Here is a 56,519-nt window from a genome sequence, read left to right on the forward strand (position 1 = left end):
CAGCGCACGGCCGACGAGCAGCTCCCGAGCGACCTGCGTGCCGCACTGGAGGAGGTCGCCGGTGCGCACGACGCCACCCCTGGCCAGGTCGCCCTGGCCTGGGTGCATCACCGGCAGCGAGTACACGACGTACCGGTCATCCCGCTTCCAGGAACGACGAGAGTCAGCCACCTACGTGCCAACGTCGCTGCGGCCGACCTGGACCTGTCCGACGACGAGCTGCGACGGCTCGACCCGACGCAAGCGGCGTCGTGATCTGAGGGACGTATCGCGGGAGGCGACGGAACGCGACGACGGCCTCGTCACGCGGTCGATCAGTCTCCGACGCCGGCCGATCCGGACCCGTGCGGGGCCAGGTCCCCGCTCAGCAGCTCGTCGAGATCCTGGATCGCCGCCTCCTCACGCCGCCGCGCCGCCCGGCGCCGGAAGAACGGCGCGTCCCGGTGCGCGGCCGCCGCGTCGCGGATCTCCTCGCAGACGGCGAGCAGCTGCGCGAGCCGGGTGTCCGGGTCCTCCTCGACATCCGAGTCCGACTCGGGCGCGAGCGAGAGTCCGGCGTCGGCGACGGACACCGCGACCCAGGACGCGGACACGAGCATGACCACACCCGCGAACCGGCACCACAGCAGCAGCCCGATGAACACGGCGAACGTCGCCAGCAGCGGGTTCGACGGCGAGCTGGACAGCAGGTAGCCGGCCCCGAGCTGAAGCACCACGATGGCCGCTCCACCCAGGGCTGCACCGGGCACGATCATGCGCCAGGGCACGCTCGCACCACCGAGGAACTTGAAGATCGCCGTGAGGGTGAGCGCATCCACGGCGAATGCCACGAGGACCGTGGCCAGCCCGATCAGCACGCTGAACGTGGGCGAACTGGTGCTCAGGCCCAGGGCATCGAAGATCGCGCTGAGGAACCAGGACCCGGCGCTGCTGAGCAGGCCGCCGATCAGCAGCATCAAGCTGAACAGCACCGCAAGGACGAAGTCACGCGCCTTGAGCAGCACGTACTTGCGCGTGTCCGGAGGCAGGTCGAAGATGGCCCGCACGGCGAGCCGGGAGTACGAGATCCACCCGATCGCCGTCCAGATGAACACGATCACGGCGATCACGCCGGTGATGCTGAGCAGCGCCGACGCGTCCTGCGCGATCGTGAAGACCTGCTCGTCGGTCAGGACGCCGTTCTCTCCGATCAGGCCGGGCAGGTACGTGTCGATGAGCTCGATCAGTGCCTCGATCGCGCGGGTGTTGGCGCCGAGCCAGAGGCCGACGGTTGCGAACGCGATGTAGAGCGTCGCGAAGATCGCGAACAACGCCTGGTAGCTCACACCGGCCGCGAGGACGAACCCGCTGTTCCGGGTGAAGTGCCGCCAGACTCGCGCCGGGAACAGGCCGAGGGCACGCTCGGCGACGGCGACCACGCTGCGCGCCGGAACGGCGGCCCGGTCTCTCAGGGTGCCGGACATGCGCTGCCCATCACCTCGTTCCGGCGTTCGGTCGCGGGCGCCGGTCTCTCGCGGCGCCCTGAAAGGGCCTGGCGAGCCGCATCCTATCGGGGCGTCACGCGAGCGAACGCGTGTCCGTGCGGCTCATTTCCCGCCCGGCATGGCTCAGCCCCTGGGAACGCTGAGTCCCGAGATCCTCGGCTTCGTCGCGGCGCACGACGAGGGCGTCGCCTGACGAACCGGCATCCGACCGGCCGCGAGCCAGGTGGCGGGCTAGCCTCGAACCATGCGCGCACTCCCCGCCCTGGCCCCGCTGCTCGGCCGCCGTCCCGGCTCGGGCGCCGAACCGGACCGGGTGATCCTCGACCTCTCCGGCCCGTACCCAGCGCAGCGCCGATCCGGCCTCGGCGGTCTGCTGCAGCGCAGCACGTCCCTCGAGGCCCTGGCCGGCCGGCTGGACCGGATCGCCGACGCCGACTGGGTGAGCGCCGTCGTGGTCCGGGTGCGCGGGCTCACCGCCGACCTGGCCACGGCCGGTGCGATCGCGGGGCTGCTCGCGCGTCTGGCCGAGCGCAAGCACGTGACCGCCTACCTCGAGCAGGTCACGATGACCGCTCTGTTGGCCACCGCCCCGGTCCCGGACGTCGTCGCGCCGGAGTCCGCGGACGTGTCGGTGCCCGGGTTCGCCGGCGAGCAGGTCTACCTGGGCGCGTTCCTGCGCAGCCACGGCATCGGGTTCGAGAACCTGCGGATCGGCGAGTACAAGTCCGCGCTCACCCCGTTCAGCCAGGACCACATGGACGATGCCCAGCGCGAGCAGCTCGGCGCCTACCTCGAGTCGATCGAGGCCTCCTGGGTGAAGGCACTGGCGAGCGCGCGCGGTGTCTCGCAGGAGGTGGCCGGCGCCTGGCTCGACGCCGGGCTGACCTCGGCCACGGAACTCCTCGAGGCAGGTCTGATCACCCGGATCGCCTACGACGACGAGATCGTCACCGTGGCCGACGCCCCGCTTGCCCGCACCCTCGACCTGCTGCGACCGCAACGCGCCGGCGGCGGGCGCCGAACGCCGCTGCGCGGCCAGCCCGACGGCGTCGCTGTCGTCCCCGTGGTCGGCGCCATCGTCTCCGGGCCGAGCGCGGGTGGCCCGCCCGTGCCGGTGCTGGGCGGTCCACGGGCCGGGTCGGACACCGTGGTGGCGGCGCTGCGGCGGGCCGAGCGCGACGAGCACGCGAAGGCGATCGTGCTGTACGTGGACTCCGGCGGCGGGTCCGCGCTCGCCTCGGACCTGATCCACCGGGCGGTGGTCGCGTGCCGTAAGCCCGTGGTCGCCGTGATGGGTTCGGTGGCCGGGTCCGGCGGCTATTACGTGCTCGCGGGCGCGGACCACGTGCTGACCAGCCCGTTCACCCTGACCGGCAGCATCGGGGTGGTCATCGGCAAGCCGGTGCTGGCCGAGTTCGCGGACCGGCACGGGTTCAACGCCGAGCCGGTGGGACGCGAGGAGGCACTGGCCCTGAGCACCGCCCGGCCGTTCACCGACGCCCAGCGCGAGCGGTTCCAGAAGCTGATGGACGAGGTCTACGGCAGGTTCGTGGAGCGGGTGGCGACCGGCCGGGGACTCAGCACGGAACGGGTCGACGAGCTCGGGCGAGGCCGCATCTGGAGCGGACGCGACGCCGTCGGGCTCGGTCTCGCGGACGCCCTCGGCGACCTGCAGGACGGCCTCGCCTACGCCCGGCGCCTGGCCGGGCTGCCCGCGGACGCACCGGCCCGGCCGGTGCACGCCCGACCCACACTGCCCGGGATGCCGGCGCTCGGCACCGACCCGGCCGCGGCGCTGGCGGCGCTGTGGCCGTTCGGCACCGAGCACGTGCTGGCCTGGACGAACCCGGTCCAGATCCGTTGAGACCGCGCTCAGCCAGAACCTCCCGCCGTCAACCAGAACCTCACGCCTGACCCAGTGCGAACCAGCTGTCTGACTCAGGCGTGAGGTACTTCCTCACGCGGCTGCGAGCGCCCGGTCCCGCTCAGTCCCGCTGCGCCAGGTAGTGCCGGATCAGCGCCTGCGTGGACGCGTCCTGCGCGGCGAGCGCGTCCGCGTCCCCGGTGACCGCCGGGGCGATCTGGGTGGCGAGCTGCTTGCCGAGCTCCACGCCCCACTGGTCGAAGCTGTCGATGCCCCAGACCACGCCCTGCACGAACGTGATGTGCTCGTAGAGCGCGATCAGCTGCCCGAGCACCGACGGCGTGAGCGCCGGGGCGAGGATCGAGGTGGTCGGCCGGTTCCCCGTGAACACCCGGGCCGGGACGATTGCCTCGGCCGTGCCCTCGGCGCGGACCTCGTCCGCGGTCTTGCCGAACGCGAGCGCCTTGGTCTGGGCGAAGAAGTTCGCGAGGAAGAGACCGTGCACGTCGGTGTCGCCGTCGCGCAGCGGCCGCGCGGGGTTCGCGACGGCGATGAAGTCCGACGGGATCACCCGGGTGCCCTGATGGATGAGCTGGTAGAACGCGTGCTGGCCGTTCGTGCCGGGCTCGCCCCAGAACACCTCACCGGTGGCGGTGGTGACCGGGCTGCCGTCCCAACGCACACCCTTGCCGTTGGACTCCATGGTGAGCTGCTGCAGGTAGGCGGGGAACCGGTGCAGGTACTGCGCGTAGGGCAGCACCGCGTGCGTGTGCGCGTCGAGGAAGTTGACGTACCAGACGTTCAGCAGCCCCATCAGGACCGGCACGTTCTGCGCGAACGGAGTCGAGCGCAGGTGCTGGTCGATCGCGTGGAAGCCGCCCAGGAACTCGGCGAACGCCTCCGGCCCGATCGCGATCGCGAGCGAGGTGCCGATCGCGGAGTCCACCGAGTACCGGCCGCCGACCCAGTCCCAGAACCCGAACGCGTTCGCGGGGTCGATGCCGAACGCGGCGACCTTGTCCAGTGCCGTGGAGACGGCCACGAAGTGCTTGGCGACCGCGCCGGTGCGCGAGGTCTCGGAGCCGTCGATGGCACCCGCGGACTCCAGGTTCGTCCAGAGCCACTCCCGGGCGAGCCGGGCGTTGGTGAGCGTCTCCAGGGTGCCGAACGTCTTCGACGCGACGATGAACAGGGTGGTCTCCGGGTCCAGCCCGGCGGTGGTCTCGGCGACGTCGCTCGGGTCGATGTTGGAGATGAACCGGAGCTCGAGCCCGTCCTGGACGTACGGGGCGAGCGCCTCGTACGCCATCACCGGGCCGAGGTCGGAGCCGCCGATGCCGATGTTGACCACCGTGGCGACGCGTTTGCCGGTCACCCCGGTCCACGCGCCCGAGCGCACCTGCTCGGCGAACGCGTAGACCCGCGCCAGCTCGGCGTGCACGTCCGCGTCCACGTCCTGCCCGTCGACCACGAGGGCGGGGCTCGCGCCGGCCGGGCGGCGCAGTGCCGTGTGCAGCACGGCCCGGTCCTCGGTGACGTTGATGTGCTCGCCGGTGAACATCGCCTCGAGCCGGCCCTTGAGCCCGACCTCCTCGGCCAGACGCAGCAGCAGGGCCAGGGTCTCGTCGGTGACCAGGTTCTTGGACAGGTCGACGTGCAGGTCCGCGGCATCGAACGTCAGCCGCTCGGCCCGGCCGGGATCGGCGTCGAACCAGGAGCGCAGATCCGGCTTCTGGGCGGCGGCGTGGCCGGTCAGCTCCGCCCAGGCGCTGGTGGTGGTGGCGTCGATGGGTGCGGTGCTCACGGGGCTTCCTCACTACAGGCTCGGTGGACGACGGCGGGAGTCACCCCCGCCTCTGAGGTAACCGTATTGCGCCGGGCCCGACGGTGCAGCGGGGTCTCGCGGTAGGCGCGCCCCAAGCCCGGCCACCTCCACGACCCCGCCACAGCGGAATCCTCAGGACATCCTCTCGCCGTCGACGTGGTCGTCGTGCTCGTGGTCGTCGTGGTCGTGGTCGTCGTGGTCGTGCTCGTGGTCGTCGTGGTCGTGCTCGTGGTCGTGGTCGTCGTGGTCGGCATCGAGGATCAATCCGACGCTCGTGGCGCACGCGTCGCCCTTCCACGCCTCGGCGCCCTCCCGGAGCGCGAACGCAGCGATGACGAGTCCGGCGATGGCGTCGGCCCACCACCAGCCGAACAGGCTGTTCGCCACGAGGCCGAGCAGCACCGCGGCCGAGAGGTAGGTGCAGATCAGGGTCTGCTTGGAGTCCGCGACGGCGGTCGCCGAGCCGACCTCGCGGCCGGCCCGGCGCTCGGCGTAGGAGAGGAAGGGCATCACCACGACGCTCACGGCGGCGAGCACGATGCCGACCGTGGAGTGCCGGACCTCGCCACCGCCGGCCAGTGCCAGCACCGAGGCGACGCTGACATACGCCGCGAGCGCGAAGAACGCGATCGCGATGACCCGCAGCGCAGCCTTCTCCCAGCGCTCCGGGTCCCGCCGGGTGAACTGCCAGGCGACGACGACGGCGGAAAGCACCTCGATCGTGGAGTCCAGTCCGAAGCCGATCAGTGCCGTCGACGACGCCGCAGCACCGGCCGTGATCGCGATAACGGCCTCGATGAGGTTGTAGCCGATCGTGATGGCCACGATCAGTCGGATGCGCCGGTGCAGCACCTCGCGCCGCTCGGCGGTCAGGGTCGGCAGACTCATCAGCAGGTGCAGCCTTCCCCGTCGCAGCAGTCCGGCTCGACGAACAGGACCACGCGGAGCAACTCGTCGAGCGCCGGGGCGAGGTGCGCGTCCGCGAGGCGGTACCAGGTGCGCCGCCCCTCCGGGACCGCCTCGACCAGCCCACAGCCGCGCAGGCAGGCGAGGTGGTTGGACATCACCTGTCGGGACACCTCCAGCGCGTCCGCCAGGTCCGACGGGTAGGCGGGCGCCTCCCGGAGGGCGAGCAGGACGCCCGCGCGGGTCGGGTCGGAGAGTGCGTGGCCGAGGCGCGCGAGCGCGGCGGTGTGGGTCAGCGTTGCGGTGCCGGTGGACATGCGACCGACAGTACAGCCATACCTGAATTAAGGAAAGGCTGAACCAAAGCGCGTGCTCTTCACTGCGGTCTCGTGGGCTGCGAACATTGGCCTGACGCTGGTCCAGGGAGGCGCTGACCGATGCGAGATCTCGTGCTTTCGGGAACAGCCTGCCTGTGCTTGCTCGCTGCTGCCGGCCTGGTCGGCTGCGCGTCGACCGATCGGGACGAGGCGACCGACGCCGACATCGCGCACGTGCCCTACGAGGGCACGGAAGGAGCCGACGGGGCACTTGAAGGGACGCTGGCGCGTCAGGGCGGCTGTACGACGATCGAGACGGCCGCAGGCGACATCTGGGTCCCGGTCTTCCCCGACGACGGCGTTCGGTGGCGTGGCGATGAACTCGACCTCTCCACCATCGCTGCGTCCCATCTGTCCGTCCGGGCCGGTGACATTGTCCAGGTCGCCGGCGGCGAAGGCGATCCACCCGATGACGCCGTGATTCCCGAGGGGTGCGAAGCGCACTCCAACGTCTGGCTGGTCACTCCGCACTAGCCGACCCGCAGCCCTCGCTCCGCCGGCGCCACGCTGAAGTTGTCCCGGAACACGTTCTCCGGGTCGAGCCTGCCCTTGAGTTCGCGCAGCCGGGCCAGCGTGGCCGGTGGGAACGCGTCGGTGATCCGCTCGGGCCGGGGGTCGGTCTCGAAGCTCAGGTAGAGCCCGTTCGCGTGCGGCTGGATCTGGGTGTCCCAGACCGCGTCCAAGCGGGTCCGCCCGGCGCCGAACGCGATCACGGAGAAGTTCGCGGACCGGTGCGCGTACGCCGTCGCGTCCGGGGGCACATCCGAGACGGCGCCGCCGACGGACCGGATCTGGAAGAAGTAGCTCACGCCGCTGTGGATGAGCTTGCTGGCCGCGGCGGCGAGCTCGGGGGTGATGTGGTCCACGAGTGCGGACCGGGTGGCGGGCTCGCCCTGGCCGTGCTGGCCGCCGTCGGGCGTGGCCACGATGGCCGGGTAGGGCAGGATCTGCACGGCCTGCTGCAGGAGCGGGCCGAGCGTCGCGAACGGCTGGAGCCTGCTGATCACAGTGTCCGGGTCGTCGGAGTCGACCGCCGCCATCACAGTGGCCACCACCTGCCCGCCCCGCGGACGGCCGATGATCAGGAAGCTGGTCAGATCCCGCGGCGCCGCCTCCTGCAGGGCGCCCCAGTTCTCGAGGAACTCGGCGACGTTCCCCGCGTCGAAGGCCAGCTGGGCGAAGCCGACGTCCCCCACCTCGTCCACCTCGAACTCGAACGCGGTGACGATGCCGAAGTTCGCGCCCGCGCCGCGCACCGCCCAGAACAGGTCCGGGTGGTGCTCGGCGTCGGCCCGCACGAGAGAGCCGTCCGCGAGGACGATCTCGACGGCGCGCACGTGGTCGATGGTGAGCCCGTGCTCGCGGCCGAGCCAGCCGATCCCACCGGCCGTGGCCAGCCCGCCGACGCCCACGCCCCCGAAGTCCCCGGAGCTGATCGCCCATCCATGCGGGTGCAACGCCTGCGCCACCTCGCCCCAGCGGGCGCCCGGTTCGATGCGGACCCGTCGGGTCTCGGTGTCGAGGACCTCGATCCGGTTCAGACGGGACAGGTCGATGACGATGCCGCCGTCGTTCGTGGAGCGGCCGCTGATGCCGTGCCCGGCGCTGCGGACGGCGAGCGGCACCGGCTGGGACCGCGCGAACGCGAGCGCCTGCACCACCTCGTCGGCACTGCCTGGCCGGAGCACCAGGCCAGGCGAGCCGCCGCGCAGGTAGGTGTTGCGCACGCCCGCGAAGCCAGCATGGCCGGGCTCGACGGCGGTCGCGGCCAGCGCGGCGGGGACGTCGTCGTAGTCGATGCCCGCGCGCCGCTTGCCGCGGATCGCCAGCGGAACCACGGCGCCGACCACGGTCTCGCGCGCTGACCTCTCGGCGGCGACGGCCTCGCGCAGGGCGGGTGCCACCTCGGTCGCGAACCTCTCGAGGTCCGGCTCGCCGGAGGCCGCGAACACGAAGGTGCCCACGCCGTCGTCCAGCGCGTACGGGAGCAGCCGCTCCACCCAGGCCGCGGTCGGTCCACTCAACCCGCCCTCCGCCGTCGGGCCGAACGAGCCGGTGATGTTGAGCAGGCGACGGATCTCGCGGGGGTCGCGCCCGGCCTCGGTGGCGGCGGCGTCCACGACGGCGTTCCCGGCGGCCAGGTCACCCGGGCCGAGCCGCCCGAGCGAGGGCCACCAGCCGTCCGCCTTCGCGCCGATGAGGCGCTGCATGCGTGGCTTGAGGGCGCCGATCCACAGCGAGACGGTGTGCGCGGGCGCGGGGCCACCCTGGGCGCCGTCGAGCGCGTGGAAGGCGCCGGGCAGTTCGATCGGCGTCGAGGCGTCACCGGCCCAGACGGTGCGGAGCACCTCGATCGCCTCCGCGAGCGCGTCCACCGACTCCCCGGGACTGCGCCGCGGGGTCCCCATCGCGGCGATCGCGTCCCAGATGTGCCCGGCGCCGAGGCCGAGCTCGAGGCGCCCACCGGAGAGGAGGTCCAGGCTCGCTGCGGCGCGGGCGAGCACGGCGGGCGGGCGGATCGCCATGTTCAGCACGTTCGGGGCGATCCGGATCCGGTCCGTGCTGCCGGCGATCCAGGACAGCAGGGTCCAGGTCTCCAGCAACGCGGGCTGGTAGGGGTGGTCCTGCACGGTGACGAGGTCGAGGCCGAGCCCCTCGGCGCGCCGGGCGAGCTCGACGACACCGGCCGGGTCGGCGCTGCCGGGGTTGACGAAGGCCCCGAACTCCAGGGTGTGTCCGTAGTCCATGGTCAGAGCCCGACGGCGGGGGTCGCGTCGGTCTGCTCGGTGCCACGTTCGGCGCGGACGAGTTCGCGGACGGCGGGCGCGACCTCCTGGCCGAGGATCATCATCGCCTGCGCGTCGTCACCGGAGAGGATGTAGGTGGAGAAGCCGTACTCGAGCGTGAGCGCGGCGAGCTGCTCGGCCCACTGCTCGGGCGGGCCGGCCAGCAGCCGGTCGCTGCGCTGGGCGGAGAACGTGCCGCCGACGTTCAGCAGCCGGCGCACGTCACCCGGGGTGCGCCCGGCGGCGATCGCGGCCTCGTCGATCGTCGCGTTGGAGGTGGTCAGGTCGTTCAGGTCCTTGACGTAGCCGAGGGAGGGCAGCCAGCCGTCGGCCTTGCGGCCGATCAGGCGGAGCATCCGCGGCTTGTAGGCGCCGAGCCAGATCTGGATGTCGTGCGCCGGGGCCGGGCCACGCTTGGGGCCGTCCACCTGGTAGAACGTCCCGTCCACGACGAGGCGCTCCCGGGTGCTGGTGTCCCAGAGCCCGCGGATGATGTCGATGCCCTCACTCAGGGCGGTGATGGACTCCCCCGGCGTGCGGCGGGGGCCACCCATGGCCTCGATGGCGTCCCAGAACGCGCCGGCGCCCAGGCCAAGCTCGAACCGGCCACCGGAGAGCAGGTCGAGGCTCGCGGCGGCGCGGGCCAGCACGGCGGGCGGGCGCAACGGCAGGTTGATCACGTTGGCGGACAGCGAGATCCGGTCGGTCTGCGCGGCCACGTAGCTGAGCAGCGTCCAGGTGTCGAGGAAGCCCGCCTGGTAGGGGTGGTCCTGGAACGTGGCCAGGTCGAGCCCGGCCGCCTCGGTGGCCTTCGCGAGTTCCACCACCTTCGCCGGTGCTGCGTTCGTGGGCGTGATGAAGGTTCCGAAGGTCAGGTCGTGGCCGTAGTCCGGCATGTGCGCACCTCGTGTGGTCCGGGTCGCCGTGAGCCCGCGGGGACCTTGGCGATATGTGTTGTCCGACAGATCATATGTCGATCCGATGATTGGATCAACCGCACATCTGGGCGTATCATTCCTTCATGGCGACGAACCCCGAACCGACGCACGAGCGGTGCCGTGCCCGCCGCGAGGGGGACTTCGGCTGGCACGTCGGGACCCTGCTGCGGGCCTACGAGGCGGCCGTCGCGGAGGTCGTCGCGGACGTTCCGCACGGCTCCCGCGGCTACCAGGTGCTCGACGTCGTGGTCCACGGGGACCAGCCGACCCAGGTCGCCCTGGCCGCGCACCTCGGCATCGACCGGACCGTGATGACCTACCTCATCGACGACCTGGTCGGGGCGGACCTGGTCCGGCGGGAGCAGAGCCCCACCGACCGTCGCGCCCGCCGGGTCGTGGCCACCGCCACCGGCCGGGCCACGCTGGCCGAGCTCGAGCGCCGGGTGCGGGCCGCCGAGGACGCCACGATGGGGGTGCTCGCGGCGGACGAGCGAGAGGTGCTGCGCGGCCTGCTGCGCCGGGTGGCGTGCGGGCTGCGGGACATCGACGTCACCGACGCCGGCGACCCCCCGGTCGAACTCCCCATGGCTGCGGTTCGCTCCTGAGCCGCCCGGCTCCTAGGCTCGGTCGAATGGACTACGCGAAGTTCCGTCAGCGCATGGACGAGATCGGCGCCCGCCTCGAGGCACTCGAACTGTCCGAGCAGGCAGGCCCCGAGCAGGAGGCCGAGGCGAAGCAGTTGTGGGGCGAGATCATGGCCCTGGCCAACCAGCACAGCCAGGCCGAGATCGACGCCGCGGCCGCCGCGTTCCAGACCGAACTGCCCGGCGCGGCACCCACGCTCGACGCCGCGGAGGACGCCGGCCAGGCGACGCTGCCCCCGGAGGAGGCCCACGAGATGCTCCGCCGGGCGGCGCTGCGCACGGCCGGGGTCGAGGAGCCGCCGGCCGGCGACTAGCGCTCGGTGCGCCGTCGCCAGGCGCGTGGCGGCAGCCCGCTGTCCCGGCGGAACCGCCTCGAGAAGTACAACGGGTCCGGGTAACCCACGCGCGCGGCGACCTGGGATGCCGTCAGGCCGGTGTGATCGAGCAGCTCGCGGGCGGCGTCCATCCTCATTCGCTCGACGACGGCCATCACCGACAGGCCGGTGGCCTGCCTCACCACCCTGCCGAGGTGTGAGGGTGAGACCCCGGCGACCGCCGCGAGCGAGGTCAGGCTGTGCGGTGCGCCGAGGTGCGTTCCGAGGTGCTCCAGGACCGCCAGCACAGCGGCGTCGGTGCGCCCGCTGAGTGGGTTCTCCGACGCGCTCCACAGCAACCCCTCCTCGACCGCGTTCATCGCGAGCGCCCGGGACTGCCCGAGCCCGGTCAGGTGGTGCGCGACCGCCCGGGCCAACGCGACCTGGACCCGCGCGGCGATGACCGCGGAGAGGTCGAGCCGACCGATGCCTGGCGCGCACGGCGCCCACTCCAGCAGCGGCAGCCAGTCGGCTCGCGGGTGCACGTGCATCCACAGCACGTCCCAGGTGCCGGGGCTCGGTGCGGTGCCGTACTCCTGCGGCACGTGCGGCCGGTAGGCGACGATCGACCGCGGCGGGAGTTCGATCCAGTCGCGAGACGTGGCCGGGCGCAGCCGGCCACGCCCGCCGACGGTGAGCATGATCAGCCACTCCGGCACCCCTCGGGGCCGGACGGTGTCGAACCCGGTCCCGACGGTCAACCGGCCGGGCAGCACCCCGTCGATCACGGGACCGCGGTCATCACGGCGGGCACGCGCAGCCATGAGTCGGATTGTCCATGTTTGCAGCCAGACCGTCCATTCTGGCCGGCACCGATGCAGGTCACGCTGGAGGCATGACAACGCTAGCCGCCAGCCCCGCCACCCGCCGCGAGCAGTACGACCGGGACGGAGTCGTCCACGTCAGGGGTCTGCTGGACTCGGCGGAGGTGGCCGCCATCCGCGACGCCTACATGGAGCAGGTCGAGCGGGATCGCACCGCCGTCGGAGCGACCGGAGAGGTCGACGAGGGGGACATCCTCGCCCGCTATCCGCGGTTCATGCAGCCGCACCGCCGACCCGATCTGGCGATCGGTCTGCTCGCCCGGCAGTACCTGAGCGATCCGCGCATCGTCGACATCACGACCGACCTCGTCGGTCCGGTGTGGGGCGCGCAGTCGATGTTCTACTTCAAGCCGCCGACGGCCCGCGGCCAGGCGATGCACCAGGACAACTACTTCCTGCGCGCCCACCCCGAGACGTGCGTGGCGGCGTGGATCGCCGTCGACGACTGCGACGCCGAGAACGGCGCGCTCGCCGTGGTGCCGGGATCGCACGCGATGGAGGTCGTGTGCCCGGAGGAGGCCGACGCCGCAGAGTCCTTCACGACCGGCCTCGTCCGTCCGCCCGAGGGCATGCAGGCCGTGCAGACCGAGATGCGGGCCGGCGATGTGTTGTTCTTCCACGGCAGCGTGGTGCACGGGTCGCTGCCGAACACCTCCGCGGACCGGTTCCGCCGGTCGCTGATCCTGCACTTCGTGCCGCAGGCCAGCATGGAGGTCTCGCGGTTCTACCTGCCGCTCGTCGACCCGGGCACCGGTGCGGACGTCACGATCGACGAGGCGACCGGCGGCGGCCCGTGCGGCGACACCTGGGAGGGCGGCGCCCACTGAGGCACCGGGCCGGGGAGTCCGTTCGGCCATGGGCGCCACCCGCCGCACCGTCACACCCCGTTAGGCCGCACCACACCCGCACCCCGTACGGTTGCTCCATGCCTGCCGCGTACACCCGCTCGCTCACGCCCCTGACCGCCGCGGACATCGCCGCCCGGCTCGGAGCGCCCGACCTGCCCGAGATCCTGGTCCTGCTCGGCCTGCGACCCGAGGACCTGCCGGAGGCCGAGGCCACCGTCGCCGCGGCGCTCGCCGAGCCGACGTCCCTCGACCGGGTCGCCGGCTACGCGAACGCCCTCCGCGATCGCCTCGGCGACATCACGATGGACATCTCCGGCCTGATCTTCCCCCGCGAGCCGGGCACCAGCCGCGGCGGGGACGGGATCGGCGCGTTCCTCGCGTTCGTGGCGACCGCCGGGGACGTGCGGGAGTTCCACCGCGAGCGCGGCATCTCGGACGCGATCTCGTGGCGCACCCTCGGCGACCTCGGCCAGCAGATGCACGTGCACCGGCTCACCTTCGGCGAGTTCGGGCTGCACACCCAGGACTGGCTGATCGGCCACTGGACCGGCGGCAACTACTGGCTCGGCCGGCTGCAGTACACCCCACGCCGCCGCCCCGGCGCCGAGGGCATCGCCCTCTCCGCCCACATCCCGCGGATCGGGCCGCTCACGCCGTCGGCCGTGGACGCCTCGTTCGCGCGGGCGGTCACGTTCTTCGCCCGGCACTTCCCCGACTACCCGGCCGCGAGCATCCACTGCGCCAGTTGGCTGCTCGACCCGCAGCTGAGCGAGGTGCTCGCGCCGGGGTCGAACATGGCCTCGTTCCAGCAACGCTGGGAGCTGACGCCGGGCCGGGACACCGCGGACACGGAGGTCATGTTCTTCGTGTTCAACCGTCGCGGCGAGGTGGACCTGGACACCCTCCCGCAGCGCACCACGCTCGAGCGGGCGGTCGTCGCGCACCTGCGCGCGGGCGGGCACTGGTACGCCCGCGAGGGCGAGGTGCCCCTCCCGCAGGTGGCTCTGCTTGACCTGCCTGACGGCGCTTCGCCCAACCTGCCCGACGGCGGTGGCGCGGTCGGGCGCCCGACGTCACCTGCGCCGTCGGGCACCTCGAACGTGCCAGCCAACGGCTCGCTGCGCCCGGGACGCGACCCCGAGGTACTGGTCGACGAGTTCCACCGCGTCTACGCGATGCCGCTCTCCGGCGGCGCCCCGGACGTCGCGCGGCCGCGGGTGCCGATGCGCCTGGCCCTGGTCGCCGAGGAGCTCGCCGAACTGGTCCAGGCCGTCTACGGCGACGCCGCCGCCGCCGAGCTGGAGGCGGCGTTCGCGCGCGCCGAGGCCCTCGACGACGGCCGCCGGGACACCGTCGCCACCGCCGACGCGCTCGGTGACCTGGTCTACGTGGTCTACGGGATGGCGATCGAGTGCGGCATCCCGCTGGAGCACGTGCTCGCCGAGATCCACCGCTCGAACCTGTCCAAGCTCGGTGCCGACGGCCTGCCGATCCTGCGCGAGGACGGGAAGATCCTCAAGGGCCCCGCCTACACCCCGCCGGACCTGGCCGCGGTGCTCGCCCGGCACGGTTGGACCGGCCGGTCCGACGGCGAGGACCGGTAGCCCTCGACGCGACGGCCACGGACACGGACCCGTCTCTTCGACGTCGTAGCAGCGGACGCAGTCCGGAGTGGTGGCCTCGAGCTCCCTGCGCGGGCGGCAGTCGAACCGCGTCGTGCGGCCGAGGCGCCCACTCTCTTGGGCCGCGTCAAACCGCCCAGATTGACGCTTGCATCCCTAGTCTGGAACGAACAGAGTGCCGCGTTCGTCGATGGTCTCAGCGGTGTCGAGCCACATCGTCATGGGCACCGCCCCGCCGCCACGCGGAAGTCGAGACCATGCCAGCTCCCCACCCACCCTGCCGAGACCGCGTGAAACCGCTTCGAGGACAGCCAACAGCGCCCCCACCTCGGCGTACATGCCTGCTTCGATGAACGGGTGTGAGTCCTGGGCGGTTTCGACCTCCGCAAAGAGCTTCTGCGCCTGAACTGCCACGTGATGGTCGTCCGGATGCATTCGGTCCGCCGTGAGCACATGGACCCGGCCGAAAGTGCCCATGTTCACCAGCACGCCTAGTTTCTTGGACCAATGCTGGTGCGCCTCGAAGCGAAGAGTCTGAGCACCGCCGACGTCGCCGCCGGTTCGGTTGGCTTCTTCCCACGCTCGCTCGCGCAGGGCGACTTGGTTCGCGGCCGTCTCCAGATCTACGAGCGCGCTCGCGAAACGGTCCCGCGCTGAGATACCGGCTGCGATGCGCAGCACCTCAAACCTCTGCCAGACATCTTCTATCGCTGTCGGCGAGAGTGCGAGAGTTTCGATCAAGAGCGGGCTGAGTTTCGCGAACAATTCGCGGCCCGCGGGCGCATGCTCGTAGTAGATCTGCTCGGGCTCGTAGAACTCGGCCAGCGACATCCGATTGTTCGACCTGTGCGGGTGGGTCACCGTGGTGCGGAGCATCGCATCAAGCGCCTTCCACCGGCCGGTGGCCACGGCGGATACGCCTGCCGCGTAGAACAGCCACAGCCCCGCAACTCGACGGACACTGAGCAGGCGGATGAGCCCGTCGCCGCGGGACCTGTACGAGAACCGTTCGAGTTCCGGAGCCCACCACGACTGGGTGCCGGCGCCGCCCCAGTACGCGAGCGTCGCGGTTAGTGCAGCCGGCAGACGAACCGACTCCTCGATGCGCGCCAGAATCGCGCCGTATCCGCCAGCTTCCTGTTCCTGCTTCGAGTCGCTGTACAAGAAGTCCGGGTGCTGGTGAAGGTCGCTGAACGCGCTGGCTAGGGCATCGTGCACGCCCACCGCCACGCTCCGCCCAGACAGCTCGCGCTTCGCCGTCGCGACAGCGACCGGAACCGTCAGCGGATGAGCGGCTCCACGGGTGCGGAGCGCGGTGACCGCATCGGCCAGCCTGGCGAACGCGTCGTCGGCCGTAGTCTGCAACAACGTCCCACGCTTGAGTTGGAGCAGCGCACTCCCCGCTTCGCTCAACGCGAACGGTTCAATCCACGCCAGGGGGTATCGCACGAAGTTGTGCCGCGCCTCGATGGCGGCACGCAGGGCGATGTCATAGGTCGCGGACCAGCCAGCGACTAATAGGCCGTAGTCGTCGAGGATGCGCTCGATGAGCTTCTGGGTCTGCGAGGCGTACCTCTCCAGCTCAGCGTCGGTGTTGAGCATCGAGTCTGGGTTCTTGTAGTCGCCGTGAAGGTGAATGACGACGCAGTCGAGCTGGTGGAGCGGCCGCATCCCGTCGACCTCGGAGGGGTGGGTGATGACGGTGGGTTCGATGCCAGCGGCGCGGAGCGCCTGTTCGATGAGTCGGTCGAAGTTCAGGGTGATGATGACCTTGATGGCGCCGTCAGCGACGAGGCGGGCGATGCCGTGGTGCGCGGCGGTGGGCTGCTTGAGACCGGCCTCGCGCTCTTCGGCCGCAACCTCGAAGTAGTTCTCCAAGAGGGCCTGACGCAGAGCCGGGGTCTTTGCGAGCCTTTCGAGGAGCCGGCCGTAGGTCGGTTCTTCGCCACGGGTGCGCTCCCACCACTTCTCGGGCGCTTCCTGCCCGAGGTCGACGCCTTCGGCGCGCGCGACTTGGCGGCACAGGTCGACCAGAACGCCCCACGCGACGGGGATGCCGGAGGAGTAGGAGGTGCCGGCGCCGATGAGGAGCGCGTAAGCCCCAGGGTTGGAGTGAAGATGGGCGAGTGTGAGAAGTTCCATCCTCGGGAGACCTCGGCACCTACCCCGAGACCGTCGCACCAACACGCGCTACACCTCATCTGGGAAACGCCCTGAAACAGGTCACGGGGCTGCGTAGATTCGGATCATGCATATCGCTGTGGGGCCTGCGCAGACTCGGGTCGGTCACCTTGTTGATGGCGCAGCTACCCCTCATCAGGCTGCAACGCTTACATATGAGCCGCAGATGGGCCCTCTCCTCTCGGTGCCCTACATCCGTGGCGACGGCCAGTTTGCACACGCCGTGGACTGGTTTGACGGCCAGCGGCCACCTGAGTCGCTGATCTTCGCCGATGACCGTGGAGTGGTGACTCTCACCGGGCTGAGATGGCGGGGTCACACCGGCCACCCGTATCGCGTTGGTCGACTATCGCCTTCAGCCACCTTCAATGGCCGCCCCAGGAGGCTGAACGATTGCTACAGAGTTCGGTCTTTCACCTCCCAGATTGATGGCCTGGCAGAGTTCGCTGGGATCGGCTCGGTGGAGGTAAGCGAGCCTCGCAGCCGAGCCGAGCCCATCACTGCGATTCTCAGGCCAGACGAACACTTCCGCTGGCGACACGATGGCTGCACACACGAGATCCGAACCAGCGCGGTCTGGAGCGCACAGGTTGGTCAGAGCTTTAACGCGAGCACTGAAGCATTCCTCAGCAGCACTCGAGCCAGGCGGCAGACTCCCGAGGAGTACCTGGTTTCGCAGTGGCCACTCCGCGCACTCCTTGTCCTCGCCTTCGGTGCGCGGTTGTCTTGGCGCGGGCACAGCATCAAGGATGAGAGCTTTCCAACATGGACGCTTGATGGCGCGGCCCGCAAACCCGGTGAGGTCGCGGTGCAACTTCAGCGCACCGCGGAGGACGCCGAGCAGCCATCTCCAAAGTCGTCTGATCTCGCCCTTCCGATGCTCTCGCTTCGAGATCTTGGAACGCCCGGCCTCAAGCGCTGGTATCGACTATATGACGACACCGTCTTCAGGCGGGCTGTCGAACCGGCCGTCGCTGTCATCAATGGCGCCTCTCGTTTCCTGGAACCTCAGCTCATCATGACTGCCATGTCTCTCGAAGCTGCGGGCTACTACCGCGACCCGAATCGGCGTCCGAGAGAGAGATTGGAGCGTCAAGTACAACGCTGCGTTGCGGCAACGGGCCATGATTGGTCCGCCATCGGATCCGAGCGTGGTATCGCGCGAGCCATAGCGAAGACTACTAATGACCTGAAGCACGCCGACAGACCCGACCGTCCCAACGCAGTCGAGCTCAGGGTGATCACCGACCTCGCTAAGCTGATCATGCGGATGCAGATCTTGGACCTCCTTCATACTCCCGCCAAGACCAGGCAGAGCTTCGTGAGAACGAACGCAGTTCTCCGCGTCATCGAGACGTTCGAACTCAACGGCGTAGTCGTCCTCGAAGACGGTTCGCTCAAGCAGGATGCCTGACGGTTTCCAGCAGCACCAGAGCAATCAACGGGTCGATAGGTCCGGGCGCGAGCCGCGTCCTTCCGCCGCGATCGGACCAGTTGTCTGGTCGGCGTGGTTTCGTGGCGTTCATGGCCTCGCCACGCGGGCGGCGGGTGCTGTCGGGCTCCCGATCCCGGCGTTGTTGACCAGCGCAGAGGTGTGTTCGGTGACTAGTGCGATCTCGTCCGCGAGGTGGTGCCACTGCGTGACCACGCCGCTGTGGGCGCGGACTATCCGTCGGTCGGGTGTTCACGATTGCACAGCGCCCGCCCTCACATTTGCTACGTTAATGTGTTCACGTTTGCGTAGTTCACGGCATCATGTCTGCTAGGTCAGGCGTCCTCGATTCACCCGTGCCACGTAGAGTCAGTGAGCTCCTGGCGGACCTGGTCACGGCGGAACCGGTGATAGTTCTGCACGGGCCGCGGTCGGTAGGCAAGTCCACGATGCTGCGAAGATTCGCTGCCGGCGCCGAGGGGGGTCGGTTCTCGACCTGGACGACATCGAGGCGCGTGAGGCGGTCGTTGGGAACCTGGCCGCGGTCGTCGCTGGCCAGGCACCGGTGTGCGTCGACGAGTACCAGCGGGTGCCCGACATCCTGGATGCGCTCAAAGCCCGGCTGAACCGCGAGGGCAGCCTCCCCGGGACTGCCGTCATCACCGGCTCGACCCGACAGGACGCCTTGCCCGCCACAGCGCAGGCCCTCACCGGACGCCTGCACTCGTTGACCATCTGGCCGCTGTCCCAGGGTGAGATCGCCAGAGTTCGGGAGAACCTGCTCCAGACACTGAGAACCGACCCTGACGGCGTGGTCAGCCAGGTCCCTCTTCCAAAACCACCCGCCAGGACTACGTAGAACGCGTCTGCGCAGGCGGGTTACCCATGGCTTTGCGACGTTCCGGCCCGGCTCAAACGCGCTGGTTCGACGACTTCGTACGGGCATCGGTCGAACGGGATGCTCTAGAGCTGAGCCGAATCCGCGAACGACAAGCCATGACCGACCTGCTGGGCCTGGTCGCCGCGCAGACAGGGCAACTGCTGAACACCTCTGCCGCCGCGGACAAGCTCGGCGTCAGCCGAGCCACCACCGAGAATCATCTGCGGCTGCTCGAGGACCTCTTCCTTGTGGTGCGACTGCCGGCGTGGGGCAAGACCCTGCGTTCACGCGTCAGCGTCAAGCCCAAGGTGCACGTCGTCGACTCCGGACTGGCCGCCCGGCTGCTCCGGCTCACGCCCGACAAGTTCGCGGGACTCGACCCGGCATCACTGTCCGACTTCGGGCACCTGCTGGAGACCTTCATCGTCGGAGAGATCCGCAAGCAGACCTCCTGGCTCGATGAGCCGGTCACGCTGGGCCATTGGCAGACCAGCGACGGTGCAGAGGTCGACCTGGCTATCGAGTACGACGACGGCACAGTCCTCGCCTTCGAGGTCAAGGCCAGCGAACGCGCAACCGGCGCCGATTTCCGCGGTCTGACCCAACTGCGCGATGCCCTTGGACCACGGTTCGCCGGCGGAATCATCCTCACGACCGGAACTCGCTCATACACCTACGCCGACCGCCTCCACGTCATGCCCATCGACCGACTGTGGACTCCCGTCACACCCGAGCCCGCGCACTGACCCACCACCAAGAGCATCGACGCTCGCTACTGCCGCGAATCGGGAGTTCTTAAGGCACGTCAATCCGCCGTGCGACACGGTGGGTCGGGCGGTCGTACCGTGCTGACGCCGACGCCCAGCCAGCCCGCACTGAGCGCTCGCCTCGGGTTCGTGACCTGCTCGGACCACGGCCCAGCGTCGACCCAGGCGTTGCCAGGTCCAAGAATGCACGGCGGGCACCGAGCGGGCTTGCCCAACGCGCCCGCCACACGCGCAAGGTGGCGGTGAAAGCTGTGGTGCCGTGGTCGCCTGCGCTCGTTCTCATTGACCGGCACCGATCGTGGCGACCGTGGAGCGCCTCGGGCGCAAGGGAGGTCATGCGGTCGTGGCGCGCTGCGCGTGCGGACGCCGACTCGGCCGCCGCCTGCTGGTAGGCCGATTGTCGCGTTTCGCTCCCTTTGCTTGACCGTCGCGATGCAGGTCGAGTCGGGCGGTAACTCCTGCTGGTGGTGCGCACCGCTTTGACGCCACCGCAACACGCCCGATGAACGTTCGGAGGCCAATGGAACAAGTAGGCTCTGCCCGAGCGCCCGTTCCAGCGCGCGGTCGTGCCGCTGTCCGGTACGCGTGAGTCACCGATCATCCTCCGGCCGATGCGTGTCTCGCCTTAGCGGCGTGCGGGCAACCGCGAGGAAGACTGGTCAGAGCACTTCGGTGTGTTCGGCCTCGGCGCCGTACTCGGTACAGTGCCGGCACCGGCTACGCCCAGAGGTGTCCGTGCCCGTGTCTGAGACCACATAAACTCACGGGAAGGCCGCGGATAACGGATGCCCGGCGAGCGAGGAGATGCTCGATCGATGCACAAGATCACCGTCCAGTACTTCGACCCCGCCGACGGCAACGACTTCGAGACTGCCTACCGCGAGCGGCACGTGCCGCTCGTGCAAGCAATCCCCGGTCTCGAGCGCTTCACCATCAGCCTTCCCCACGCTGATGGCGCGCCATACTTGGTCGCGGAGTTGTGGTTCGCCGACGGCGACGCCCTGAGCACCGCCCAGACCTCCGCCGAGATGGCTCCGGTGAGGGCCGATTCGGCGACGTATGACGTGGCCCGGCGGGTCATTTTCGCCGGGAGCGTCGAAGACGTCTGATCCAGCGTGGACTGGCGCTGAACTCCTCCAGATCCTCGCCAGGCACCGGTCCGGGGTCGACAGAACAAGTAGCCGCGCTGGGTGCGCGTCTCATCGCCGTCTGAGGTGCGTGGCGAAGGCTGACATCGCCGACGCGCGGACGGGCCCCTAAAGGGCCCCCCGAGTTCCCTCGACAAGTGAACTCATTGGCCCGGCGGCACCTGGAAGGCCCTGACCTCGATCCGGCCGCCGAGCGCCTTCGATGCGCGCGCGGCCCAGTCAAGGGCGGTCTGCTCATCGGCCACGTCGATGACCCAGAAGCCTCCGAGGTACTCGGGGGCCTCGACGAAGGGGCCATTGACTTTGCTCAGCGACTCGCCGGTGTAGTCGACCGTGATCGCGCTCGAGGGCGGCATCAGCCCGCCGGCGAAGACGAAGGCGCCGGTCGACGTGAGTTCTTCGATGATCGCACCCGTGGCGGCCATGGCCGCCTCGAGCTCGGCCGGGTCCATGGTCTCCATGGTCGGCTCTTCGTCGGAGTCGTGCGGAACGGACAGCAGATATTGGGTCATGCCGCGTTAGACCGTCCTGGACGCGGGAACTCATCGGTCGACCCGCAACCTGAGCACAGCAGTACCCACTCGCGGTCTAATTTCCGGTCTGCGTGCAGAGACCATCGGGTTCACTCCTGCCCTGCCTCGCCAGATGGACCGCGGGCCCAGTCGTCCCCCAGCCGACGATCCGCAGCGAAACGCGGCGTCGGGTCGAGCCTGGTCCCACGCTACCGAGGGCATCCCTGAGTGCGCGACCGCGCTAGCCGCGGAGCGCGAGCACCTCGAGCGCGCACACCCAGGTGGCTGCGGCACAGACGAGCAGGAAGCTGAAGTTCCAGAGTGCCTTCGGCACCCGGGTCAGGGACGCCAGGACGGCCGGGTCGCTCGATCCGCCGTGATCGCGCAGCACCGCGCCGACGTGCCGCCACGCCCCGACCACGAGCACCAGACCGGCGCCGATGAGGACCTGCTGCTGCAGCGCGTCGGCGCGCCACCACCACAGAGCGCCGGTGCCGGCGATCACGCCGATCATCACCACGGCGGTCAGGAGCGAGCGGACGCGGATGAGGGACAGGACCAGCACGAGCAGCACCGCCGTCAGCACCGGCGCAGCCCAGCCGCGCGCGGCCGCCCAGACCAACAGGGTCCCGATGATCGCGGGTGCCGGGTAGCCGGCCCAGGTACTCGCCGCCCGACCGAAGCCGCGACTCGGGCCGCGGGTCACCGCGTGCCCGGACATGTCCGCCCGGAGCACGAAGCCCGTGAACTGCCTGCCCACGGCGATCCCCACCAAGGCGTGCCCGAGCTCGTGCACGAGGGTCACCCCGAGCCGCGCCACGTTCCACGCCGGCCGGATCACCACCACAGCGAGCGCGACGCCGAGCACGATGTACAGCGACCGGGCGTCGAGTGCGACCGCGCTCGACGACGGCAGCACCCGCTGCATGAGTTCATCCCAGAGATCCACGGATGCGAGGGTACGGGTGATTGCTGACCGGACCGCACCAAGGGCGCATCACACTCGGACAACCGCCCTGCTCCGGAGGAGTCATTCGACGGCCAGGGTTCTATCGACAGTCGAGGCCCGAGTTGCCGAAGCGAAGCGTCACGGCCCGGAGCCCGCGACCTAGAACGCGCCAGTAGTCAGCCCGATCGAAGCCGACCGAACGACCGTGAGCGTCAGCCCGGGGCGCCTTCCGCTCGGTCTGTTCCGGCGAGTTGGCCGGGCTCCGCGGTGGCCCGGAGGCGTGCGACTTCGGCGCGGGAGTGTTGGACGGTCTCGGTGTCGGCACCCTTGGCCGCGGCGACGTCGTGGGTGAGGTCGAGGATCGCTCGGCGCAGGTGATTGCGTGCCACGCGGGCTCGATGGTTGGGAGCGGACTTCTTGAACGCCTTGCGTGCCTTCCGGTCGAGGAGCGCCTCGAGTTCGTCCGAGGAGACCGTGCCGGCCTGGATCTCGGGGGCGAGGATGTCGCGCACGAACTGATGCTCGCGGGGGGCTGCTCGTCGGAACGCGATGGTCAGGATGGTGAAGCCGAGCACGATGGACGCGAGCATGACCCCGGTCGTCGCGAGGCCGTTGCCGCCGCCGAGCCCACCGGCGTCGTCCCAGGTGAAGTGGAGGAACATGCCGGCGAGGATGAACGCGATGCCGCGTCCGATCCGACGAGGCTGGGCGACGGTGCCGAGGAGGTAGATGACGCCGCTGCAAACCAGGGCACTGAACAAGGGGTGCGAGACGAAGCTGAAGGCGATCCGCGTGAAGGACATGTGCACCGCGTTGCCGATCGGGTCGGTGCCGAAAGCTGCGGCGGTGGAGTTGGCCGCGTAGAGGAAGTCCTCGAAGGCAGCGAACCCCAGGCCGATGAAGGCGCCGAGGACCAGCCCGTCATTGGCGGTGCGGACCAACCGTGGTGCCAGACCCATGAGGAGGATGAAGCCGCACAGCTTGGCTGCCTCCTCGGTGAAGGGAGCGGTCAGGCCGGCGGCCCAGTTGGCGGTCCAGTCCTGGCCGAAGAGCTTGGGGTAGATGCCGAGCATCGCCGTGTTGACGGTCATGGCGAACGCGAACGTCGCCGGGATCGCGCCCCAGACCAGGCCTGCCAGGACGAGACCTCTGGGCTGACGCTCCCACCGGTCGATGTGTCGGAACCACAGCCACCACGCAACGCCGCACAGCCCGCAGAGCACGGCCGCGATCGCGAACGCCTCGCCGTAGAAGCCGATCCTCGGGCCGAAGAACGACCAGATCTGGAAGGCACCGATTGCCGTCAGCACGAGGTACACCCAGAAGCAGAGATTGTGCGGCTGGATGAAGACGAATCGCTCGCCCCACCCGGATACTTCAAGGGCATCGGACTGACGGCGCAGGGCGTCGCTCGAGCCTGGAGCGGCCTGGGTGTCCACCTGGTGGTTGCTCATCCGGCGCCCCCGTCGGTCTCAGCGCCTGTCGTGCGGATGCTGGCGATCATGGCGTTGATGTTCTCGGCCGCGGCCCGCATCTGGGTCGGGGGTCCGAAGGCGGTGATCTTCAGGCCGGTGCCGTCAAGGACGAAAGCGGCGACCAGGCCATCACCGCGGACGCTGCTGTAGGTCTGCGCGACTCCCACGTCACCGGCCGAGGTGGTGATCGTGATCGGCTCACCTTCGACCCGGAACGTCGGATCGCCGGTGCGGGAGGTGACCTTTTCGATCTGGGCGAGCAACTCGGCCGGGGTGCCGCTGAACGTGTCCGGCACGATGTCGAAGGTCACTCCGTCGCCGGCGATCGTCGCCTCACCGCTTGCGACTGCGGAGCCTCCCTCGCCCACCCGGAAGCCGCTCTCGACATTCCAGCCGGTCACGGGGGTGAACGCGATCGTGTCGGACAACGCGAGCTGCTCGCCGGCCTGCACCGGGTCGTCCCACTCGATCGCGTTGTTGATCCGAGGGATCGCCACGGTCGCGATGAGAAACACGACAATGACGAAGATCGCGTACGGGAACGACCGCTTGTCCAGGCCGAGCCACCGGTGCTCGGCCGACACCCGCCGCCGGGCCGTCGAGGTGCTGATGGACGACATGGACCCCTCCTAGTCGGCTCGCACAGACCAGCCCCAGACGCGACACACCGTATCGACTCCCGACCGGTCCCGCCATGCGACCTCATCGGCGATCAGGAGCGCGCACGGCCGCTGGCGATCAGTCGTGCCGACGTGGATCCAGGCAGCAGGAGGGTTGCGGTTGGTTCTCGGGCATCACCCGGCTGCGCCCACCACCGCATGCCATTGCTGCGGGCTCAGCGGAGCCGGCTCGGTCGTCGCAAGGCCGGCGCGCTGACGGGCCAGCTCGATCACCTCGGCGAGCAGGGTGCTCAGCCGGGCGGCCGGATCCGGGACGCAGGCCTCGGCGATGCCGCGCACGGCGACCTCGACGATCACCTGGGCGGAGGACTGGTTCACCGGGCCGGAGCCCATCCGGGCGGCGAACGCGAGGCCCCACCGCTTGGCGTCGGCGTGCTCGTCCAGCACCTTGGCGGCGGCCCGGGTCATCTCGGCCGTGGCGCGGGTGCGGTAGGCGTCCACCTGGCCGAGGGTGCGCAGCATCCCGACGGCGAGGCCCCGCTGCCGGTCCATCGACGCCACCGGCAGCGCGTGCATAGCGGCCACCAGGGCGACCTCGTCCTCGAACCCGGGCCCGAGGTCGCGAAGCCCGATCACGGAGGGGATGAGGGGCGCGAGCGCGGGCCGGCGGGCGTCCGGGGTGAAGTCGTTGACGAGGCGGGCCAGGTGCGCGAGCGACTCGTCGGTGCAGGCCGGTGAGTCGGTCCAGGGCTCGCCGGCCAGGTAGGACGCCAGTTCCATGAAGCAGGCGCCGCGGCGCGGGTTGCGGTGTTTGCCCCGCGCGAGCATCGGCAGCACATCGGGGACCGGATCGGGAACTCGGCTGGCACTCATGTGCCTCACCTCCACGGGGCGGATGGCATCCATCATCCGCCACTTCCGGCGCTCGTGCCAGTGGTTTTCGAGGCGTTCGGGCGCGCTCAGCCCCAGCCCTCGCCCCACTGCACCCGGCGGGCCGCCCGGTAGTCGGCACCCTGCTTCTTCGAGACGGTCACCCCGGCGGCGGTCCCGTCCGCCCGGCACAGCTCCAGCAGCACGTGCCCGGACCGGATCTGCGGGTGCCGCAGCACCCGGGCCGCCGGGCGGGTCACCGGCAGCCGGGTGGCCGCGATGTAGGCGAACTTCTCGTCCTCGTAGTCCCGGCTGCCGCCCTTGGCCGCCCGGTGGGCGACGGTGCGTTCGAGGCGGGCGACGGCGTGGCACCAGTCGTCGCCGGTGAGCGGGCACTCCTCGTGGTGCGGGCAGGGCGCGGCGAGCGTCAGGCCGGCCGCGAGCAGCTGCTCGCGCGCGGCCAGGATCCTCCGGTACCCGGCGGGCGTGCCCGGCTCCACGATGAGGACCGTCGGCGCGGCCGCGACCAGCTCGGCGACCACGGCCGCGCGAGCGGCCTCGTCCAGCTCACCCAGGACGAAGCCGCAGACCGCGAGCTCGACGTCCGCTGCGCCGTCGGGCATGGTCGTGCCGCCGAGGCGGCGCCGGGTGGTGACCAGCCGCGGTCCGGTCCCGGCGAGCAGGCGCTGTGCCAGGGCGAGGGCGTCGGCGGAGTAGTCGACCAGGCGCAGCTCGTCGATGCCGTCGAACGCGTCCGCGACCGCGGCGCTGACGCCGCCGGTGCCGCAGCCCAGATCGAGTACGCGGCGCGGCTCGAGATCGGGCACGCTCAGGCGGACCTGCTCGACGGCGGCCCGTGCGGCCGCGTAGGTCGCCGGCATCCTGGTCAGCACGTACGCCGCGGCACGCAGGCCCGAGTCGATGATCGGCGCGGACGCAGCGTGGTCGGCCAGGTAGCGCTCGCTCAGCGATCGGGCCGCGGCGGCGACCTTCGCCGACGGGTGCTCGGCGACGACGCCGTCGATCGCGTCGGAGAGCGGGGTGGGCAGGCGGTACACACGGGCAAGTATGACGTGCAACGACCCTGTGGCGAACGCGTCAATTTCAGGTAAATTCACGGTGCCCACCGGAGGCGGCGCCTTTACTGTTGGCATAGGATCTCCAGAGTTCCATCCCACGACCGAGAGCTCCGCACCGTGACCGATCTGCTGGCCAGCTACCGCGCCGGAGGTCCCGGGCACGACGAGATGCTGCAGTCCAGCGGCGCCGCCCGGGCCGCGTGGGACCAGCTCGCGGACCTCGCCGGGGTCGGGTCCTGGGAGCAGCTGGCCGGCCGCAGCGCCGATGTGCGCTCGCTCCTGGAGGACCACGGCGTCCGCTACGGCGCGGACCCGCAGGACCGGCCGTGGCTGCTCGACCCGCTCCCGGTGCTGATCGACGAGGTGGAGTGGGTCCGGCTCGAGGCTGCGCTGCGCCAGCGGGCGCAGTTGCTGGACGCGATCCTGACCGACCTCTACTCCGAGCGCCGGCTGCTCAGTTCCGGTGCGATCCCGGCCGAGATCGTGCTGGCCCACCCCGGGTTCCTGCGCGCCGTGGACGGCATCACGATCCCGGGGCCGCACCAGCTGTTCCTGCACGCGGCGGACCTGGCCCGAAACGCCGACGGCTCCTGGCTGGCCCTCGCCGACCGGACCCAGGCGCCGAACGGGCCGGGGTACGCGATGGAGAACCGGCGGGTCATCGCACAGGTGCTGGCCGGGCTGTACCGGCAGGCCAGGATCCGCCGGCTCGGGCCGTTCTACCACGCCATGCGGCTGGCCCTGCATGACGTCGCGCCGCCCTCGGCCGGGGACGCGCCGCGGGTCGCACTGCTCACGCCCGGGCCGCACTCGCGGACCACGTTCGACCAGGGTTACCTGGCCACGATGCTCGGCTACCCGATGGTCGAGGGCGAGGACCTGGTGGTCTCCGACGGGCGGCTCTGGCTGCGCTCCCTCGACGAGCCGGAGCCGGTCGACGTGCTGATCCGGCGGGTCGACGGCAGCTTCTGCGACCCGCTGGACCTGCGCGGCGACTCCCGGCTCGGGGTGCCGGGACTGGTGCATGCGGCCCGCTCCGGGGCGGTCACCGTGGTCAACACCTTCGGCAGCGGTGTCCTCGAGAACCCGGCGCTGCTCACCTATCTGCCCCGGCTATGCCGCGATCTGCTCGGCACCGACCTCCTGCTCGGCTCGGCGGTCACCTACTGGTGCGGCGAGCGCAGCATGTGCTCGCACGTGATCGCGAACCTGGACCGCCTCGTGCTCAAGGCGACCGACGCCGGCGGGCCGGAGCACAACGGCTGGGAGCTGAGCGTCGGCGAGCGCGCGGACCTGGCCGTGCGGATCTCCGCCGAACCGCACCGGTGGGTCGGCCAGGAACCGGTGGACGCCTCGACCACACCGTCGGTGGGCGCCGGCACCCTCGAACCGCGCTCCACGGTGCTGCGCACGTTCGCGGTGGCCCGGCCGAGCGGCTATCAGGTGATGTCCGGCGCGCTGGCCCGGGTCACCCCGGAGCACACCCAGACCGTCGCCCGGGTGACCCTCGGGGCGGTGGCCAAGGACGTCTGGATCCTGTCCGCCGAGCCGCAGCCGATCACCGACACCTGGCTGCGGGACGGCACCTCGGACGCACCCCGGCGGGCGGGCGCGAGCTCGATCTCCGCGGGCGCCGCGGAGGACCTGTACTGGTTCGGCCGGTACGCCGAGCGGACCGAGGCCACGATCCGCCTGATCCGGGCGGTCACGGACCGGTGGGACGACTACAACCTCGCCCCCGCGAGCACCGGCGGGCGGGCGCTGGCCGTGCTCACCGCCGCGCTCGAGCAGGTCACCACGAGCGGGAGTCTGTCCGAGCTCGTCATCGACGGCACCCGGCCCGGGACCGTGGCGTACGCCGTGGACGCGATGACCCGGTCCGCGACCGCCGTGCGCGACCAGCTGGCCGGTGACACCTGGATCGCGATGGGGTCGATCGAGCGCGCCCTGAACCGCGAGCGCGCCCGCCGCTCACCGCTGGGTTCCTCCGACGGCGGTCTCGGCCCGGTGCTGACCCGGGCCCTCGAAGGGTCGCTGGCCCTGGCCGGGATCGGCGCGGAGTCGATGGTGCGCGACGTCGGCTGGACCCTGATGGACATCGGGCGCCGGATCGAGCGCGCCCAGCACCTGGTCCGCACGCTGCTTGCCTCGGTCACCGCGCACCGGGAGCCGGCGGTCGACTCGCTCGTGCTGGAGTCCCTGCTCATCGCGAGCGAGTCCGTGATCACCTACCGGCGGCGCTGGCAGACCCACGCGCGCCTGGACACGTTCTGCGAACTGCTGCTGCTGGACGAGAAGAACCCGCGCTCGCTCGCCCACCAGGTCACCCGGATCGGTGCCGGGTTCGCGACGCTGCCCGCGCCGGCGGCGCGCGTCCAGGCCCGGGACGGGCTGCTCGCGGACCTCGTCGACCTGCTCGCCGAGTTCGACCCGGCGGGCGCCGTCCAACCCGACGAGACCGGCGCCAGGCCCCGGCTCGCCGAGGCGCTGGAGTCCCTGCGCTGGCGCCTCGAGGAGCTCGGCGCGGAGATCGCGAAGGCCCACTTCACCCGGCCGATGCCGGCCGAGTGGCTCGACGCGGCGGGCACCTGGGTACCGCGAGCCGACGAGGTCGACGCAGGCGACGCCGTCGGGCAGGACACGGCGGCGCCCGACGGCGCAGGTTCCGCCGCGTACGGGGGCGCGCCGTGAGCCGCACCCACCAGGGCGACCTGCACTACCGGCTGACCCACACGACCACGTACACCTACCCGGAGGAGGTCACCTCCTCCTACGGGCGGGCGCTGCTGCTGCCGCGACGCGGCGCCGGGCAGCAGGTGCACGCGAGCGGGCTCGCGGTCGAACCCGGCGCGGACCTGATCGCCGAGCACAGGGACTGGGGCGGCAACCGCTCCACCTACTTCCACGTCACGCAGCCGCACCAGCAGCTGCGCGTCACTGGCCACTCCGTGATCTCCACCGGGCGGCGCCGTGCCGATCCGGGCCGGCTCCCCCCGGTGCCGTGGGAGCAGGTCGCCCAACTGGTCCGGACGCTGCGGCCGGTGGCCCCCGGGGACCCGATGGGCGGGCCGGGTGCGGCGGTCTCGATCGCCGACTCCCGGCTGGCCTCGCCGATGGTCGAGCTGAGCGAGGAGGTGCGCGAGTACGCGCTGCCGTCGTTCGAACCGAGCCGGCCGGTCGCGGAGGTGGTGGCCGAGCTCGCCACCCGGATCCACGACGACTTCGCCTACCGGCCGGGCGCGACGTCGGTGTCGACCACGCTGCCGGAGGTGCTCGCCGGGCGCGCCGGGGTCTGCCAGGACTTCGCGCACCTGCTGATCGGCTGCGTGCGGTCGATGGGCCTGGCGGCGCGGTACGTGTCGGGCTACCTGGAGACCATGCCGCCACCGGGGCGGGAGAAGCTGCGCGGGGTGGACGCCTCGCACGCGTGGGCGTCGGTCTGGCTGCCCGGCGGTGGCTGGCTGAACATCGACCCCACGAACGACCAGTTCATCGACGGCCGCTACGTGGTGCTCGGCTGGGGCAGGGACTACCGGGACGTCTCCCCGCTGCGCGGCATCGTGTTCACGCCGGGGTCCGGCTCGACGCTCGAGGTGGGCGTGGACCTGTGGCCGGTCGACAAGGCCGACCTGGCCGAGCACGTCGCCGAGGTCGAGGCTCTGGTCACCCCGGCGACGCAACTGGCCCCCGCCCTCCGCTGACCTGATCCCTGGGACGGACCCGAGGACCCATCAGGCCTCGAACGTCACGTCCTCGGTGCGCGCGACGTCGGCAGTCCGGCCCGGAGCCCGCTGGTTGCGCCAGTAGAGATTGGTATGGGCGATCACCTGTTCCGGCGGCGGCGCGCCCTGCGCGCTCAGGTCCGCGCAGGTGTGGGCGTCCCCGACGAGCGTCACGTCGTAGCCGCGGACGAGAGCGCCGTGGATCGTGGCGCGCACGCACGCATCGGTATGGGCTCCCGTCACCACCACATGTCCGACCGCAGCGGCAGCGAGGGCCTGCTCCAGGCCGGTGCCCTCGAACGAGTCCTGATAGCGCTTGTGGATGATGGCCTCCGGGTCCACGTGGACCAGTTCCGGGACTCGTTCCCACGCCGGGCTCCCGCGGGGGGTGTCCGCACCGGAGTCCTGGATCCAGACGACGGGCACGCTCCTGCGGCGGGCCCTCTTCACCAGGGTGCCGATGTTCGCCACCACCTCGGCACGCCGATGCACCTCGGCCACGACGCCGTTCTGCATGTCGATCACCAGAAGGGCGGAGTTGGGCCGGGACGAGAGGGTGGTCATGAGAGGCATCTCCTGGGTGCACGGTCCCGCGCTGACGGACCAACGGTAGGCCCCACGGGCACACTCGCGGCGCCCCGGGCACCACCTGCTGGGCCGGTCGGGACCCACGAGTGCGGGATGATCGATCCTGACGGCCACGCAGGCCGCTTCGACACCACGCGCCGACCGAGGAGAATCCGTGCCCCAGATCGCCACGAACACCACCGTCTCGCGCACCGAGCTCGAGGACTTCGTCCGGACCCGCCACCAGGGCATCCTGCTCACCACCCGCGACGACGGCAGCCCGCAGCTCTCCCCGGCGACGTGCGGCCTGGACACCGGCGGCCGCCTCGTGATCTCGACCTACCCGGACCGGGCGAAGGCGGTCAACCTGCGCAAGCGGCCGGCGGCGTCGGTGTGCGTGCTCTCCGAGAAGTTCGGGGATGCGTGGGTGCAGGTCAACGGCACCGCCGAGGTCATCGACCCGCCCGACTCCGTGGAGCCGCTGGTCGAGTACTTCCGGTGCATCTCCGGTGAGCACCCGGACTGGGACGAGTATCGCGAGGCGATGCGCCGGCAGGCGAAGTCGCTGATCCGGATCACGATCGAGACCTGGGGACCGATCGCCACCGGCGGGTTCCCGGCGCGCCTCGCGGACTGAACCGGGCGGGCCGCACCACCGACCAGGGCGCCGACCGCGCTCGGGCGAGTTCCGCCGTCGGGCGTCAGTGCCGCGCGCCGTCGGCGAGCACCTGCCCGACGGCGTGGGCCGACTGGCGCACGATGCCCGGGTTGGTCTCCCAGTAGTAGGGCAACGCGATGACGGCCTGGGCGAGCGCCCAGCCGCGCCCGCGCAGCCAGGATGCGTCGTCCGCGCCGAGCGCGTCGGCGTAGGCGCGCCGACTCTCTCCGGCGAAGACGCTCCAGGCCGGCTGCAGGTCGCAGGCCGGGTCGCCGACGTTGAGGGCGCCCCAGTCGATGACGGCGTCCAGGCGGCCGTCGACCACGATCAGGTTGCCGGGGAGCAGGTCTCCGTGGATCCAGACCTCCGGCTCCGCCCAGGCATCCGCGGCAAGGGACTCCGCCCAGGAGGCCAGTGCGGCGCGGCCGTCGATCCTGCTCCCGAGCTCCGCGACGGCGGCCCGGAAGCCGTGGTCGGACTCGGCCAACGGTCCGCCCCGCCTGCCGCGCTCACGGGGATGGGCGCCGGCCGTGTCGACCCGGCGCAGCGCGGTCACGAACGCGCCGAGGTCGTGGGCGGCCCGGACGAGATCGCCGGGGCGGGCGTCGGCGCTCGACGAACCGGGCAGCCAGGTGCAGATCGACCACGGGTAGGAGAAGCCCTCCCCCGGGCTGCCGAGACCGATCTGCTCGGGGATCCGCAGCGGTAGGACGGGCGCGAGGCGGGGCAACCACACCGATTCGGTGAGCGCCTGCCCGGCGACCCAGTCCGTGCGGGGCAGCCGGACCACGAAGTCAGCGCCGAGGCGGTAGATGTCGTGATCGGTGCCGTAGTGGTCGACCGGGGCGATCGGCAGGTCGGCCAACCGGGGGAACTGGGTCGCGAGCAGCCGGCGGACCAGGTGCTCGTCGGTGGGCGCCTGGCCTGGATGCATGCTCATTGGCGCCATCGTTGCGTCACGGCGCCGACCAGGCAAGGCAATTGAGGGGCGTGGCCGGCGCCCGGCAGTCGGGCGGTGCCGTCAGTTGCGGGCGGTGAGAACCAGGGGCCCGTCCGCGGTGATGGCCACGGTGTGCTCGCTGTGGGCGCCGCGGGAACCGTCCTTCGAACGCAGGGTCCACCCGTCGGGGTCGGTGTAGATCTCGTCGGTGCCGGCCATGAACCAGGGCTCGATGGCGATCACCAGACCCGGGCGCAGCGGCATGCCGCGGCCACCCCGGCCCGCGTTCGGCACGTGCGGCTCACCGTGCATGGTGCGGCCGACGCCGTGGCCGCCGAAGTCGGTGTTCACGCCGTAGCCGTTGGCGGTGGCGACCTCACCGATGGCGGCGGAGATGTCGCCGAGCCGGTTGCCGACCGCGGCCGCCTTGATGCCGGCCGCGAGCGCCAGCTCGGTGGTCTCGATCAGGCGCAGGTCCTCGTCCTTGGGGGTGCCGACCACCACGCTGAGCGCCGAGTCGGAGACCCAGCCGTCCACGCTGGCCGCGAAGTCCACCGACACCAGGTCACCGTCGCGGAGCGTGTAGTCGTGCGGGAGGCCGTGCAGCACGGCGTCGTTGACCGAGGTGCACAGGACCTTGCCGAACGGGCTGGCCCCGAACGAGGGGTGGTAGTCGATGTAGCAGGACTCGGCGCCGGCCTCGCGGATCATCGCGTGGGCGAGCTTGTCCAGGTCGAGCAGGTTCACGCCGACGCGGGCCGCGTCCTTCAGGGCCGTGAGCACACCGGCCACGAACACGCCGGCCGGTCGCATCGCCTCGATCTCGGCGGGGGTCTTCAGTTCGATCACGGTTCCAGCCTACGGCTTTCGGCGGGAACCTCACGGGTTCGTGGCGAACGTCTCACCACCGATGGGTGTGTCGGTGCACGTGTCACGCGGCGGTGCCGTCATCATGGAAGCGCAAAGCAAAGGCCCCTCGGAGTAAGCGTCCGAGGGGCCTTGCTTGTACCTGGGCGGTGAGCGGCTGGGGATGAGTCCGCCGGCTACTCCTGCGTGAGCAGTGAGCCTCCCTTGTACAGGTACCCGATGCGGGCCGTGCGATGCGGGCGTCATCCACACCCCCGACCTGTGGACCAAGTCCGCGGGCCGGTTCATCGTCGGGATCTGCTTCGGGTATCAAGTCCGCTGATGCGGGTGTGTGGCTCCCCAGCGTCCCAGGGTCACACGGTTGCGTCGTCGCCGAGCCGAAGCTCCTGCCACGTCGCGGGTCGTACGGCCCCAGCGTCCCAGGATCCGCACTCCGTACGGATCGAGGTCCATCCTGGCCCCGCGGTGTTCGGGTTCGGGTCTCCCCGATTCCTCACTTGCTAAGGCCCGGGCTGACCGGGATCCGCACAGTCGGCGCTGCCGGTTGTGCAATCGAGCCTTGCGCTGTGGATAACAGGTCTCCCCGTCGTCCGAGCCTGCAAGGACATCATTGCCTTTCCAGTACCGCCTACCGCCCCGCCGTACGGTTGACCCGTCCGGTGGTCCGACCGCTTCGGTTGAACTCCGCCACATCAGCGCCGGCCCGTCTTCCTCGATAACTCGCCTGGGATCACTCCCGGCGTGTCGCCTTGGATCTCGAACCCGCATCCGGTGAGCTTGTGCTCCTCCTCTGCGACCGAGTCGGTGAACTCGATGGGGTTATTTCTAGTCAGGTCACCGACCGTTCGCAAGGGGTTCACCCACCCTTCTTTTATCCCCAGTTGACCCACAGGTTGCTCCACAGGTTCACCTGCGGGTTCGCCGGTTGTGCACACAGCTGTGGAACAAATTTGTGGATAAGTCGGCGCCCGGCGGGATGTGGTGACGCACGCGGGGCGTCCCTGGAGCACCGATCTCCCCGCCGGTCCACCGGACCACCACGGTCGATGCCGGCACCGCCGGACCACCCACCCGTCACCGTCTGGTCACCCTCTCGTCACCCACGCGTTTCCGGTGCGTTGCGCGCTGGCTCCACAAGCGTCACCTGCGTAAACGTCGGCGATACACACACCTGTGCACAAGGTCTGTGGATAGCGCGGTCGATACGATGGGCCCATGACGCCAGCCCCTCGCTCCCTCGTGGTCGCAGCCGCGATCCTCGACGACCTCGATGTCCCGACCCGCCTCCTCGCGGCCCGGCGAAGCGCACCGAAGTCGCTCGCCGGCCAGTGGGAGTTCCCGGGCGGGAAGGTCGAGCCGGGCGAGGACGACCTGGACGCCCTGCGCCGGGAGCTGCGCGAGGAGCTCGGCGTGGAGGTCGCGATCGGCGCTGCCGTCCCGGGCCCGGTGGGGTCCGACGGCATGGACTGGCCGATCCTGCACGGACACCGGATGCGCGTCTGGCTCGCGCGCATCACCGACGGCGATCCGGCCCCCCTCGCGGACCACGACGAACTCCGGTGGCTCGCACTGACCGAACTCGACTCGGTGGACTGGCTGGAACTGGACCTCCCGATCGTGCGCGCCGTCCAGGAGGTCACCGACGGGATCGCCCGGCTCGACAGCGTCGACTGACACCCCGGTCCACCTCCAGCCGGGCCGCGAGGCCGGTTTCACGACCGATTGGGCACCGCTGTCACGAAGTGGCATGATGCTGAGCGTGCCAAAGATCATCGGATCCACCCTCGCCGAACACCGCGCGCACGTGCGCAACAAGCTCTTCGCCGCGCTGTCGCGGCTGATGGCGGAATCCGGGTTCGATTCGGTGAGCCTGGCGGACATCGCCGCGGCGGCAGGCGTCGGCCGGACCTCGGTCTACAACCACTTCCCGGACAAGGAATCGCTGCTGATCGCGTTCATCGAGCACGAGACCTCCCACTTCGTGGCCGAGCTGACAGCGGCGCTCGCGCAGGTGGCCGACCCCCAGGAGCAGCTGCGGGTCTACGTCCGGGAGCAGATCAACCTCAAGCGCGTCTACCACCTCGCACCGGGACCGGACCTTCGCTCGGTGGTCTCGCACGAGACCGGGATGCGCCTGCGCGAGCACGTCAAGCAGGTCGAGTCACTGCTCGGCCGGATCCTCGAGGCCGGTATCGCCGACGACACCCTGCCCGACCAGGACGTCTCCGCCGTCGTTCCGCTGATCAACTCCTGCCTGTCCGGGCGGACCTTCCCCGACTCGGGACCGGAGCGCGAGCGGGCGATCACCGCCACGGAGTCCTTCGTGCTGCGCGCGGTCGGCATGCCCGAGGACGCCCTCCAACCCGCCTGAGCATTCGCCGGACCGGACCGGCAGCCCGGGTCTAGCGTCTGGCCCATGGGCTGGTTCTCCGACCTGGTCGGCGCCGCGAAGGATCGCCTGCTCCGCCGGCGCCGCGAACCCGTGCCCGCCGGGCAGCACCCGGACATCGCGTCCCTGCTCGTCCACCTGGACCTGGTCTCGTCCGGCTTCGCCGAGGGCGACGGCGTCGGCGCGTTCCACGCCATGTACCGGCGCGTCACCGAGCTCGTCGGGGACGAGATCCGCGCCGGCCGCTTCGCCGACCGCGAGTTCCTCACCCGGCTCGACGTCGTGTTCGCCGGGTACTACCTCGAGGCCGTGACCGCGTCGACACCGAACCGGGCCTGGGCGCCGGTGTTCTCGGCGCGCGCGGACCCCGGCCGCGCACCCATCCAGTTCGCCCTTGCCGGGATGAACGCCCACATCAACCACGACCTCGGCCCTGCCGTGGTGCGCACCTGCCGCCAGCTCGGGGTCCACCCGGACAGCCCGGGCGTGCGGGCCGACTACCGGCGCGTCACCGACGTCCTGGCCACGGTCCAGGAGGAGGTCCGCCAGTCCTTCCTGAGCGGTCTCGCCCTGGAGGTGGACCGGCGTTTCGCGCCCGTCGCGAACCTGATCGCCACGTGGAGCATCGCGAAGGCGCGCGAGGCGGCCTGGACGAACGCCGAGGTGCTCTGGGAACTGCGTGGGTCCGGATCCGTGGAGGAGGCGTACCTGGACTCACTCGCGGGATCGGTGGGCATGGTCGGCAGGTACCTGCTCACCCCGGTCGCCGAACCGGACTGATTGCCTGCCAAGCGCCAGAGTTGCATACTTAGGTATACCTCACCTATGTTGGGGCCATCTTCCTGACACTCCGTCGCGAAAGTTGACCCGATCATGACCCTCAGCCCCACGCAGCCCGCCGCCGACCTCCACGAGCCGGCAAGCCTGCTCCTGCGCTCGGCGACCCGGGACGTGCACGAACGCGCCGAGTCCACCGGCTTCGTCCAGAACCTCATGGGCGGCCACCTCGACGTGCGGGCGTTCGCGGCCCTGGCGACCCAGCACACCGCGATCTATGCGGCGCTCGAGGCCGCTGGGGACCGGATCCGCCGGAGTCCCGCGGGCGCCGGCCTGGTCTTCGACGAGCTTCGCCGCGGTGACGCCCTGGCCACGGACCTGGCGGCCCTCACCGCCATGATCGGCCACGACCCCCGCGAACCGATCACGGTCCTGCCGGAGACGCTCCGCTACGTCGACCGGCTCAACGAGATCGGTGACGACGTCGTCGCCTACCTCGCGCACGCCTACACCCGCTACCTCGGCGACCTCTCCGGCGGCCAGGTGATCAAGCTGATGATGCAGCGCCACTACGGGCTCACCGAGGACGGTCTGGCGTTCTACACCTTCGAGCGGATCGAGAAGATCCCGCCGTTCAAGGAGCGCTACCGGACCGCGATGGATGCCCTTGCGCTGACCGGCGCGGACCGCGAGCGCCTGGTCGCCGAGGCGCGCCTGGCCTTCGACCTGAACGCCGCCGTGTTCGACGGGCTCGGCCGGCTGCACCCGGCCGGCGAGCGCACGGCCGAGTAGCGCCGAGCAGCCGGAGCGGTCAGCCGAACAGAGGCAGACTCAGCTCCGCGACGCCGTCGACGCCAGTCCGCACCGGGATCCCCCAGTCCTGCTGGGCCAGGTGGCACGCGGGGAACTCCACGGCCGGGTCGGCATCGCAGGACGCGGCCCTGGCGCTCACATGGAGCACGCCCTCACCGGGACCGAGCGTCAGCATGCGGGTCAGGTCCGTGGAGATCCCGACGCCCTCGCGCAACAGCGAGGTTGGCGTCGCGGACACGCTGACCTGCGTGGACGGCCCGAACCGCTCGTCCAGCTTCTGCCCCGGTGCCGGGGTGAACCTGACCGAGAGCTCGAGGCGAGGCCCTACCTCGGTGACCGGCCGCTTCGTGTGGTGCGCACCGCCGTCGTGCGCCCTTCCGGCGTCCCCGAGCGGCACCCTGGTGAGGCGGTGCGCGGTGGACTCGACCACGAGGAGGTGCGCCCCGCCGTCGACCACGAGCAGCCCCGACGGCTCGGCGAGGTCCCGCGCGAGCGTGGTCACCTGCTCGGTCGCGGGGTCGTAGCGGCGCACCGCGCCGTTGTAGGTGTCGGCGATCGCGACGGAGGAGTCGGGCAGCACGCACACGTCGAGCGGGTGCTGCAGCAGCGCGTCCGCGGCCGGCCCGTCGACGTGCCCGAACTCGAACAGACCCTGCCCGACGGCGGTGCTCACGTCCGCGTCGAAGCCGCCGCTGAAGTGCACGAGCCGTAGGGCGGACGTCTCCGCGTCCGCGACCCAGACCCGGCCGTCGTCATCGGGCGCGAGCCCGGACGGCTGCGCGAACCACGCCTGCCGGATCTCACCGTTCACGAGCCCTTCGTTCATGGTGCCGCCGACGTGAGCGATGTGATCCTGCTGGTCGTCGAACTCCCAGAGCGTGTGGGTGCCCGCCATGGCCACGAGGAAGCCACCGATGCGCGGCACCCAGGCCACGTCCCAGGGCGAGGAGAGGTTGGGCAGCCTGGCGGCGCCGACGCCGTCGTGGGGCTCGTCGGCGTTGTCCGGGGCGCCGACGCGGTAGGGGCGCCCGGAGCCGGCGACCGTGGTGACGTGCCCGTCGGACAGCCGGACACCGCGGAGCAGGTGGTTCACCGTGTCGGCGACGAGCACGTCGAAGTCCTGCCACGCGCGCAGTTCGTCCGGGACCAGGCACAGGCCGTTCGGCTCGTTGAACTGCGCGAGGTGCGCGGCGCCGTCGGCCGCCCCTCGCTCACCGGAACCGATCCTGCGCACGAGCGTCTCGCCGTCGGGCTCGAGCTCGACCAGGCTGTGGTGGCCGGCGTCCGCGACGAGCAGGTTGCCGCCGGGCAGCTCGATCACCTTCGCGGGAAAGCGCAACGTGCCCGACGGTGCAGCGGGCGCCACGTAGGGGCCGTCGCCGCGGTGCAAAGTCCCCTTCGCATCGTGCTCGGCGATCAGGTCGCCGAGGAGGATCTCCAGGCTGGGGGCGTGCCCCTCCCCCGCCATCTGCGCGACGATGTAGCCCTCCGGGTCGATCACGACGAGCGTCGGCCAGGCCCGCGCGGTGTACGCGGACCAGGTCACGAGCTCGGGATCGTCGAGCACCGGGTGGGCCACGCCGTACCGCGCCACGGCGGCCACGAGCGCGTCCGGATCCGCCTCGTGCACGAACTTCGGCGAGTGCACGCCGACGATCACGACGGTGTCCCGGTGCCGTTCCTCGAGCTCGCGCAGCTCGTCCAGGACATGCAGGCAGTTGATGCAGCAGAAGGTCCAGAAGTCCAGGATCACGATCTTGCCGCGCAGGTCCGCGAGGGAGACCTCTCGGCCACCGGTGTTCAGCCAGCCCCGGCCGACCAGTTCGGACGCACGGACCCGAGGGATTCGGTTGCTCACTGGCAAAGCCTACGGCGCGGTGGCGGACCGTTCCGCCCGTCATCCGGCAGTCGTTGCCCCGCGTTCATCTCCCGTTCGCCGGCTTCCACCACCATCGGCTCAGCCCCCGACCGGTAGGAGACCCCGTGCGTCCCATCCCTCTCACCCTCGCCATGACCACCGTCCTCGGCCTCGGCGCCGTGATCGCCACCCCCACGCCGGCGCTGGCCGCCGAGACCGACATCCGCATCAACGAGGTGGCCTCGAACAGCCCCACCGACGCGCCCGACTTCGTCGAGCTGACGAACGTCGGGTCGGACCCGGTCACCGTGACCGGCTGGATCCTGCGCGACAACGACGACACCCACGGTGCGGTGCTGCCGGAGGCCACCATCGCCCCGGGTGAGTTCCTGGTCGTCGAGCCGGACCAGGGGCCGGACGGCTTCGGTCTCGGCAGTGCCGACGAGGCCCGCCTGTTCACCGCGGACGGCGTCACGCTCGTCGACTCCTACGCCTGGACGGACCATGCTTTCAGCGAGGGCCGACTGCCCGACGGCACCGGTGAGTTCGTCGACACCGAGCCCACGCCAGGTGCGCCGAACCTCGCGCGCGAGGCGCCGGACTTCTACGACGCGGACTCCACGATCGCGGTCAACGAGGTCATGTCCGACGACCCCGACGGCGGCGAGGACTGGGTGGAGCTGGTCAACACCGGCCCCGAGACGGTCGACCTGTCCGGCTGGATCCTGCGCGACGACGACGACCTGAGCGCGCTCCCGATCGCGGACGGGACCGAGCTCGCGCCGGGCGCATTCCTCGTGGTCGAGACGAACGTCACCGACGCCGGCTTCGGGCTGGGCAAGGCGGACGAGATCCGGCTCTACGTCGCCGACGGGCTCGGCCTGGTGGACTCCTACTCCTGGACCGACCACGCGTTCACCGAGGGCCGCGTGCCCGACGGCACCGGGACGTTCGTCGACACCGCCGCCACCCCCGGATCGGCGAACGTCGCACGGGAGCCCAGCTACGCCGTCGTCATCAACGAGGTGGAGTCGAACGGTGACCCGCGTGGCGACTGGGTGGAGCTGGCCAACACCGACCAGGCACAGACGGCGGACATCACCGGCTGGACCCTCGTCGACGGCGACCCGACGCACGACCCGATCGTCCTGGCGGGCACCATCGAGTCCGGCGGGTACCTCGGCATCCTCACCGAACCGCACTTCGGCCTCGGCGGCGAGGACAGCGTCACCCTGCGGGACGCGACCGGGACCGTGGTCGCCTCTGTGGCCTGGCAGACCCATGCGCCGGCCACCATCGGCCGGTGCCCGGACCTGACCGGCCAGTTCGGGGACACCTCCGAAGGCACCTTCGAACTCGTGAACGCCTGCGAGGAGACCCCCGGCCCCGAGGTCGTCGCCTCCCCGTGGCCGTTCGGGAACGACGTCCGCGACGCCGTCGCCCCGGGCACCTGGGGCGAGGACATGTCCGGCCTGGACATCGCCACCGACGGCACCGTCTACGCCGTCAACAACGACAACGGCGAGATCTTCGAGCTCACCGCGCCCGACACCGCCGGTGGCCTGTACACCATCGCGCAGTCCTGGATCCCGACCTACCCCGGCGGCGCGGGTCAGCCCGACTCCGAGGGCATCACCGTGGCCGGCGACGGCGCGATCTTCCTCTCCACCGAGCGTGACAACACCGCGAGCGGCACCAGCCGGCCGTCGGTGCTCCGGGTCGAGCTCGGCGCCGAGGGCGCGGCCAGCACCACCCACGAGTGGAACCTCACCTCGATCACCGGGGCGCTCGGCGCGAACGCGGGCCTGGAGGGGATCGAGTGGATCTCCGACGCCGACGCCACCAGGCTCGGAGTCCGGGACGCCACCGGCGCGAGCTACGACCCGGCCGCCTACGACGAGCACTTCGGCGGGATCTTCGCAGTGGCCGTGGAGCAGACCGGCGCGGTGCACCTGGTGGTGCTCGAGGCGGACGGTGCCACGACGCTGCTGCAGACGGCGGCAACGACCGAGTCGGTGCCGGTGCTGATGGGCCTGGACTGGCGCGCCGGGGGCAACGAACTCTGGGGGCTGTGCGACGAGGCGTGCGAGAACCGCAGTTCGGTGTTCGCCTTCGACGACGGCGTGCTCACCTGGCAGGTGGACCACCATGCGCCGACCGGGATGAACCCGTCGTACACCAACGAGGGCCTCGCCTTCGCGTGGTGCGCCGCCGACCCGAACGCCGCACCGACGACCCTGTGGATCTCCGACACCGCGCACGACGGCGTCTCCCTGCGGGTGGCCGACGGCGGCGTGTGCGAGCCGGCCGGCCCGGGCGAGCCCGGTCCGACCGACCCCACGGACCCCGAGCCCTCGGGCCCGACGGCACCGTCGGTGGACGAACTCACCGACCGGACCCGCGGCGGAGTCACGGGTCCCGCGACGGCGGAGCCCGGCGAGACGGTGACGTTCGCCGTTCCGGGGGCGGCCGGTGCGACCGTGCACGTGTGGCTGCTGTCCGACCCGGTGCTGCTCGGCACCGTGACCGTGAGCGCCGATGACATCCTCCGGGTGACCATCCCCGCCGACGCGGTGGTGGGTCAGCACCGGATCGTGGTCCAGGCCGAGGACGGCACGTTGATGGGCTGGGTCGAACTGGAGATCGTGTCAGCCGACGGCGGGCTCAGCGTCCCGGGCGCCGGTCCCGGTGGAGAGGGACTGGCCGCGACCGGCGTCGACCCCGGCGTCGCGGGACTCGCCCTCAGCGCGCTCGCCGCCGTGCTGCTCGGCGGCGCAGCTCTGATCGCCCGCCGTCGCCTGGTCAGCGGTCGAGGCTGATGCCCGTGTCGGGCCGGTCGGGACCTCACCCGACCGGCCCGGCGCAGGGTCAGCGGGACCCGACGAGCTCCGGCTCAGGGGTCGCCGCGTCGTCGTCCTCGGTGAACAGGTCCTCGGCGTCCGCCCGGTGGTACTGGTCTAGGTCGAGGATGCCCTCCCGCTTGGCCACGATCGTGGGCACGAGCACCTGGCCCGCGACGTTCACCGCGGTCCGGCCCATGTCCAGGATCGGGTCGATCGCGAGAAGCAGTCCGACCCCGGCGAGCGGCAGCCCGAGCGTGGACAGCGTGAGCGTCAGCATCACCAGTGCGCCGGTGAGGCCCGCGGTCGCGGCCGACCCGACCACGGAGACGAACGCGATGAGCAGGTAGTCCGTGACGGAGAGGTCGATGCCGTAGAACTGCGCCACGAAGATCGCCGCGACGGCCGGGTAGATCGCCGCGCAGCCGTCCATCTTCGTGGTCGCGCCGAGCGGCACGGCGAAGGACGCGTACTCGCGGGGCACGCCCAGGTTGCGCTCGGTGACGCGCTCGGTGACCGGCAGGGTCCCGATCGAGGAGCGGGAGACGAACCCGAGCTGGATGGCGGGCCAGGCGCCGCGGAAGTAGCGCAGCACGGGCAGCCCGTTGGCGCGCAGCAGGATCGGGTAGAGCGCGAACAGCACGAGTGCCAGGCCCAGGTAGATGGCCACGGTGAACGTGCCGAGCGGGGCGAGCAGGTCCCAGCCGTAGGTCGCGATGGCGCGGCCGATGAGCCCGAGGGTGCCGAGCGGGGCGAGGCGGATGATCCACCAGAGCACCTTCTGGACGATCGCGAGGGCGGAGGCGTTGAAGGTCAGGAACGGCTCCGCCTTGCTGCCGGTGCGCAGCGCCGCGAGACCGACCACGAGGGAGACGACCACGATCTGAAGCACGTTGAAGTTGATAGCGATCGAGCCGTCGCCACCGGCCGAGGCACCCAGCCCGAGCACGTTGCCGGGGATGAGGCCGGTGAGGAAGTCGAGCCAGCTACCGGTCCGGCCCGGATCCTCCGCGGCGTCGGCGCCGATCGAGGTGTTCTCGCCGGGCCGCAGCACGAGGCCGAGGCCGATGCCGATGGCCACGGAGATCAGCGCGGTGATGGCGAACCAGAGCAGGGTCTGCCCGGCCAGCCGGGCCGCGTTCGTGACCTTGCGCAGGTTGGCGATGGAGGCGACGATCGCGGTGAACACCAGCGGCGGCACGATGGCGCGCAGCAGGGTCACGAACGAGGAACCGATCGTACTGAGGGTCTCGGTGAGCCAGTTCGGCGCCTCCTCGCCCTCGGCGTCGACGACCGGGCCGATGGTCAGCGCGAGCCAGCCGAGTCCGACGCCGAGGACGAGGGCGATGATGATCTGCGCACTGAAGGACGGGAACCGGAGGCGGCGCTTGGCCTGCTGGTCCGGTGTGGTCGTGGACATGACGACGGGAGCCTTTCGGATCGGGACGGGGACGCCGGGACCTCCCGCTACGGTCGGCGTGGGAACGCCGGCACCCCGGGGATCTGGTCCGCCGGCCATCGTGCACGGGTCAGCGGCGCGCGTGACGACGAGACCAGAATCGTCCACGATGTGAGACCGCCTGCGCGCTCGGCCTCAGCGGCTGCCCGTCGTGCACTCCCGCGACCGGCCGGAGTGGGGAATAGTTGCCCGCAATGGGGATCACGAGGGAGTGGGTGCTGCGCCGTCGGATGGCCGCGCAGCGGCTGACCTCGTCCGGCCTGCCCGAGCCCGAGGATGCGGTCCGGCTGCTGACCTGCGTGCAGTCGCAGGAGGCCCCGAACGCGATGTGGTCGGTCGGCATGCGCACCCGGGGCGGGACCGATGACAGGGTGCGGGCCGCGTTCGATGAGGGACGCTTCCTGCGCACCCACATCCTGCGCCCCACCTGGCACTTCGTCGCGCCGCAGGACCTGCGCTGGATCCTCGCACTGACCTCGCCGAAGGTGCTCTCGTCGATGCGCGGCCACTTCGCCGGTCTCGGCCTGGACGAGGACGTGGCGGCTCGGGGTGCGGACGTGTTCCGGAAGGTCCTGGCGGGCCGCACGGCGTTGACCCGCCGGGAGATCGCCCCACACCTGGAAGCCGCCGGCCTACCGCACAAGGGCCAGCCGCTCGGGGACCTGCACCTGATGAACGAACTGCACGGGGTGATCGTCAGCGGACCGATGAAGGGCGCCCAGCACACATACGTGCTGGTGGACGAGAACCTGCCGCCGGAGCCGGCGCTCGACCGGGACGAGGCCGTAGCCCGCCTCGTGCACCGGTTCTTCGCCGGCCACGGGCCGGCGTCGATCAAGGACCTGACCCGGTGGGCGGCGCTGACCCAGGCGGACGTGCGGCGCGGGCTCGAACTCGTCGGTGACCGGTTGGAGCGGGTGGAGGTGGACGGGACCGCGCTCTGGCTCGATCCCGCGGTCCCGGCCCGGACCGCACCGGGCGCGCCCCGGGCGCACCTGCTGCCGACCTACGACGAGGCCACGCTCACCTACCCGGCACTGGGCTTCCCCGTCGCGCAGGGCCATCCGCGCGGTCCGGACGCAGACCCGTGGATCGACCCGTACGCCTCCACGGTGCTGGTCGACGGGCTCAATGCGGGCACCTGGAAGCGGGCACCGGGCCGCGGCGTCGCGCGGATCGAGTTGAACCTCGCCACCAGCCTCACGCCGGACCAGACGGCGGCGGTCGAGACCGCGGCGGACCGGCTCGCCGCGTACCTCGGGGCGGCCCGGGAGGCGTTCGTCACCTGAGCTTCTCGAGGGCCTCGAGAAGCTCCGAAAAAATCTCGGCGAGGGTGTCGATCCGGGCATCCGTCGTTCGTAGCAGGGATGAGAGGCGGATCAGAGGGACCCGCCCCGAACAGGAGGAACCGACATGACGCAGTACCTGCTCTCCATCTGGAGCACCGACCAGGAGATGGCCGACATCCCCGCGGAGGGCCTCGAGGAGGCCTACGCCCAGGTGGGCGCCTTCAACGACTCGCTCCAGCAGGCAGGGGCCTGGGTGTTCGGCGGCGGACTCGAGCCGTCCAGCACCGCCACCAAGGTCGACAGCACCCAGGGCGACGCGGTGGTCACCGACGGCCCGTTCCTGGAGACCAAGGAACAGCTCGGCGGCTTCTGGGTGATCGAGGCCCCGGACCTGGACGCGGCCCTGGCCTACGCCGACCAGGCCTCGAAGGCCTGCTTCTCGCCCGTCGAGGTCCGTCCGTTCCAGGCGGAACCGACCGAGTGAGCCGGCGATGAGCCGGCGATGAGCCAGCGATGACCACTGACGCGACCGCCGCCGTCGGGCGGGTGTTCCGTGAGGAGCACGGACGGTGCGTGGCCACCCTGACCCGCATCCTCGGCGATCTCTCGCTCGCCGAGGATGCGGTGCAGGACGCCTTCATCGCCGCCGTCGAGAAGTGGCCCCGGGACGGGACACCACCGAACCCGGGGGCGTGGATCGTGGTGACCGCACGCAACCGGGCCATCGACCGGCTCCGACGGGAGGCGAGGAGCCATGACAAGTACGCCGAGGCTGCGCTCCTGCATGCCCGCGACGAACCCGAGCCGGTGGGTCCGGTGAGGGACGACCAGCTCCGGATGATCTTCACGTGCTGCCACCCCGCCATCGCGCCGGCCGCACGCGTGGCGTTGACGCTGCGGACGCTCGGAGGGCTCACCACGCCGGAGATCGCGCGGGCGTTCCTGGTGCCCGAGGCCACGATGGCGCAACGGATCGTGCGGGCCAAGCGCAAGATCACGGCCGCGAACATCCCGTACCGGGTGCCCGAGGACCACGACCTGCCGGACCGGCTGACGTCCGTGCTCGCGGTCGTCTACCTGATCTTCAACGAGGGCTACACCGCCTCCGCCGGCGAGGACCTGATCCGTGCCGACCTGTGCGCGGAGGCGATCAGGCTCGGCCGGGTGCTCGTCGACCTGATGCCGGACGAGCCGGAGGCGCGCGGCCTGCTCGCCCTGATGCTGCTCACCGAGTCCCGGCGTGCGGCCCGCACCGGACCCGACGGGCAGTTCGTGGCCCTGGCGGATCAGCATCGCGGGCGCTGGGACACCGAACTGATCGCCGAGGGCCAGGACCTCGTGCGCGCGTGCCTGCGCCGTGGCGCACCGGGGCCCTACCAGGTGCAGGCCGCGATCAACGCGGTGCACAGCGACGCGGCCACCCACGCCGACACCGACTGGTTCCAGGTCCTCGCCCTCTACGACCGGCTGCTCGCGATGAGCCCGACGGCGGTGGTGCGGCTGAACCGGGCCGTCGCCCTCGCGCAGGTGGCCGGGCCGGGACCCGCCCTGGCGGAGGTGGACGGCATCGGCGGTGCGGGCCTGGACGGCTACCACCTGCTCCACGCGACCCGGGCACAGTTCCTGACCGACCTGGGGCGGACCGGCGAGGCGGCCGCTGCGTTGCGCCGGGCCATCGACCTGACCGAGAACGCCGCCGAGGTCGACCTGCTCACCGGCCGGCTCAGCGCGCTCGGTACTCCCCCGGCCTGAGCCCCGGTGGCTCCGGCAGATCCGGTCGGGCGGACCAGCCCGGGTCGCCTCCGGTCGGCGGACCCGGCCGCGGCCCGGGCCGACGTTGCTTCGGTTCGGCGAGCATCGACCGCACCAGTCCGGTCACGAACGCGACCGCGATGCCGAGCCCGATCGTGATGATCGGGCCGGCCGGCCCCAGCCCGGACAGTGCGCGCACCGGTCCGGCCAGCCACGACGGCGTCGGCGAGACGTAGTAGAGGAGCCCGGGCTCGCAGGCGATCGAGGCGCCGCCGGAGCCGGTCACCTCCAGCGTGGCCTGCGCGAAGAACGGCACCCCGTTGATCTCGTAGCTGCCCGAGGAGAGCGTCTCCACCTGGGTCAGGGCACCGTCGTAGGTGCAGCCGCTCCCGCCGAGGTAGTCGTTCGTGAGCAGGGTCACCAGCGAGCCCTCACCACCCTCGATCTCGGTGGTGCCCTGCCGGAAGTCGTTGCTGCCGACGATCAGGAGCATCGGAGCGGCGAGCAACGTGACCGCGCCGCACCCTGCCGCGATGATCGCGAGCGTCCGCACCAAACCGAGGAGGCTTCTCATGAGGTCAGCGTCTCCCTGCCGGCCGGCCTACCGATCCCAGCCGATGATCAGGAATGGAGAAGCCCGGGCGGCACGGGCGTGGCTAGCGTGTTTTGCATGACATCCACCCCAGCCACAACACCGTCGGTCGCCAGGTGGCGCGACCGGCTACTCGTGGCCCTGATCGTCTGGTTGGTCGTTTCCTTCACCGCCGGCGCAGTCACCAAGTTCATGCCGGGCGAGACCTTCTTCGGGCCGCCGTACTCGGTCAAGTTCGAGAACTGGGGCTATCCGGCGTGGTTCAGGTTCCCAGTTGGCATCGGAGAGCTGGTTGCCGCCGTGGCGCTCCTGTTCCCGCGGCTTCGGTTCCTGGGGGCGAGCCTGTTGATGATGATCACGGCGGGGGGATTCGTGACGCACCTGGCGAGCCAGGACCCGTTCGTCGAGAGCGTCTCGGCACCGCTGCACCTGGTGCTGGCAACGATCCTGGCCATGGCGACCCGACCGGTCGACTGGCGCGAGTTCGGCACCTTCCCGAGAATGACCGGAGCCTTTGGACTGTTCCGTCGGCGCCGAATCGATCCGGTGCTGCCGGTGAAGTGACTCGCTCCTGCGCATCGCGTCGCGTCCGGTTCGGACTGCAGCGTCCGCCGGGCGGTCAGGGCAGTTCGGCGAAGCGACGCTGGATGGTGGCGAGGTCCCGCGCGCCGAGCGAGCCGAACGGCTCCGGGTCGATCCCCGCCTTCGCGCCGGTGCCGGCACGCTTCCAGGTGGCGATCACCTGGCCGCCCCTGACCACGGTGGACCGGAACATGCCGTTGCCGCCGGGCACGATCCGGTCCTCGAACTCCTTCGGCACGGTGAACGTGCGGTCGGCGTAACCCAGCACGAACTCGTCGAACCCGGGCAGCAGCCGCAGCCGGCGTGCGTCGGCGCCGTGGTCGGCGAGCAGGTCCGGCAGCGCCGGGTCCATCAGGTGCTCGGTGCCGTCGATGTCGACGGCGGTGAACTCGCTGCGGACGGCGGCCACCCCGGCCCGGGCCTCGGTGAGGGTGAGCGAGGCCCAGCGGGCCAGGTCCCGGTCGGTGGCCGGGCCGTGGCTGCGCAGGTACCGGCGGGCCCACTCGGCCAGGCCCTGGTCGCGGGTCGAGACGCACCGGCTCGGGGATCCAGTGCCGGTAGCCGACCACGAGCTGCTCGGTGCCGGACATCGGCCCGAGGACGAGCGTGGTCTCCTGGCAGAGTTGGCCGAGCAGGTGCACCGCCGTCTGTGACTGCACCAGCAGGCCCGCCGCGTCCCAGAGCCCGAACAGGTCCGCGCGGCGCAGGCCCGCTGGGGGTGTGGTCGCCTCGCCGTCCGCCGGAGTGAGGCGCGCCGGCCGTGCGGGCTCATCCGCGAGCGCGCCGAGGGCCACCTCCCGGGCCTTGTCCAGGACGGCGTCGGTGATGCCCAGTTCGGTGCGACGGCGGGTGGCGCCGGCGATCATCCGCGGGCCCGTGATGTCCAGCATCCAGCCGAGGTCCTCGGCCGGCACCAGGTGCAGCGTTCCGCGCATCGGCCACGAGCGGACCACCTCCCCCGCGGCCAGGGCGGCCGCCACGGCCTGGCGAGTTCCGCCGTCGACCCGTAGTGCGATGGACGTGAGTGCACCCGGGAGGTCCTGCGCCTGCGCCGCGCCGAGGTGACGCACCGCGTCCGCGGGCCTCGCCGGGCGCGGCCCGGCGAGGCGCTGCGCGAGGAGGCGGAGCAGGGCGAGGTCCCGGCGCGTGAGCATGCGTGCGAGTATGCCAAGGACCACCGTCAGCCAGGCCCTGTGGCGATCAGGGCTGCAACCGTGCCCGCAGGTAGGCGATCACGTTGATGAGCGCGGGGTTCATCGTGTCCCGGCGCCAGCAGGCGTGCAGCGAGACCTGCGGCGAGGGCCCCACCACATCCCGATAGATCACGCCGTCGAAACTCATGGCGGCCGCGGATCGAGGCACCACGGCGACACCGCGGCGGGCCCGCACCAGGGCGAGCGCCGTGGAGAGCTGGGAGACGCGTTGCGCGGCCACGAAGTTCTCGCTTCCCAGCAGCCGCACGCAGAGGTCGTGCAGGTAGTGCGTGCCGTCCTCGGCGTACTCGAGGATGGGCTCGTCGATGAGATCCGCCGGGGCGATCGGCCCACCGGTCTGAGCGAGGTGATGGCCGTCGGGGAGCGCCACGATCAACGGCTCGGCGTGGACGGGTTGGGCCTCGAGCTCCTCGGTCGGCACCGGCGGGCGCACCAGGCCGAGGTCGATCCGGCCGTCGGCGAGCGCCTGGAGCTGTTCGGCCCCGCTGAGCTCGACCAGGGCGACCTCCAGCTGCGCGAGCTCGAAACTGATCTCGGTGAGCAACGGTTCCAGGATGCTCAGTGCCGCGGCGCTGATGAAGGCGACCTGGATCCGGCCGGCCTGGCCGGCTGCCACCCGCCTCGCGGTCTCCGGTGCACCGTCGGCGAGGGAGAGGATGCGGCGGGCGTCGCGCAGGAACACCTGGCCGGCCACGGTCAGCTGCACGCCACGCGGACCGCGGTCGAACAGGGACACCCCGACCGCACGCTCCAACGCCTGGATCTGCCGGCTCAGTGGCGGCTGGCTCATCAGCAGGGCCTGCGCCGCGCGACCGAAGTGGCCGTGCTCGGCCACCGCGACGAACCCGCGCAGTTGAGCCAACGAATACATCATGCGGGAAAGGTATCAAGCGATGCGAAAACGGCCTTGGACGAGTATCACGACGAGCGCTTAACCTCCATTCAGTCGCCACCCCCGTTCTGACCTAGGAGATCTGCGTGATCAGCCTTTCTGCCGTGATGACCCCTGCCCGAGCCGAGGACGTCTGCGCACCGGCGACGCGTGAGTGGCTGGAGTCCACGTTCGCCGTGCGCTGGGGTGGCGAGGAACTCGGCTCCGCCGAGGTCGCCGAGCTCGTCACCGGCGCGGACGTGGTGCTCACCAGTTGGGGCACGCCGCACCTGGACACGGCACTCCTGACCGCGGCCGGCGCCCCGAAGGTGGTGGCCCACGCGGCCGGGTCGGTGAAGCGCCTGATCGACGCCGATGCGATGGCGGCCGGCACGGCCGTGTTCTCGGCCGGCGAGCGGATCGCCCTCTCGGTCGGTGAGTACTGCCTCGGCGCGATCCTGACCCTGCTGCGCCGGCTGCCCGAGCTCGATCAGGCCATCCGGCGCGGCGGGTGGAAGCAGCCGCAGCTGCGTGGCTCGGAACTGACCGGGCGCACCGTCGCACTGGTCGGCGCGAGCTCCACGGCGCGCGCCCTGATCCGGCTCCTCAAGCCGTTCGCCGTCGACCTGTGCGTCTACGACCCGTACCTCAGCGCCGAGCGGGCGGCCGAGCTGGGGGTGCGCCAGGTGTCCCTGCTGGAGGTGATGGGCGCCGACGTCATCTCCATCCACGTGCCGAGCACACCGGAGACCGCGGGCCTCATCGGCGCGGACCTCATCGGCGCGATCCGTCCCGGCACGGTCCTGATCAACTCCGCGCGCGCCGCGACGCTGGACGGCCCCGCCGTCACCGAGGCGATCCGCGAGGGCCGGATCCTCGCCGCCCTCGACGTTTTCGAGGTCGAGCCACCGACGCTCTCCGCCGAGCTGTTGACGGCGCCGAACGTGCTCCTCACCCCGCACGTCGCCGGGGACACCGTCCAGGGGCACGCGGACCTGACCGCATTCGTCATGGCGGACGTCACCGCGTGGCTCCGGGACGGCACCCGGGGCGCCTCGTTCGTCGACCCCGAGCGTCTGGCAGTGAGCGCGTGAGCGCCGTGCAGACGGCTCCCCGCGCCGGTGCTCCGCGGGTCAGCAGCCGGATCGCCGCCGTGGAGGTGTTCGCCGTGCCGGTGCCCTTCAAGCACCGGTTCGTGCTGGGCAGCGGGTCGGTCGGTTCGGCGCACCAGGACGGGGACGTGCTGTTCGTCAGGATCACGGCTGACGACGGACAGGTGGGTTGGGGCGAGCAACGCGCCCTCCCGAGCTGGAGCCACGAGACCATCGAGACGATGGCGGTGATCGTCCGCCGGTACCTGACGCCCCTGCTCATCGGCACCGACCCTACCCAGGTGGAGGCGTTCCACCGGCGCGCGAGCGCACTCCTGAGCCCGTCGGTCTCCAGCGGCTTCCCGTTCGCCCGCGCCGCCGTGGACATCGCCCTGCACGACCTGGCCGGCCGGGTCCTCGGGCTGCCGGTGCATGCCCTGCTCGGCGGGGCCACCCGTACGGAACTGCCACTGTGCTCCGCGATCGGCGTGGACCCGCTCGACGTGATCCGCGACCGGGTGCTCGAGTCCGGCGCGATGCACGCGTTCAAGGTGAAGATCTCCGGCGACATCGACGCGGACGCGGCCGCGGTGCGCACCGTCGCCGACCACGCCGGCGGCAAGCCCATCTGGCTGGACGCGAACCAGTCATATCGACCGTCGGCCGTGCGACAGCTCCTCGAGCGGATCGCGGACGTGCCACACCTGTACTGCCTCGAGCAACCGGTCCCGAGCGTGGACTGGGGCGGGATGAGACGGGTGCGGGAGATGGTCGACCTTCCCATCGCCATCGACGAAGGCAGCTTCAGCAGCGCCGACCTCGCCCGGAGCGCCACGCTCGACCTCGCCGACCTGGTCGTGGTGAAGGTCTGCAAGTCGGGCGGCCTACGCGCGGCACAACGCACGGTGGCGGTGGCCGAGGCGCACGGACTCGAGGTGCTCGCGAGCGGCCTCACCGACTGCGGGATCGGGTTCGCGGCCGCCCTGCACCTGTTCAGCCTCGTCGACCTGGCGCTGCCCGCCGAGCTGAACGGCCCGGAGCTGCTCGCCGAACTGTTCGTGGACGGGTTGCAGATCACCGACGGCGTGGCGCAGGTCCCGAACGGTCCGGGGCTTGGCATCGAGGTCGACGAGGACCGGATCCGCGCGCTGGCGCGGCCCTTGAACTACGGAGAACAGGACTGATGGCGATGACACAGCATGGACACGCAGCCGTGGCCCCCGCGGACCACCAGGCGGGCGTGCTGTCCCGGGACCGGGTCACCTGGTCGGTCTTCGCCAAGCCCTGGGCCGACCTCTCCGGAGCACAGCTCGGCAGCCTCGTCTCGGAGATCGGATTCGCCGGGGTCGAGATCCCGGTGCGACCGAACAGCTTCGTCACCCCACAGCGGGTCGAGGCGCGCCTGCCCGAGTTCGTGGCTCAGCTCAACGACTCCGGCGTGGTCCCGATCAGCGTCGCCGCCGACCTGACGGAACCGACGTTCGCGGCCTGCCAGGCCTCCGGTGTGCCGACCATCCGGGTGATGGCGCCCATCGAGGCGGACGGCTACATCGCGTCGGTGGCCCGGTTCCGGGCCCAGCTGCAGCAGTCGGCCCGGTGGGCCCGACAGTACGGCGTGAAGGTGGGCGTCCAACCGCACCATGGCCGGTACGTGGCGTCCACCGCCCAGGTGCTGGACCTGCTCGACGGGCTTCCGCACGCGGACTTCACCCTGATCTGGGACGCCGCGCACGACGCACTCGCCGGCGACGACCCGACGCTCACCCTGGAGATCGCGGCGCCGCGGCTGGACATCGTGAACCTGAAGAACGCGGTCTACCGGCAGCTCCCGCCCGAGCCGGGTCATGAGTCCGCCGGCCGAACCCGGACGCAGTGGCGCTCGTGGTTCGTGGAGGGCGCAGACGGGTTGTCCGACTGGTCGACCGTGATGACCCAGCTGCGTGCCCGCAACTACGCCGGACCGGTCTGCCTGAGCGCCCAGTACACCGAGCCCGACGGCCCGCTCATCGAGGTCGTGGCCCGTGACCTCGCGCTCGCCCGCCGGCTCTACGAGAGCGCCGCCGCGCCGGCCTGACCGGCGGCACCTCCGACCACTCGTCGACCCGCATCCAAAGGAGGAGAGCGTGAGTCACACCGCGACAAGCCCCGTGCTGGCACGCGATCGCAACGGCCCAGCCGGAACCGAGCCGGCCGGGAGCCCGGCACCACGACGGCAGATCCGCTGGCATCAGCGGTTCCTTCGCGACCGTGCCCTGATCATGATGGCGCTGCCCGGCCTGGCCCTCGTCCTCGGCTTCCACTACCTGCCGCTGGTCGGGAACGTGATCGCGTTCCAGGACTACGTCCCGTTCCTGCCGTTCGGGTCGAGTCCCTGGGTGGGCTGGGAGAACTTCGAGATCATCTTCAACGGCGACCCGGCGTTCCTGCGTGCGCTGCGGAACACCTTGGTCCTGACCCTCGTCCAGGTGCTGTTCGTCTTCCCCGCTCCGATCGCGCTGGCGCTGCTCCTGAACAGCCTCCTCTCCGAGCGCGTGAAGCGGGTGGTGCAGTCGATCCTCTACATGCCGCACTTCCTGTCCTGGGTGATCGTCGTCGCGGTCTTCCAGCAGATGGTCGGCGGGAGCGGGCTGCTCAACAACACCCTGCGCGCGCACGGCCTCGACCCCATCTCGCTGATGGGCAACTCCGACCTGTTCGTGGGACTGCTGACCACCCAGGTCATCTGGAAGGACACCGGGTGGGCGACGATCCTGTTCCTGGCCGCCCTCTCGCAGATCGACTCCTCGCTCTACGAAGCGGCGAGCGTGGACGGCGCGTCCCGGACCCGGCAGCTCTGGCACGTGACGCTGCCCGGCATCCGCGGGCTCATCATCCTGCTGCTGATCCTGCGGCTCGGTGACTCGCTGACCGTCGGCTTCGAGCAGATCATCCTGCAGCAGCAGGCCGTCGGGCTCGCTGCGAGCGAGGTCCTGGACACCTACGTCTACAACAACGGGATCGTCGGTGGCCAGTGGGGCGTGTCGGCCGCGGTCGGTCTCGTCAAGGGACTGGTGGGGGTGCTCCTCGTGCTCGGCGCCAACAAGGTGGCCCACATCTTCGGCGAGGCAGGGGTGTACAAGTCATGAGCGCCTCACGTCGCCTGGATGCCCCGCCGATGCCGGCACGCGTCCTGAAAGGCATCGCGCTGACGGTGATCTGCGCGCTCGTCATCATCCCGTTCGTGGGCATCCTGTCCACGAGTCTGGCGAGCCGGGAGCAGGTCAACGCGGCGGGCGGCTTCGTGCTGCTGCCCTCGAGCGTGACCCTGGACGCCTACCGGTCGATCTTCGCCGGCGGCGTGGTCTCGCAGGCCATGCTCGTCAGCATCGGGATCACCCTGGTGGGCACCACGGTGAGCCTGGTCGCCTCGACGATGCTCGCCTACGCCCTCTCCCGGCACGGCTCGTTCGGGCAGAAGCCCATGCTGATGCTCGTCCTCCTGACGCTGCTGTTCTCCCCCGGGATGATCCCGAACTACCTGGTGGTCAAGGAGTTCGGACTCCTCGACAGCTACTGGGCGCTGATCCTGCCGACGGCCCTGAGCGGGTTCAACGTGATCGTGCTGCGGGCGTTCTTCATGGGCGTCCCGGCGGAACTGACCGACTCCGCAAGGATCGACGGCGCGGGCCACCTGACGATCTTCACCCGGATCATGCTCCCGCTGTCCAAGGCGGTCCTCGCCGTGATCGGGCTGTTCTACGCCGTCGGCTACTGGAACGCGTTCTTCAACGCGCTCCTGTACATGAACGACTCCAGCAAGTGGCCACTACAGCTCGTCCTGCGCACCTACGTCGTGAACAACGCCGAGCTCGGGGCCTCCGACCTCGGCGCCACCGTCGACGTGGTACCGCCCCAGGCCTCGGTCCAGATGGCCATCCTCGTCGTCACGATCGTCCCGATCCTGATCGTCTACCCGTTCCTCCAGAAGCACTTCGCCAAGGGCGTCCTCACCGGAGCAGTCAAAGGCTGACTGCTCGGTGCCGAGACGGCCCGACCCCCGGAAACGAAAGGAATGCATCATGAGCAGTTCCATCTCGCGTCGCACCGTCCTGCGTGGCGGCCTCGGAGGACTGGCCGCGCTCGCGGCAGCCCCGGTCCTGGCAAGTTGCTCCGGTTCGTCGGAGGGCGGTGACGGGGACGATGCCGCGGCATCCGCATCCGCCGCAGCCTCGGTGCTGCCGAACTACATCCCGTACCAGGGCGTCCAGCCCGACATCACGGGCGAGGGTGGCATCCCGAACGTGTTCTTCGCCTACCCGGCCGACCCGCAGCCGGCCACCACCGAGAAGCCGGGCGACGGCAGCCCGATCTCGGCCTCGATGGGCACGTTCGCGCCGATCCCACCCACGGCCGACCGCAACCCCTACTGGGCCGAGCTGAACGAACGGGTCGGCTCCGAGCTGCAGCTGTCCATCACTCCCGGAGCCGACTACCCCCAGCGGTTCGCGACGGCGGTGGCCGGCGACAACCTGGGCGACATCTTCAACGTCGACGGCGCGCTGTCCCAGCTGCCGCAGTTCCTCGAGGCCAAGTGCCAGGACCTCACCGAGTTCCTGGCCGGGGACGCGATCGCCGACTACCCGTTCCTGGCGAACCTGCCCACCGACTCCTGGCGGGGCACCGTGTTCAACGGCAGGCTCTACGGGCTCCCCGTGCAGCGTGGCATCACGGGGTCCCAGATCATCTTCACCCGGGATGACCTGTTCGAGGCCCGGGGCGTGGATCCCTCGTTCGGCAGCCTCGACGAGTTCCTGCAACTGTGCCGGGACATGACCGATACCCAGGCCAACGTGTGGGCCCTCACCGAGGTACCCTTCGTGGTCCTCCAGGCCATGGCCGGCATCCAGAACGAGTGGATGGCCGACGGTGGCGGATCGTTCACCCACGCGCTCGAGGTCCCCGAACAGAAGGATGCCTTGGAGTTCGGCCGGAAGCTGGTCGAGGAGGATCTGGTCCACCCGGACGGCGTCGGCGGCGCGAACGCCGACGCCAAGGCCTGGTTCAGCCAGGGCTCGGCCGCCGTGATCGAGGACACCTACACGGCGGTGGCGGGATTCTTCGCCCGGAACACGATCGGCGACGCCTACCGGCTCGGCCTCCAGGTCGCGCCCGGTCCCGATGGTGAGCCGGCCCCGATGTGGCAGGGCATGCCGAACAACTCGTTCACGTCGCTGGCGCAGGCCGATCCGGACCGGATCAGGATGCTGCTGAAGGTGCTGGACTGGCTGGCCGCACCGTTCGGCACCGAGGAGCACCTGTTCCGCAGCTACGGCATCGAAGGCGTGACGTTCGAGTTCGACGGGACCGAGCCGGTGCTGAACCAGGACGGTCTGGCCTACACCGCGAACGGCGCGTTCCCGGTGGAGTACCTCGTCGATGCGCCGAAGGAGACCTACTTCCCCGGCATGCCCGACGTCGCCCAGGCCGTCTACGACCACCAGGCGATCGCGGTTCCGGCGAGCTCGCTGACGGCGGCCTGGGGTTTGTACTCCGAGACCCAGGGCCGGGTCGGCGGGCAGTTGTCGACCATGCTGACCGACGCCCGCAACGGCATCCTGCTCGGCCGCGAGCCCGTGGACTCCTGGGACGACACGGTCGCCCAATGGCGCTCCGGTGGTGGCGACGACATCCGGGCCGAGTACGAGGAGGCCTACGCGGCGCTCGAGTCCTGACGCAGGATCCGCGGCGACGCGATGAGCGTCGCCGCGGATCCTGCGTACCACCAGGGCCACCACGGTCATCGACGCCGGGATCGACGGCGCCGCTGCGGTGCCCGGCGCCGGCGCAGTACCAG

Annotated in this window: 51 protein-coding genes and 1 pseudogene (2 of these 52 cut by a window edge); 29 read left to right on the plus strand and 23 right to left on the minus strand. The window is 70.9% G+C overall.

Annotated features, from left to right (window positions below; translation table 11 throughout):
* Window positions 1–255 carry the end of an aldo/keto reductase gene (locus GKS42_RS24330; protein ID WP_210769263.1) on the plus strand. 573 nt of this gene lie to the left of the window's left edge, so the window shows 255 of its 828 coding nt (coding positions 574–828); the start codon falls outside the window, past its left edge; the stop codon is at window positions 253–255.
* A 59-nt stretch (window positions 256–314) separates the two neighbouring features.
* Here the strand turns inward: GKS42_RS24330 and GKS42_RS24335 are convergent, their stop codons facing one another.
* Window positions 315–1,463: a YihY/virulence factor BrkB family protein gene (locus GKS42_RS24335; RefSeq protein WP_154796179.1), complete on the minus strand. Its 1,149-nt coding sequence runs from the start codon at window positions 1,461–1,463 to the stop codon at window positions 315–317.
* Between the two features lie 265 nt (window positions 1,464–1,728).
* Here GKS42_RS24335 and GKS42_RS24340 point away from each other — a divergent pair, with 265 nt between their 5' ends.
* Window positions 1,729–3,348 carry a S49 family peptidase gene (locus GKS42_RS24340; protein ID WP_154796180.1) on the plus strand — a complete coding sequence of 540 codons (1,620 nt, stop codon included), beginning with the start codon at window positions 1,729–1,731 and terminating at the stop codon, window positions 3,346–3,348.
* Between the two features lie 121 nt (window positions 3,349–3,469).
* On the opposite strand, the gene pgi is transcribed toward GKS42_RS24340, so the two are convergent.
* The 3 genes from pgi to GKS42_RS24355 form a co-directional block, all read right to left on the minus strand.
* Window positions 3,470–5,152 (minus strand): glucose-6-phosphate isomerase, encoded by a 1,683-nt coding sequence (gene pgi / locus GKS42_RS24345; RefSeq protein WP_154796181.1) that lies wholly within the window; start codon window positions 5,150–5,152, stop codon window positions 3,470–3,472.
* Window positions 5,153–5,305: 153 nt separating this feature from the next.
* Window positions 5,306–6,061 (minus strand): cation efflux transmembrane domain-containing protein, encoded by a 756-nt coding sequence (locus GKS42_RS24350; RefSeq protein ID WP_154796182.1) that lies wholly within the window; start codon window positions 6,059–6,061, stop codon window positions 5,306–5,308.
* The gene (locus tag GKS42_RS24355; protein ID WP_154796183.1) at window positions 6,061–6,396 is read right to left on the minus strand and encodes an ArsR/SmtB family transcription factor; all 336 of its coding nucleotides are present in this window, start codon (window positions 6,394–6,396) and stop codon (window positions 6,061–6,063) included. The genes GKS42_RS24350 and GKS42_RS24355 overlap by 1 nt, the downstream gene beginning before the upstream one ends.
* Before the next feature lie 120 nt (window positions 6,397–6,516).
* On the opposite strand from GKS42_RS24355, the gene GKS42_RS24360 reads away from it, so the two are divergent.
* Window positions 6,517–6,930, plus strand: coding sequence for a hypothetical protein (locus GKS42_RS24360; RefSeq protein WP_154796184.1), 414 nt, complete (start codon window positions 6,517–6,519; stop codon window positions 6,928–6,930).
* On the opposite strand, the gene GKS42_RS24365 is transcribed toward GKS42_RS24360, so the two are convergent.
* A complete protein-coding gene (locus GKS42_RS24365; RefSeq protein WP_154796185.1) occupies window positions 6,927–9,203 on the minus strand; it encodes an LLM class flavin-dependent oxidoreductase in 2,277 nt (758 codons plus the stop codon). The genes GKS42_RS24360 and GKS42_RS24365 overlap by 4 nt on opposite strands.
* Window positions 9,204–9,205: 2 nt before the next feature.
* A complete protein-coding gene (locus tag GKS42_RS24370) occupies window positions 9,206–10,138 on the minus strand; it encodes an LLM class flavin-dependent oxidoreductase (RefSeq protein ID WP_154796186.1) in 933 nt (310 codons plus the stop codon).
* 125 nt (window positions 10,139–10,263) lie between these two features.
* On the opposite strand from GKS42_RS24370, the gene GKS42_RS24375 reads away from it, so the two are divergent.
* Together GKS42_RS24375 and GKS42_RS24380 are read left to right on the plus strand one after the other, a co-directional pair.
* On the plus strand, window positions 10,264–10,785 hold the full coding sequence (locus tag GKS42_RS24375) for a MarR family winged helix-turn-helix transcriptional regulator (protein ID WP_154796187.1): 522 nt from the start codon (window positions 10,264–10,266) through the stop codon (window positions 10,783–10,785).
* A 26-nt stretch (window positions 10,786–10,811) separates the two neighbouring features.
* Window positions 10,812–11,138, plus strand: a complete 327-nt coding sequence (locus tag GKS42_RS24380) for a hypothetical protein (RefSeq protein WP_154796188.1) — start codon at window positions 10,812–10,814, stop codon at window positions 11,136–11,138.
* On the opposite strand, the gene GKS42_RS24385 is transcribed toward GKS42_RS24380, so the two are convergent.
* Window positions 11,135–11,962 (minus strand): helix-turn-helix domain-containing protein, encoded by an 828-nt coding sequence (locus GKS42_RS24385; protein ID WP_154796189.1) that lies wholly within the window; start codon window positions 11,960–11,962, stop codon window positions 11,135–11,137. The two genes, GKS42_RS24380 and GKS42_RS24385, sit on opposite strands and share 4 nt — an antisense overlap.
* Before the next feature lie 71 nt (window positions 11,963–12,033).
* On the opposite strand from GKS42_RS24385, the gene GKS42_RS24390 reads away from it, so the two are divergent.
* Both GKS42_RS24390 and GKS42_RS24395 read left to right on the plus strand, forming a co-directional pair.
* Window positions 12,034–12,849: a phytanoyl-CoA dioxygenase family protein gene (locus tag GKS42_RS24390; RefSeq protein ID WP_154796190.1), complete on the plus strand. Its 816-nt coding sequence runs from the start codon at window positions 12,034–12,036 to the stop codon at window positions 12,847–12,849.
* 98 nt (window positions 12,850–12,947) lie between these two features.
* Entirely contained in the window at window positions 12,948–14,474 is a 1,527-nt protein-coding gene (locus GKS42_RS24395; protein ID WP_168217974.1) for an acyltransferase domain-containing protein, read from the plus strand.
* A 174-nt stretch (window positions 14,475–14,648) separates the two neighbouring features.
* On the opposite strand, the gene GKS42_RS24400 is transcribed toward GKS42_RS24395, so the two are convergent.
* Window positions 14,649–16,634: an SIR2 family protein gene (locus tag GKS42_RS24400; RefSeq protein WP_154796191.1), complete on the minus strand. Its 1,986-nt coding sequence runs from the start codon at window positions 16,632–16,634 to the stop codon at window positions 14,649–14,651.
* Window positions 16,635–16,839: 205 nt separating this feature from the next.
* On the opposite strand from GKS42_RS24400, the gene GKS42_RS24405 reads away from it, so the two are divergent.
* From GKS42_RS24405 to GKS42_RS24415, 4 genes are all read left to right on the plus strand, one after another.
* Window positions 16,840–18,087: a hypothetical protein gene (locus tag GKS42_RS24405; RefSeq protein ID WP_154796192.1), complete on the plus strand. Its 1,248-nt coding sequence runs from the start codon at window positions 16,840–16,842 to the stop codon at window positions 18,085–18,087.
* A 553-nt stretch (window positions 18,088–18,640) separates the two neighbouring features.
* Window positions 18,641–18,964, plus strand: a complete 324-nt coding sequence (locus tag GKS42_RS26680) for an AAA family ATPase (protein ID WP_487247354.1) — start codon at window positions 18,641–18,643, stop codon at window positions 18,962–18,964.
* Window positions 18,965–18,990: 26 nt separating this feature from the next.
* Window positions 18,991–19,731 carry an ATP-binding protein gene (locus GKS42_RS26685; protein ID WP_232847830.1) on the plus strand — a complete coding sequence of 247 codons (741 nt, stop codon included), beginning with the start codon at window positions 18,991–18,993 and terminating at the stop codon, window positions 19,729–19,731.
* A gap of 836 nt (window positions 19,732–20,567) precedes the next feature.
* Window positions 20,568–20,861 (plus strand): EthD family reductase, encoded by a 294-nt coding sequence (locus GKS42_RS24415; protein ID WP_168217975.1) that lies wholly within the window; start codon window positions 20,568–20,570, stop codon window positions 20,859–20,861.
* A 182-nt stretch (window positions 20,862–21,043) separates the two neighbouring features.
* On the opposite strand, the gene GKS42_RS24420 is transcribed toward GKS42_RS24415, so the two are convergent.
* The 6 genes from GKS42_RS24420 to GKS42_RS24445 form a co-directional block, all read right to left on the minus strand.
* Window positions 21,044–21,352: a YciI family protein gene (locus tag GKS42_RS24420; RefSeq protein WP_232847831.1), complete on the minus strand. Its 309-nt coding sequence runs from the start codon at window positions 21,350–21,352 to the stop codon at window positions 21,044–21,046.
* 301 nt (window positions 21,353–21,653) lie between these two features.
* Window positions 21,654–22,361, minus strand: coding sequence for a M50 family metallopeptidase (locus GKS42_RS24425; protein WP_232847832.1), 708 nt, complete (start codon window positions 22,359–22,361; stop codon window positions 21,654–21,656).
* Between the two features lie 212 nt (window positions 22,362–22,573).
* A complete protein-coding gene (locus GKS42_RS24430; protein WP_154796195.1) occupies window positions 22,574–23,815 on the minus strand; it encodes a PrsW family intramembrane metalloprotease in 1,242 nt (413 codons plus the stop codon).
* A complete protein-coding gene (locus GKS42_RS24435; RefSeq protein WP_154796196.1) occupies window positions 23,812–24,456 on the minus strand; it encodes a hypothetical protein in 645 nt (214 codons plus the stop codon). Before GKS42_RS24435 ends, GKS42_RS24430 begins: the two co-directional genes overlap by 4 nt.
* A gap of 174 nt (window positions 24,457–24,630) precedes the next feature.
* The gene (locus tag GKS42_RS24440; RefSeq protein WP_154796197.1) at window positions 24,631–25,329 is read right to left on the minus strand and encodes a hypothetical protein; all 699 of its coding nucleotides are present in this window, start codon (window positions 25,327–25,329) and stop codon (window positions 24,631–24,633) included.
* Window positions 25,330–25,415: 86 nt separating this feature from the next.
* Window positions 25,416–26,384, minus strand: coding sequence for a small ribosomal subunit Rsm22 family protein (locus GKS42_RS24445; RefSeq protein ID WP_168217976.1), 969 nt, complete (start codon window positions 26,382–26,384; stop codon window positions 25,416–25,418).
* A gap of 138 nt (window positions 26,385–26,522) precedes the next feature.
* Between GKS42_RS24445 and GKS42_RS24450 the strand changes: the two genes are divergently transcribed.
* Both GKS42_RS24450 and GKS42_RS24455 read left to right on the plus strand, forming a co-directional pair.
* The gene (locus GKS42_RS24450) at window positions 26,523–29,096 is read left to right on the plus strand and encodes a circularly permuted type 2 ATP-grasp protein (RefSeq protein WP_154796199.1); all 2,574 of its coding nucleotides are present in this window, start codon (window positions 26,523–26,525) and stop codon (window positions 29,094–29,096) included.
* Complete coding sequence (locus GKS42_RS24455; protein WP_168217977.1) at window positions 29,093–30,106, plus strand: transglutaminase family protein; 1,014 nt, start codon at window positions 29,093–29,095, stop codon at window positions 30,104–30,106. Before GKS42_RS24450 ends, GKS42_RS24455 begins: the two co-directional genes overlap by 4 nt.
* Before the next feature lie 30 nt (window positions 30,107–30,136).
* On the opposite strand, the gene GKS42_RS24460 is transcribed toward GKS42_RS24455, so the two are convergent.
* Window positions 30,137–30,691: an isochorismatase family protein gene (locus GKS42_RS24460; RefSeq protein ID WP_154796200.1), complete on the minus strand. Its 555-nt coding sequence runs from the start codon at window positions 30,689–30,691 to the stop codon at window positions 30,137–30,139.
* Between the two features lie 178 nt (window positions 30,692–30,869).
* Between GKS42_RS24460 and GKS42_RS24465 the strand changes: the two genes are divergently transcribed.
* Window positions 30,870–31,331, plus strand: a complete 462-nt coding sequence (locus GKS42_RS24465) for a PPOX class F420-dependent oxidoreductase (protein ID WP_154796201.1) — start codon at window positions 30,870–30,872, stop codon at window positions 31,329–31,331.
* 64 nt (window positions 31,332–31,395) lie between these two features.
* Here the strand turns inward: GKS42_RS24465 and GKS42_RS24470 are convergent, their stop codons facing one another.
* Complete coding sequence (locus tag GKS42_RS24470; protein ID WP_210769264.1) at window positions 31,396–32,292, minus strand: aminoglycoside phosphotransferase family protein; 897 nt, start codon at window positions 32,290–32,292, stop codon at window positions 31,396–31,398.
* An 81-nt stretch (window positions 32,293–32,373) separates the two neighbouring features.
* Window positions 32,374–33,141 (minus strand): type I methionyl aminopeptidase, encoded by a 768-nt coding sequence (gene map, locus GKS42_RS24475; protein ID WP_154796203.1) that lies wholly within the window; start codon window positions 33,139–33,141, stop codon window positions 32,374–32,376.
* Between the two features lie 1,233 nt (window positions 33,142–34,374).
* On the opposite strand from map, the gene GKS42_RS24480 reads away from it, so the two are divergent.
* The 4 genes from GKS42_RS24480 (at window position 34,375) to GKS42_RS24495 (ending at window position 37,117) form a co-directional block, all read left to right on the plus strand.
* Window positions 34,375–34,833: a (deoxy)nucleoside triphosphate pyrophosphohydrolase gene (locus GKS42_RS24480; RefSeq protein ID WP_154796204.1), complete on the plus strand. Its 459-nt coding sequence runs from the start codon at window positions 34,375–34,377 to the stop codon at window positions 34,831–34,833.
* 85 nt (window positions 34,834–34,918) lie between these two features.
* Window positions 34,919–35,530 carry a TetR/AcrR family transcriptional regulator gene (locus GKS42_RS24485; RefSeq protein ID WP_154796205.1) on the plus strand — a complete coding sequence of 204 codons (612 nt, stop codon included), beginning with the start codon at window positions 34,919–34,921 and terminating at the stop codon, window positions 35,528–35,530.
* Between the two features lie 45 nt (window positions 35,531–35,575).
* Window positions 35,576–36,328 (plus strand): DUF5995 family protein, encoded by a 753-nt coding sequence (locus GKS42_RS24490; RefSeq protein WP_154796206.1) that lies wholly within the window; start codon window positions 35,576–35,578, stop codon window positions 36,326–36,328.
* A 93-nt stretch (window positions 36,329–36,421) separates the two neighbouring features.
* The gene (locus GKS42_RS24495) at window positions 36,422–37,117 is read left to right on the plus strand and encodes a biliverdin-producing heme oxygenase (protein ID WP_154796207.1); all 696 of its coding nucleotides are present in this window, start codon (window positions 36,422–36,424) and stop codon (window positions 37,115–37,117) included.
* Between the two features lie 19 nt (window positions 37,118–37,136).
* On the opposite strand, the gene GKS42_RS24500 is transcribed toward GKS42_RS24495, so the two are convergent.
* A complete protein-coding gene (locus GKS42_RS24500) occupies window positions 37,137–39,002 on the minus strand; it encodes an NHL domain-containing thioredoxin family protein (protein WP_154796208.1) in 1,866 nt (621 codons plus the stop codon).
* Between the two features lie 119 nt (window positions 39,003–39,121).
* Between GKS42_RS24500 and GKS42_RS24505 the strand changes: the two genes are divergently transcribed.
* The gene (locus GKS42_RS24505; protein ID WP_154796209.1) at window positions 39,122–41,815 is read left to right on the plus strand and encodes a lamin tail domain-containing protein; all 2,694 of its coding nucleotides are present in this window, start codon (window positions 39,122–39,124) and stop codon (window positions 41,813–41,815) included.
* A gap of 49 nt (window positions 41,816–41,864) precedes the next feature.
* Here the strand turns inward: GKS42_RS24505 and GKS42_RS24510 are convergent, their stop codons facing one another.
* Window positions 41,865–43,256, minus strand: a complete 1,392-nt coding sequence (locus tag GKS42_RS24510) for a dicarboxylate/amino acid:cation symporter (RefSeq protein WP_154796210.1) — start codon at window positions 43,254–43,256, stop codon at window positions 41,865–41,867.
* Between the two features lie 233 nt (window positions 43,257–43,489).
* Here GKS42_RS24510 and GKS42_RS24515 point away from each other — a divergent pair, with 233 nt between their 5' ends.
* The 3 genes from GKS42_RS24515 (at window position 43,490) to GKS42_RS24525 (ending at window position 46,336) form a co-directional block, all read left to right on the plus strand.
* Window positions 43,490–44,584, plus strand: a complete 1,095-nt coding sequence (locus GKS42_RS24515; protein ID WP_154796211.1) for a winged helix DNA-binding domain-containing protein — start codon at window positions 43,490–43,492, stop codon at window positions 44,582–44,584.
* A gap of 124 nt (window positions 44,585–44,708) precedes the next feature.
* The gene (locus GKS42_RS24520) at window positions 44,709–45,068 is read left to right on the plus strand and encodes a YciI family protein (protein ID WP_154796212.1); all 360 of its coding nucleotides are present in this window, start codon (window positions 44,709–44,711) and stop codon (window positions 45,066–45,068) included.
* Window positions 45,069–45,097: 29 nt separating this feature from the next.
* Window positions 45,098–46,336 (plus strand): RNA polymerase sigma factor, encoded by a 1,239-nt coding sequence (locus GKS42_RS24525; protein WP_154796213.1) that lies wholly within the window; start codon window positions 45,098–45,100, stop codon window positions 46,334–46,336.
* On the opposite strand, the gene GKS42_RS24530 is transcribed toward GKS42_RS24525, so the two are convergent.
* On the minus strand, window positions 46,308–46,910 hold the full coding sequence (locus tag GKS42_RS24530) for a hypothetical protein (protein ID WP_154796214.1): 603 nt from the start codon (window positions 46,908–46,910) through the stop codon (window positions 46,308–46,310). The genes GKS42_RS24525 and GKS42_RS24530 overlap by 29 nt on opposite strands.
* Window positions 46,911–47,063: 153 nt before the next feature.
* Here GKS42_RS24530 and GKS42_RS24535 point away from each other — a divergent pair, with 153 nt between their 5' ends.
* A complete protein-coding gene (locus GKS42_RS24535) occupies window positions 47,064–47,492 on the plus strand; it encodes a DoxX family protein (protein ID WP_210769265.1) in 429 nt (142 codons plus the stop codon).
* 55 nt (window positions 47,493–47,547) lie between these two features.
* Here GKS42_RS24535 and GKS42_RS24540 read toward each other — a convergent pair.
* Both GKS42_RS24540 and GKS42_RS24545 read right to left on the minus strand, forming a co-directional pair.
* Window positions 47,548–48,664: pseudogene (locus GKS42_RS24540) on the minus strand (winged helix DNA-binding domain-containing protein).
* Between the two features lie 46 nt (window positions 48,665–48,710).
* Entirely contained in the window at window positions 48,711–49,598 is an 888-nt protein-coding gene (locus GKS42_RS24545) for a LysR family transcriptional regulator (protein WP_154796217.1), read from the minus strand.
* A 104-nt stretch (window positions 49,599–49,702) separates the two neighbouring features.
* Here GKS42_RS24545 and GKS42_RS24550 point away from each other — a divergent pair, with 104 nt between their 5' ends.
* The 6 genes from GKS42_RS24550 to GKS42_RS24575 are packed head-to-tail and all read left to right on the plus strand — an operon-like array spanning window position 49,703 to window position 56,397.
* Window positions 49,703–50,689, plus strand: coding sequence for a hydroxyacid dehydrogenase (locus GKS42_RS24550; RefSeq protein WP_154796218.1), 987 nt, complete (start codon window positions 49,703–49,705; stop codon window positions 50,687–50,689).
* A complete protein-coding gene (locus tag GKS42_RS24555; protein WP_207632327.1) occupies window positions 50,686–51,870 on the plus strand; it encodes a mandelate racemase/muconate lactonizing enzyme family protein in 1,185 nt (394 codons plus the stop codon). Before GKS42_RS24550 ends, GKS42_RS24555 begins: the two co-directional genes overlap by 4 nt.
* Before the next feature lie 5 nt (window positions 51,871–51,875).
* Entirely contained in the window at window positions 51,876–52,760 is an 885-nt protein-coding gene (locus GKS42_RS24560; RefSeq protein WP_154796219.1) for a sugar phosphate isomerase/epimerase family protein, read from the plus strand.
* Between the two features lie 49 nt (window positions 52,761–52,809).
* On the plus strand, window positions 52,810–53,811 hold the full coding sequence (locus GKS42_RS24565; protein ID WP_232847833.1) for an ABC transporter permease: 1,002 nt from the start codon (window positions 52,810–52,812) through the stop codon (window positions 53,809–53,811).
* Window positions 53,808–54,695, plus strand: coding sequence for a carbohydrate ABC transporter permease (locus GKS42_RS24570; RefSeq protein WP_154796220.1), 888 nt, complete (start codon window positions 53,808–53,810; stop codon window positions 54,693–54,695). Before GKS42_RS24565 ends, GKS42_RS24570 begins: the two co-directional genes overlap by 4 nt.
* Window positions 54,696–54,744: 49 nt before the next feature.
* Window positions 54,745–56,397 carry an extracellular solute-binding protein gene (locus GKS42_RS24575; protein ID WP_154796221.1) on the plus strand — a complete coding sequence of 551 codons (1,653 nt, stop codon included), beginning with the start codon at window positions 54,745–54,747 and terminating at the stop codon, window positions 56,395–56,397.
* 65 nt (window positions 56,398–56,462) lie between these two features.
* On the opposite strand, the gene GKS42_RS24580 is transcribed toward GKS42_RS24575, so the two are convergent.
* On the minus strand, window positions 56,463–56,519 hold the end of the coding sequence (locus tag GKS42_RS24580) for a 23S rRNA (adenine(2058)-N(6))-methyltransferase Erm(C) (RefSeq protein WP_154796222.1). Its footprint extends 498 nt past the window's final position; the window shows 57 of its 555 coding nt (coding positions 499–555); its start codon lies off the right edge, out of view; the stop codon is at window positions 56,463–56,465.

Origin of the sequence: Occultella kanbiaonis, assembly GCF_009708215.1 — a bacterium.
GTDB classification, from domain to species: domain Bacteria; phylum Actinomycetota; class Actinomycetes; order Actinomycetales; family Beutenbergiaceae; genus Occultella; species Occultella kanbiaonis.

What these genes read in the sequence shown, in the direction of transcription:
- GKS42_RS26685 (WP_232847830.1), top strand. Translation starts at nt 18,991, where the DNA reads ATGGCTTTGCGACGTTCCGGCCCGGCTCAAACGCGCTGGTTCGACGAC.
- GKS42_RS24405 (WP_154796192.1), top strand. Translation starts at nt 16,840, where the DNA reads ATGGGCCCTCTCCTCTCGGTGCCCTACATCCGTGGCGACGGCCAGTTT.
- GKS42_RS24395 (WP_168217974.1), top strand. Translation starts at nt 12,948, where the DNA reads ATGCCTGCCGCGTACACCCGCTCGCTCACGCCCCTGACCGCCGCGGAC.
- GKS42_RS24355 (WP_154796183.1), bottom strand. Translation starts at nt 6,396, where the DNA reads ATGTCCACCGGCACCGCAACGCTGACCCACACCGCCGCGCTCGCGCGC.
- GKS42_RS24495 (WP_154796207.1), top strand. Translation starts at nt 36,422, where the DNA reads ATGACCCTCAGCCCCACGCAGCCCGCCGCCGACCTCCACGAGCCGGCA.
- GKS42_RS24440 (WP_154796197.1), bottom strand. Translation starts at nt 25,329, where the DNA reads ATGAGTGCCAGCCGAGTTCCCGATCCGGTCCCCGATGTGCTGCCGATG.
- GKS42_RS24385 (WP_154796189.1), bottom strand. Translation starts at nt 11,962, where the DNA reads ATGGCTGCGCGTGCCCGCCGTGATGACCGCGGTCCCGTGATCGACGGG.
- GKS42_RS24350 (WP_154796182.1), bottom strand. Translation starts at nt 6,061, where the DNA reads ATGAGTCTGCCGACCCTGACCGCCGAGCGGCGCGAGGTGCTGCACCGG.
- GKS42_RS24530 (WP_154796214.1), bottom strand. Translation starts at nt 46,910, where the DNA reads ATGAGAAGCCTCCTCGGTTTGGTGCGGACGCTCGCGATCATCGCGGCA.
- GKS42_RS24460 (WP_154796200.1), bottom strand. Translation starts at nt 30,691, where the DNA reads ATGACCACCCTCTCGTCCCGGCCCAACTCCGCCCTTCTGGTGATCGAC.
- GKS42_RS24390 (WP_154796190.1), top strand. Translation starts at nt 12,034, where the DNA reads ATGACAACGCTAGCCGCCAGCCCCGCCACCCGCCGCGAGCAGTACGAC.
- GKS42_RS24420 (WP_232847831.1), bottom strand. Translation starts at nt 21,352, where the DNA reads ATGGACCCGGCCGAGCTCGAGGCGGCCATGGCCGCCACGGGTGCGATC.
- GKS42_RS24340 (WP_154796180.1), top strand. Translation starts at nt 1,729, where the DNA reads ATGCGCGCACTCCCCGCCCTGGCCCCGCTGCTCGGCCGCCGTCCCGGC.
- GKS42_RS24525 (WP_154796213.1), top strand. Translation starts at nt 45,098, where the DNA reads ATGACCACTGACGCGACCGCCGCCGTCGGGCGGGTGTTCCGTGAGGAG.
- GKS42_RS24470 (WP_210769264.1), bottom strand. Translation starts at nt 32,292, where the DNA reads ATGAGCATGCATCCAGGCCAGGCGCCCACCGACGAGCACCTGGTCCGC.
- GKS42_RS24380 (WP_154796188.1), top strand. Translation starts at nt 10,812, where the DNA reads ATGGACTACGCGAAGTTCCGTCAGCGCATGGACGAGATCGGCGCCCGC.
- GKS42_RS24570 (WP_154796220.1), top strand. Translation starts at nt 53,808, where the DNA reads ATGAGCGCCTCACGTCGCCTGGATGCCCCGCCGATGCCGGCACGCGTC.
- GKS42_RS24510 (WP_154796210.1), bottom strand. Translation starts at nt 43,256, where the DNA reads ATGTCCACGACCACACCGGACCAGCAGGCCAAGCGCCGCCTCCGGTTC.
- GKS42_RS24365 (WP_154796185.1), bottom strand. Translation starts at nt 9,203, where the DNA reads ATGGACTACGGACACACCCTGGAGTTCGGGGCCTTCGTCAACCCCGGC.
- GKS42_RS24360 (WP_154796184.1), top strand. Translation starts at nt 6,517, where the DNA reads ATGCGAGATCTCGTGCTTTCGGGAACAGCCTGCCTGTGCTTGCTCGCT.
- GKS42_RS24520 (WP_154796212.1), top strand. Translation starts at nt 44,709, where the DNA reads ATGACGCAGTACCTGCTCTCCATCTGGAGCACCGACCAGGAGATGGCC.
- GKS42_RS24435 (WP_154796196.1), bottom strand. Translation starts at nt 24,456, where the DNA reads ATGTCGTCCATCAGCACCTCGACGGCCCGGCGGCGGGTGTCGGCCGAG.
- GKS42_RS24375 (WP_154796187.1), top strand. Translation starts at nt 10,264, where the DNA reads ATGGCGACGAACCCCGAACCGACGCACGAGCGGTGCCGTGCCCGCCGC.
- GKS42_RS24400 (WP_154796191.1), bottom strand. Translation starts at nt 16,634, where the DNA reads ATGGAACTTCTCACACTCGCCCATCTTCACTCCAACCCTGGGGCTTAC.
- GKS42_RS24430 (WP_154796195.1), bottom strand. Translation starts at nt 23,815, where the DNA reads ATGAGCAACCACCAGGTGGACACCCAGGCCGCTCCAGGCTCGAGCGAC.
- GKS42_RS24515 (WP_154796211.1), top strand. Translation starts at nt 43,490, where the DNA reads ATGGGGATCACGAGGGAGTGGGTGCTGCGCCGTCGGATGGCCGCGCAG.
- GKS42_RS24480 (WP_154796204.1), top strand. Translation starts at nt 34,375, where the DNA reads ATGACGCCAGCCCCTCGCTCCCTCGTGGTCGCAGCCGCGATCCTCGAC.
- GKS42_RS24335 (WP_154796179.1), bottom strand. Translation starts at nt 1,463, where the DNA reads ATGTCCGGCACCCTGAGAGACCGGGCCGCCGTTCCGGCGCGCAGCGTG.
- GKS42_RS24415 (WP_168217975.1), top strand. Translation starts at nt 20,568, where the DNA reads ATGCACAAGATCACCGTCCAGTACTTCGACCCCGCCGACGGCAACGAC.
- GKS42_RS24560 (WP_154796219.1), top strand. Translation starts at nt 51,876, where the DNA reads ATGACACAGCATGGACACGCAGCCGTGGCCCCCGCGGACCACCAGGCG.
- GKS42_RS24575 (WP_154796221.1), top strand. Translation starts at nt 54,745, where the DNA reads ATGAGCAGTTCCATCTCGCGTCGCACCGTCCTGCGTGGCGGCCTCGGA.
- GKS42_RS24370 (WP_154796186.1), bottom strand. Translation starts at nt 10,138, where the DNA reads ATGCCGGACTACGGCCACGACCTGACCTTCGGAACCTTCATCACGCCC.
- GKS42_RS24545 (WP_154796217.1), bottom strand. Translation starts at nt 49,598, where the DNA reads ATGATGTATTCGTTGGCTCAACTGCGCGGGTTCGTCGCGGTGGCCGAG.
- GKS42_RS24490 (WP_154796206.1), top strand. Translation starts at nt 35,576, where the DNA reads ATGGGCTGGTTCTCCGACCTGGTCGGCGCCGCGAAGGATCGCCTGCTC.